Genomic DNA, 56,944 nt, shown 5'->3' with positions numbered 1-56,944 from the left:
GGCGCAGCCCGCATGGCCGAACAAGCCGGTGACAGTGACGGTTGGTTTTCCTCCAGGTCAGGCGACCGACATATTTGCTCGCACCGTCGCTGACGAGCTTAGCAAGTCCTTGAAACAAGCCTTTGTTATTGACAACAAGCCGGGAGCCGGTGCGACGATTGCCGCGTCCATTTCGGCCCGTGCAAAGCCGGACGGCTACACAGTGCACGTGGGGACCTCTGGCAATCTCGCGATTGCTCCGCACCAGCTTGAAAATCTCACTTACAACCCTACCCGCGACTTTGACTATGTGGCGGTGATTGGGAAGGCGCCGCTCGTACTGGTTGTTAGGCCGGACTCAAAATTCGTCAACTTGAAGCAATTGCTAGATGCGGGCACGTCGGCTGCCAATGTCGCCGTTGGCTCGGGCGGAGAGGTCCAACGTCTCGCACTGTCGCTTTTGAAGACTCAATCGAATTCGAGATTCAACGACGTGCCGTACAAGGGGTCTTCGCAAGCAATGACTGACCTGATCGGCGGCACTTTGGACGCGTCACTCGACTCCCTGACAGCGGCAGCACCGTTTATCAAGAACGGCTTGGTGCGCGCACTGGCGGTGACCTCCAGCACCCGCGTGGCATTGTTCCCGCAGGTGCCTACTGTGGCGGAAACGGTGCCGGAATTCGAGGCGGTAGGCTGGGCCTTGTTCTGTGTCCCAAGAGGAACTCCGCGTGAAATCGTCGATACCCTTTCTAGGGAAACCCTCAGTGCGCTAGCCAAGCCATCGGTCAAGACGAGATTCGATGAACTCGGCGTGGTGATACCAAAAGACAACTCTCCAGAAAACACGCGCGATTGGGTACTCGCTGAGTACAAGCGTTGGGGAGCTTTGATCCAACAGACCAAGGGTGCAGGGCCCAAGCAATAGGAGCAGCTATGAATTTTCAAATCAAACCCCTTTCCCCCGTGATGGGCGCCGAAGTGATCGGCGTGGATCTGGCCAAGCCGTTGTCGGATGCGGATTTTGAGCAGATCAGACAGGCTTGGCTGCAGCATTTGCTGCTTGTCTTTCGCGATCAGGAACTCACACCGGAGCAGCACATGGCGTTCAGCGAGCGCCTCGGGCCACTGCAAATCCATTTCGCCAAGAAGTTCCTGCTGCCGGAGCATCCAGAGATCTATGTGCTGTCGAACATCGTGAAGGAAGGACAGCCGATGGCCAAGGGGTCGACGCCCTACTGGCACACGGACCTCTCATATCTCGCAAAGCCCGCGGCGGCCTCAATGCTGTACGGCCGTGAGGTGCCGGACACCGGGGGGGACACACTGTATTCCAACATGTACCTGGCGTTCGCAGGGCTGCCCGCGAAGATCCGCGAGCAGGTATTGACACTAAAGGCCGTCCACAACATGAGCGAATTTCCGGCTCGGTATGAACGCAAGTATGGCCAGCCGCTCACGCCCGGTCAGAGCGAAATCTACGCATTGGCGGCGCATCTGCCGGACGTCACCCATCCATTAGTAATCAAGCACCCTGACACTGGCAAGCCGGCGTTGTACCTGAACGAAGGCTTCACCACAAGGATCCTGGGTGTGTCGGAGCAAGAGAGCGATGACTTGCTCGGTTCTTTGAACGAGCACTATAAGAAGGAGTCCTTCGTTTACCGTCACAAATGGCGCCGGCACGATGCCAATCTCTGGGACAACCGGTGCACCAACCACTCGGCCACCGGCGGGTACAAAGCTCCCCTGTATCGCCTTATGCACCGCACCACCATTGGAGCGGTGGAGCTACTGCCGGCGGTTTAGATGACGTACATCAACAGCGGTGCGGTCCGGCTTCATTGCACGTCCATTGGTGCTGGGCCGCCTGTCGTCTTTCTGCACGAGCTTGCCGGAGATGGACGTTCCTGGGAGCCGCAAGTCCACGCTTTGGCCGCGGCGTGGCGGTGCACGACCTTCAATGCTCGCGGATATCCTCCATCGGACGTGCCCCAGTCGCCGGACGCCTACTCCACGTGCCATGCAGTGGACGACCTGATCGCTGTCATGGACGCATGCGAGATCGAGGCGGCGCATCTGGTGGGTACGAGCATGGGGGCGTACGTCGCCTTGCAGTTTGCCCTGCGGCACTCCGCACGGGTCAAGAGCATCGTCGCTTGCGCAGTGGGCTCGGGCTCGCCCCCGGACAGCCAGGAAGCCTTTCGACGTGGCGCCGTCGAATTCGCGGAGCGCTTCCGTCGGGAGGGGGCTGAATCGGCCGGCCGCGCCTATGCATTGGCTGGCTCACGACGCCTACTCCGGGAGAAGGATCCGCTCTCCTTCGTGAAATTCGAGGCTTTCTGCATCCAGATGGACGCGTATGCCGCTGAGTGCATTCTCAGGGCTCAGGCTGCGCGCGAATCGCTGCACGCCCAGCGGGATCTCCTCGCGGCAATCGATGTGCCGGTGCTGGTGATCACAGGCGACGAGGACAAGGCTTGCCTGAAAACCGGGGTCTTCTTGAAGGAGATCGTCCCGCGCGCGCAGCTGGCAGTGCTGCCGCGCACGGGTCACGTGCCTATGCGGGAAGAGCCAGAAATCTTCAATCGAATGCTGCAGCAGTTTCTGCGGTATGCCGAGGCAGGAACATGGAAGGACGAGACGAGATGATCGAAAGCACTACTACACAGGCCCACGAGAAAATGCTGATCGGCGCCGAGTGGGTCGAGGCTGCGAGCGGGGAGACCTTTGCGGTCGAGAATCCCTGCGTGCGGGAGGCTATTGCTCGCGTTCCACGCGCCTCGGCTATCGACGTCGATCTTGCGGTCAAAGCGGCCGCTGAGGCTTTTCCGTCCTGGCGTCGGACCGCACCCCGGGAGAGGGGGCGGCTGCTGATGCGCATCGCAGATCAGCTGGACGCGCAGGCGGAGGAAATGGCGCGAACGCTAGCGTGCGAGACCGGAAACGCCATCCGCACGCAGTCGCGGCCGGAAGCACGTTTTGCGGCAGACGTGTTCCGCTACTTCGGCGGCCTCGCAGGCGAGTTGAAAGGGCATTCGATCCCGTTGGCCTCGAACGTGATTAGCTTCACCCAACGCGAGCCACTCGGCGTTGTTGCCGCCATCGTTCCATGGAATGGGCCGCTGCTTCTCACTGCGTTGAAGGTGGCGCCGGCCATCTGCGCCGGCAATACGATTGTGGTCAAGACCGCCGAGGATGCGCCGCTGGCGACGCTTAGACTTGCGCGAATTTGCTCGGAGGTACTGCCCCCAGGAGTGGTCAACATGCTCACCGGTTACGGAGCGGAGGCCGGAGCGGCGCTCGCGCAACATCCACAGGTGAGGAAGATATCCTTCACCGGCTCCACCGCGGTGGGGCAAACGATCATGCGAGCGGCTGCCGACAACATTGCCCCGGTGTCGCTCGAACTTGGCGGCAAGAGCCCTTCCATTGTGTTTCCCGACGCCAACGAGGACTGGGCGGTGAAGGGCGTGATGGATTCGATGCGCTTCACCCGGCAGAGTCAGTCGTGCACAGCGGGATCGCGATTGTTCGTGCACGAACGCATCTTCGACTCCTTCGTTTCGTCCCTGGTAGAGAAAACCAAGGAGCTCACGATCGGCGATGCCCTCGACGAGGCCACCGACATTGGCTCCCTCATCAACCAGAAGCAGCACGCCCGCGTCTGCAGCTATATCGAAGAAGGCATGGGGCTGACCAAGCCCTTGCTGGGTGGTTTGCCGCCCAGAGAGGGTCCGCTCTCGAAGGGCTACTACGCGGTGCCCACGATCTTCGCGCCTGGAAAGAACGACTGGCGCCTGTCGCAGGAAGAGATCTTCGGACCGGTGCTGATGGTCATTCCCTGGAAGGATGTGGATGACGCGATCGAAATGGCCAATGCGAGCCACTATGGCCTGGCCGCCTATGTCTGGACGAAGGACTTTCAGCTCGGGCTGCGCACGGCTCAGTCGATCGAGTCAGGCTGGGTGCAGGTCAATCGCGGCCTCGGCCAGATCCTGGGGCAACCCTACGGCGGGATCAAAAAGAGCGGTATTGGTCGTGAATTTTCGCTGGAGGGAATGCTGGAGAGCTTCACCACCGAGAAGGCGATCACGCTTTCGCTTGACGCCTATCTTCCGACTCTCTGAACCGCGGCCAGCGGCACCGGACAAACCGCTGCTTGCAGTGCCGATGCCTTTCCGTTTACGCAAGGACATGCAGCATGGAACCATTCTCCTTCTTGGCATTGACTCCGAAACGCACACGAGAGAAGCCACGTGCGACGGGCCTCACGATGGTTATCGACAATGGTCTGCCAAATGGGCAGCTCGAGGATGTCTTACGAACCTGTGGCGCATTCATCGACCTCGCGAAATTCAAGTGCGGTACGGCTCGCCTATACGATCGGGCGACCCTTGTAGACAAGTTGCGCATTTACCGGCAGGCGCGTGTCAAGGCCTTTCTCGGAGGGCAGTTCCACGAGTACGTTTTTGCCACCGAAGGCGAAGCCAAGCTTGGGCACTTCTATGAAGAGGCGCTGAGCCTCGGCTTCTCGACGCTGGAGATTTCCGACAATCTGGTCCCCTTGTCTGCGCAGCAGCGTCGCCGCCAGATCGAGCGCGCCGTCAGCGCGGGGCTGGAGGTGATCGGGGAAGTGGGATCCAAGGAGTCCCAAAGCAACCCCGCACTGTTGATCGAGCAGGCCGAGCTTTGCCTTGAATCTGGTGCGGCAATCGTTTTGATCGAAGCGGCGGAGCTCGTCGAGGATGGAGAGGTGAAGCGCGAAGTGCTTGACCTGATCAAGCGTCGCTTGCCTCTGAGCAAGGTGATGATCGAACTTGCCGGACCTTGGATTCCGGGTGTCAGACTGTGCGACGTCGAGGAGATGAAAAAGAAGGTCCTCAAGGAGTTTGGCCCGGACGCGAACTTGGCGAATGTTGAGATGCACGATGCGTTTGACCTCGAGGCACAGCGCGTCGGTCTTGGCCCCGCCGGGCCCCTTTCTCAATAGCGGCGGCTCGCCGACCGATGAATTTGCGCACAGTCGCGGCGAGCCATCTACGCGCATTGGCGCTGACTGTCGCACCATTCTCCCGGCGAGGCTATTGCTTTCAACTGAAGTCGCAATGTCAAACAGGTATTTTTGTGTGGGGTGGAGGAGCCGAATGCTTGACGCCACCAGTGTGAGCAGTTGGGCATTCCCGATCTGGGGACGGGGGTTGGTGTTAGCTGCGGTGCTCGGTCCTGCGATCTGGCAGCGGAGCACATTGCGGTTGGGGGGCGGGACTTCGCAGAAGTTCTGAGCCGCTCGCCGGATGCATTCTTTTCCCGCGCTCGACGACCGTCGCTGGTGCTGCCGGTGGGTGCCCCTATTGGCCTTTTCATATGTTGTAAGCGAGGATGACGAGCCTTTGTCCTGACTGCACTTCTCCCACTGCCCAAGCGCAAGCGACGCGCGCTCAAACCCACTGCGGCCATGCAGGCCGAAGCAATTTCACTCTGAACCATGATCCCTACCTTAGACGGCCTGCCCCGGTTCGAGTCGGGCGATGGCATCGCGCGCATCACCCTCGCGCGGGCGTCACAACGCAATCGTCTGCAGAACGAGGATTTGATCGAGCTTGCGAAGCTGTTTCGCCGCATCGACGCCGATCGCAGCATCCGGGTTGTCGTGGTGGGGGCCGACGTGCTGCCGCAGCGGCCTGTGTTCAGCGCGGGCTACAACCTCGGCGATCTGCACAGCGGCTCCGCACCGGACGACTTCGAGGAGCTCGTGCAGCAACTGGAGCAACTGCGACCTGTCACGATCTGCATGCTCAATGGAAGTGTCTACGGCGGCGCGACCGATCTTGTGTTGGCCTGCGACCTTGCCTTGGCAGCCGAGGGCGTCGAGCTCCGTATGGTCGCCGCGGCGCTGGGCCTGCATTTCTATCCGAGTGGGCTGATGCGCTACGTGTCGCGCCTGGGGGTAACGGCTGCCAAACGCGCGTTGCTCACTGCGCAAGCGCTTGACGCTGCAACGCTGTTGAAGATGGGGTGCGTGCAGGAATTGGTGCCATCTCAAGACCTTCCCTGGCGGGTGAACCAACTGGCATCAGAGATCGCTGCGCTTGCGCCGCTGGCATTGGAGTCGCTCAAGCAGACGCTGAATGAGCTCGCCCGTGGCGATGTCGATTTGGCGCGCATCCGAAGCCGCCAACAGCGAACCATGGACAGCCAGGACTTTAGGGAGGGGCGGCTCGCCATGCAGGAACGTCGCCGCCCTGTGTGGAAGGGATGTTGAGCACGCGGCTGGCCAGCGAGTACTGGGCCCCGTCGAAGAAAGGCCACAGGTCTGGAATAGGGATTTTCTCGACGAATCACAGCAGCCCGTGCAAACAGAGATCGCTCGCCTGTTCGACCAGGGTATCGAGCTTGAACTTGCCGGCCGGTTTGTACCAGGTGTATGTCCAGTTCAGCATGCCGTAGATGAGCATGGCATGCGAAGTGGCCACTTGGCGGTCTTTGAATCGATCGGCGTTGAGTTCCGCCAAGATGACCGCCAGGATACTGACCAGTTTGTGCTCAGCCCGCTTCACGAAAGCGCGTGCCTCCGCGGGGAGATGGTCCGAGTCTTCGATCAGCACCTTGTGCCGGTCCTGGTGTTCGAAGTAGTAGTGCAAGTGCACGTGAAGGTACTCACGGAATTTGAGCGCCGGCTGCAGCTCGGCCCCGCCGACGTGCTTGGCGATGTTGACAAGACCAGAGACATGCGTTTCCAGCATCTCCTGCAACATCACGTCCTTGGAAGGGAAGTAATGGTACATGCGTGACTTCGATGCATTGCATGCCTGCCCAATGTCAATGATGTTGGTGTTGCGAAACCCCTTGTCCGCAAACAGTCGGGCCGCTGCGGTGAGGATCTGCTCCTTCACGTCGTCGAAGTTCTCTGCTTTGGTGCGCGCCATGTCTCGCCTTGCATGTGTTCTCCGACTTTAGCAGACGCCGTTCGAAGCTTTGTCAACCCGTGCTTACCAGTGAATGCCGGCAATGTTTTTGCGGGACAGCAGGAATAAGATTGACCATCTGGACGGAATATTTTAAATTGGCGGCACTCCAACCTACAAACGCATGAACTTCTTGCACAAACATTTCGACGAGATTCAAGTCGGCGAGCGCTTTCGCACAAGGGGGCGAACCATCACCGAGTCGGACATCGTCCAGTGGTGCGCGCTCACGGGGGACTGGAACGTCCTGCACACGGATGCGCATTCCGCCGCCCGCAGCCGTTTCGGCCAGCGCATCGCACCCGGCCTGCTCGTGCAGGCGTATGCGGCGGGCCTCGGTGTTCCAGCGGATGCACCGGCCATCATCGCCAACTACGGAACGGACGCTCTTCGGTTCACCGCCCCCACGTTCATCGGCGACACGCTGCACTTGGAAGCCGAAGTCCGCTCCAAGAGGGAGAAGAGGGCGGGTCGTGACGGCGTCGTCTTGATGGGCTGGAACATGTTCAACCAGAACGGAGTGATGGTGATGGCCAGCGATCTGCAGATCCTGGTCGCCTGCCGTCCCAGGGAGGACAAGGCATGAGCAAAGCAATCGAGATCACCCGAGAGGGCGACGTATGCGTCGTTACGCTGAACCGGCCGGAAGCGCGCAATAGCCTGTCTGTGGACGAGATGGGTGAGGTCGGCACCGCCTTCGAACGCGCGGATCGCGACGGCGCACGCTGTGTGCTGGTGCGAGGCGCGGGCAGGGCGTTCTGCGCGGGTCGCGACCTCAAGGACACCAAGCCTGGCGGCGAGGATACCTATGGGATCGTCAATACGAGGATCAACCCGTCCCTGCGCAAGGTTCGCGATTGCGGCGTCCCGACTATTGCCGCCGTGCAGGGTCCGGCCCTCGGATTCGGCTTCGGCTTGGCGATGGCATGCGACATCGTCGTAGCAGCCGATGACGCTCTGCTGGGAAGTCCCTTTCGAAATATCGGACTGATTCTCGACTCCGGGGGGCACTTTGCACTCAGGGAGAGGGTCGGGCGCCACCGCGCTGCGGAAATCATCCTGCTCGGAACGATCATGAGTGGACGCGAGGCCGCTCAAATGGGCATGGTGAACCGCAGCGTTGGCGCCGCGGACCTGATGGCCACGGCCATGAAAATGGCGGCGCTCGCCGCCAGCGGCCCGACGGCGGCCTTCCGGGCGAGCAAGGAGATCCTGCGTGATCCGGGCGGGTGGGACGAACTGACCGAACTGGAAGCAGTACACCAAGCGCGGCTGATGGACACGCAAGACGCCCGTGAAGGCATCGAGGCGTTCAAGGCCAAGCGCAGGCCTTCCTTCCGGGGCAGCTGAAGTGGCGGACTACACCTTCGCATCGCCTGGCAAGAGCGCCAGGCAGATCTTCCTGGAGGGCCTGGAGCAGGGGCGGCTTCTCTATCAGTTCGACGAGTCCGCCCAGCGCGCGGTTTTCTATCCACGCGAGGTGGGGCCCAGCGGCGAGCGTGAAGCCCTGATCTGGAAGGAAAGCGGCGGCGTGGGCACCATCTATTCGTTCACGGTGCTGCACAAGGCGCAGGCGCAGAACAACATCGTCCTGGTCGATCTCGACGAAGGCTTCCGGATGATGTCGACAATGGTGAACTGCGCCCCGGACAGGCTGAAGATCGGCCTGCGGGTGTGGGCCAAGATCGAGCCGGCTGAGGAGGGCTGCCGCCTGGTCTACGAGGTTGCCGAATGATCGCCGACCTGCGCGCAAGTACGGCGATCGTGGGCGTCGCCACGGGGGGATTTCCCCAGATGCCGGCCGGCTCCTCGCCGCTGGACATCATGGCGCTCGCCAGCGCGGCCGCCCTCGCGGACGCAGGCCTGCGCCTGCAGGACGTGGACGCTGTGTTCGCCGCCGGCCTGCAGCTATTCATGCCGACCCTCAGCCTGTGCGAGTACCTGGGCATCTGCCCGAAGTACACGGATTCGACACAGATCGGAGGCGGGGCTTTTCTCGCGCACCTGAATCACGCCCAGGCGGCCATTGCGGCCGGCTTGTGCGAGGTGGCGCTGATCGCGTACGGCAGCACCCAACGCTCGGGCGCTTCCAAGTTCACTACGCATTCGGAGGCGAATCCCTACGAGACGCCCTACGGCTACCCCGGGCCAGCGGCGGGCTATGCCATGGTGGCGCAGCGTCACATGCACCAGTACGGCACGACGCGCGAGCAGCTGGCCGAAGTCGCCGTGAGTGCACGCCAGTGGGCCCGCCTGAATCCCGACGCTCCGGACAAGAGCGAGCTGACGGTGGAGCAGGTCGTCAACGCCAGGCGCGTCGCCGATCCCTTCACCGTGCGGGACTGCTGCTTGGTGACCGACGGCGGCGGAGCCGTCGTGCTTGTGTCTGCCCGGAGGGCGCGGTCGCTTCGCCGCCGGCCGGTGTTCCTGCTGGGCGCGGGCGAGGCGGTGAGTCACCGCAGCATCGCCCAGATGCCCGATCTGGCCACCACGGTGGCCGGTGAATCCGCCCGGAGGGCGTTTCAGTCCGCCCGCTTGAGGCCTGCGGATGTGGACGTGGTCCAGTTCTACGACGCATTCACGATAATGCCTCCGCTCTTTGCCGAAGACTGCGGCTTCTGCGCCAAGGGCGAGGGCGGCGCCTTCCTGGCGGGCGGCCGATGCGCTCCCGGCGGCGCGTTCCCGATGAACACCAACGGCGGCGGACTGTCGTTCGGGCATCCGGGCATGTACGGCATCTTCACGATTGTGGAGAGCGTCTTGCAGCTTTGGGGCGACTGCGGCGAGCGCCAGGTGGAGGGAGCCGAGGTCGCCTTGGCGCACGCCCCTGGTGGCTACATGTCCAGCCAGTCGACCGTGATATTCGGAACAGAAGAGACCCTCTGACAGCCATGAACCTTGAACAACTGCAGCGAGCGCACGCGCCCATGCTGGATCGCGCCATCCGCGCCATCGCCGAGCGCACCTACTACAGTGCCTTTCCGGAAAGCCATGACGACCCTGCCTACGGCACCGATGCGCGTGCGCGCGGTCAGGCCGCATTTCGCGGCCACCTCGAGCGCCGCTTTCCACTGGACACGGAACTCACTGAGCACATCGACGGAGAGGCCGCGAGCCCCTACGGGCTGAAACTCTCGCTTCGCTATAGCGATCTGCCGGTGGATTTCGCAGTGCAGCGGGCCCGCCAGGCGCTCGGCCCCTGGTCGGCGATTCACTTCGAGCAACGCGCCGGCGTCTGCATTGAAATCCTGAACCGGTTGCTGTCGCGGGCCTTCGAGATGGCGGAAGCTTCGATGCACACAAGCGGCCAGCCGTTTGGCATGGCCTTCCAAGCGGCGACAGCGCACGCGCTTGAGCGGGCGCTGGAAGCGATCGCCTATGCCGTGCGCGAAATGCGCGCCCTTCCCGCTCGCGTCCTGTGGGAAAAGCCAGCCGGCAAGAATTCGGTCCGCATCGAGAAGACCTTCGACGTGGCCCCGCGTGGCATTGCTGTGGCGATCGGATGTTCCACCTTCCCCACCTGGAACACTTATCCGGGGGTGTTTGCCAGCCTGGTGGCCGGCAACCCTGTGATCATCAAGCCGCATCCTGGAGCGATCCTGCCGCTGGCGATTTTCGTGCAGACGGCCCAGGCGGTGCTGCACGAGCTCGGGCTTGATCCCCACTCGGTTCAGCTTATGGTGGACTCGGCTGCGCGGCCCAAGACCAAGGAGCTGGCGCTGCATTCCGAGGTGCGCCTGATCGACTTCACAGGGTCGACCGCTTTCGGCGACTGGTTGGAGCGAGAAGCGCGCCAGGCCGTGGTGTTCACCGAAAAGGCGGGCGTCAACCCGATCGTGATCGACAGCACTGCGGACTTCAATGGCATGGTGCGCAACATTGCGGTGAGTTTGTCGCTCTACAGCGGCCAGATGTGTACGACGCCGCAAAACATCTATGTGCCTGCCGGCGGAATCGGTTCGCCAGACGGAGTACGCTCGGCCGACGAGTTCCGCGCGGCCCTGGTTGCAGCCATTGAGAAGATGACGGCCGACCCGAAACGGGCGCTTGACCTCCTGGGTACGATCCACTCGACGGATACGCAGGACAGGCTCGACGCAGCGGCGGAACTTGCGGAGCCGCTGCTTTGTTCGCGCCGCCTGCAGCACCCCGAATGGCCAGACGCCAGGATGAGCGCGCCCGCCGTGCTGCGTTCGCGTGCTTCCGACAGCGAGGCAGCAGGCCGGGAGCACTTCGGTGCGATCAGCTTTGTCATAGACGTGCAGGACGCGGCCGAAGGCCTGCTTCGCGCGGAAGAGATCGTCATCCGCAAAGGTGCCATCAGTTGGTCAGTCTATTCGGTGGACGAGGGCTTCATCCGGCAAGCGAAAGCGGCCGCGGCGCGGGCTGGCGCCCACCTCAGCCTGAACCTCACCGGCACCGTCCTTGTCAATCAATCCGCGGCCTTCAGCGACTTCCATGTGAGCGGGCGCAACCCGGCGGGCAGCGCCAGCCTCAGCGATGCGATGTTCGTGCTTCCGCGCTTCAGCGTGGTCCAGACCCGCCGCTTTCTGGCCTGAACCATCAGCCTTACTACTTCCGGAGACAACCTTGATCGCAACGCCAGCCACCCACCCGGACGACTTCCTGGACCGGGAGTCCGTTCTCAAAATCCAAGACCAGAAGCTAAAAGCGCTCGGCGAGCGTTTGGCGAACTCGGACGACTGGGTCAACTACTTCCTGAAGGCCGGGGGCATGCATCCGCTTGATCTGAGCGATCGCGCGTCGCTCGCGGAATTGCCGACACTGGAGAAGTCCGACCTTCGACAACGTTACCCGTACCCCTTCCTCACCGTGCCAATCGAAAAGGTGCAGCGCTTTGCCGCCACCTCGGGAACCACGGGGCTACCCGTGATGTTTGGCTTCAGCAAGAAGGATTGGCAAGTCACGGTGGTCAAGCAAATGAGCCGTATCCTGCGCGCTGTGGGCGTGAAGCCTGGGGACCGGGTCTACCAGGGCTACGGTTATGGCCTATGGACAGGCGGCACCACGATGGACGAAGTGCTGGCCAGCTATGGGGGCGTCAATTTCCCCATCGGGCCCGGGCGGGGCGAACTCGTTGTGCAGTGGCTGAAGGACCATGCTTACGACGTAACCACCATGTCCCCTTTGTGGCTGATGACGCTGATCACGCTAGCCAAAAAGCAGGGCATCGATCCGCGGCGGGATTGGAAGCTACGGATCGGCATCCTCGGGGGACAGTCCGTCTCGGCCACTTTCCGCGAAGAAATGGAAGCCATGATGCCCGCCGGCTTCAAGGCCTACAACGTCTATGGCACGACCGAAGCGGGTGGCCCCGTGCTTGGCATCTCCTGTCCTCACTCGCATACCTCGGACGAGATGCACCTGATCAACGACGATTCCGTGCTGACAGAGGTCGTGGATCCCAAGACGCTCAAGCCGGTTGCCCCCGGCGAGGTCGGCGAGATCGTCGTCACCACGCTCGACAAGGAGGCTTCCCCAGTGCTGCGCTGGCGCACCCGTGATTTGACGCGCCTGTCCAGCAATCCTTACGGCTGCGCCTGCGGGCGCACGGGCTTTCCGCTCATCGGCCGCATCATCGGTCGCAGCGACGACATGATCAAGGTGCGCGGCGTGATGGTGTTCCCCTCTCAGATCGAGGATGTGCTCACCGGCATCGAGGGCACCGTCAAGGAGGCATGGCAGGTCTACGTCGACAAGAAGGATGCAGAAGGCGCGCTCGACGACGTGGAAGTGGCCTTCGAGCGCATGACCGGCTGCTCGTCCACTGAGGAGCAGCTCGTCGCCGAGTTGAAGGCGCGCCTGAAGTCGCGACTGGGTGTGTCGTGCAAGGTGGTGTGCCATTCGGAAGGATTCCTGCCGCGGTACGAAGCCAAGGCCGTGCGGGTGCTTCACCGCTGAGCGACCAGGAGCCGGACATGGGAGCACTAGGCGGACTGAAGGTCATTGACCTTTCGCGCGTTCTCGGCGGGCCATACTGCACGCAGCTGTTGGCGGACCACGGCGCCACCGTGGTGAAGATCGAGCCGCCGCAGGGTGACGAGACTCGTGACTGGGGGCCGCCCTTCCAGGGCGATGCGGCCTCCTACTTTCTCGGGGTGAACCGCAATAAGCAAGGCATGGCGCTTGATCTCACGCGCGAGGAGGGCCGCGAGGTGCTCCTGACCTTGCTGGCCGATGCCGATGTACTGGTGGAAAATTTCAAACCTGGCACCCTGGACCGTTGGGGCCTCGGCTATGAGCAATGCCTGGCGCGCAAGTTTCCGCGCCTGGTGCATTGCCGTGTCTCAGGTTTCGGCAGTGAGGGGCCGATGGGCGGACTGCCAGGTTACGACGCCGTGGTGCAGGCCATGTGCGGCCTGATGTCGATCAATGGCGAAAAAGGGGGAGGCCCCCTGCGCCTTGGGGTGCCTGTGGTGGACATCGTCACGGGCCTCAATGCCGCCATCGGCGTTCTGCTGGCGCTGCAGGAACGCCAGCGCTCTGGCCACGGGCAGTTCGTCGAGGCCACGCTGTTCGATTCCGGTCTGTCGCTGATGCACCCGCATGTTCCAAACTACCTGCTGTCTGGAAAGGTGGCGCGGCCCAGCGGAAATGCCCACCCCAACATCTGTCCCTACGATGCTTTCTCCACCAGCACCTGCCATGTTTTCCTGGCAGTCGGCAACGATGCCCAGTTCACCCGGATGTGCGCTCTTCTCGGTGCGGAAGAGCTGGCCAGCGACGCGCGATTCCGCACCAACGGCGCCAGGTTGGCGCATGCGGCGGAACTGCGTGGAGCGCTTGAGCAGCTGATGGAGCCGCTGGACGGGGTGGAGCTGGCCGCACGGCTCATGGAACGCGGCGTGCCTTGCGGACCGGTGCTGGATGTCCAGGGAGCATTGATGCATCCGCATGCGGCTTCGCGCGGTAGCCTGGTCGAGCTTGCAGAGTATCAGGGCGTGGCATCCCCCGTGTCCTTGTCGCGCACGCCGCCCAGCTACCGCAGCGTTCCTCCGAGCTTCGCGCGGGACACCACCGAAGTGTTGCGCGCTGCCGGCTATGAGGAGCGTGCCATCGAGGAGCTCAGGAATAGCGGCATCACCCCGAACAAGCGGGTCATTTAATTGACCGTCTGGACGGGTAATGTTAAGATTCGTGCACGACACTTGAAAGGTTAAGAAATGGCTGCCACCGAAGAGACCATGGAACAGCTTGCGCAATCCGCGCAGCGTCCGCCCGAGCTGTACACCGAGATGCCAAGCCCCGAGAAGCTTCTGTTCCAGCGCGAGGGGGCGCCCGCCATCGAAGCGAAGAACATCTTTCCGCTGGAATGGATCGTCAACACGCCCAAGCTATACGAGATCTACGACGGTGCGCGCGATCCAGGCTGGGCGCCCAACACGCTTCCTTGGGACACGCTGGATCCGTCCAAATTCACGCAGGACCAGCGCTACGCGATCGCCTACTGGTTCTCCCTGCTGTCCGTCTTCGACGGATCAGGTCCGGTGGTGTTCGCGCGTACGCTCATCCACACCTATGAGTCGAAAGAAGAGGATCCGATCCGGAAATGCTTCTTCTCAGTAGTGCGCGATGAGATGAACCACGAGGAGGTCTGCGGTCGCGCGATCAAGGCGATGACCCCCGACGGCCCTCTCGGCTACGAGCCCACCACGCCGCTCGGCAAGCTCGCGCGCAACAATGTGGAATGGCTGTACTACAACGGTTCGCGCTACTGGAGTGGCTTCAACACAGCGGTGGACAAATACTCTCTGCCCATCCTGTTCACCTCGTTCCTGTTCGGCGAGGTTGCTTCCAGCACGCTGTTCCACGGCATGTACCAGAACACCACGATCCCGGTGTTCAAGGAGGCTTTCAAACGCATCGGCCAGGATGAAGGCCGTCACCTGGGCATCTGCCTGGCGGTGCTGCAAAAGCTGCTGCCCGTGCTCACCGACGAAGACAAGGAAATGATCACGATCCAGCTGCGTGCCGGCTTCGTGTTCCTCTCCGGTGTCCTGTACGAGCCGCCCGAGCAGTTCTGGAAGCTCCCCAAGACCTTCATCCCCGCCCAGCGGCATCTGGAGGATGTCGCGCGCAGCGCCGGCCTCGGGGTGCTGACGCTGGAAGAGCGGCGTGAAAACTGGAAGACGGCCGTGCTGCGCATGAAGGCCAATCTGGATCCCTATGGCATCGAATTCCCGGCGCTGCCCGAAGTCGGCATCGACGGCAAGGAAACGGTGTACGACCCAGACAAGATCATCCCGATCTTCTGACGCCCATGGCTCGAACCGTCAGCGAACACTTCGATGCGCAGAAAGAACTCATTCTGGATGGCGCCGTGGAAGTCTTCGCCACCGAGGGCTTCGCGCAGACCTCCAAGAACCGGATTGCCGAGCGGGCGTGCATATCCAAGTCCCTGATCTACCACTACTACCCGGGCAAGAAAACCCTGCTGTTCGAGGCGATGCTGGGCTACCCGAGCCGTCTGTCGGCGGAGATCGCCAGCGTTGGCGAGCAGCCGTGTGAACGCAAGCGGCACCGGCTGCTGCAGGAGTATCGAGTTGCACGCTTTCACCACATGATCCTGATGAACGAGGTACGCAACTTGCTGAAGGTGCAACAGGAGCAGGTCCTGGCGCTCCAAAAGGCCGTCGTCGACGACATGCGCGCGGCCATCGAATGTTGTCTGCCGGGCGCGACCGGTGAGGATCTCAAGGCAGTCACCATGCTGGTGTTCGGCATGGTCAACTGGATCCACACTTGGTACTCCGAAAGCGGTCCAGTGTCCCATGCCAAGCTCGTCCAGTTGGTGGACATCATGGTGTGTGGCGCCATGCGTGGACTCGCCAATGGCGCCGGCGCGAGGAGCGAGGCGTGATGGGAGAGGTGCAAGAACGCGAAGTCCGCGTCCTGAACAACGGCGTCTGCTTCAAGGTGAAGAGCGGCGACAGCATCCTGGACGCCGCGCTTGCGCAAGGAATACAGTTGCCCCACCAGTGCCGAGGCGCCTCGTGCGGTGAGTGCAAGTCGCGCGTGCTGAAGGGCAGCGTGGACCACGGCTGGGCGCTGGGTTTTGCGATCACCGAGGAGGAAAAGGCTCAGGGACTGTGCCTGGCGTGCCAGGCCAAGCCGCTCACTGACATCGTCGAGATCGAAACGCTACGCCCGGTGGGCGCCGCCGCGATGGTGGTTCAGACGCCGGCGACCGTGCTGGCCAACTTTCAACTCACGCCGCGGGTGGTCCAGCTCGTGGTCGCGCCCGAGCGAACGGTGCCGTATGAGGCGGGCAGCTACGCGGAGCTGGTGTTGCCCGGCATCCATCCGAATCGTGTTTACAGCTTCACCACGCCGCCGCGCAGCGACGGCGCGCTCGAGTTCTTCGTGGCGCTGCACCCCGGTGGCAAGGCCAGCGGCTACATCCACGGCGAGTTGCAGGTGGGCGACCGCATCGAGATCAAGGCCCCCTTTGGAAGCTGCCGCATGCCGGAAGGAGGGGGACCAGTGCTGGGACTGGCCGGCGGCACGGGCCTGGCGCCGGTACTTGCCTTGTTCGAGCAGAGTCTTCACGGCGGTTCGGCAGCCAAGCACCAGCTGGTCTTTTCCGTGCGCGAGGACGCCGAGGTGTTCGCGCTGGAGCGGCTCGAATCGCTATCCCGGACCTTTGCTCATTTCAGCTATGCGCTCGTCGTGACCGACGGGCCCAGTCGCCACTGTGCGAAGCAGCAGTTCGCCCCACAGTGGTTGCGCGAGAAGTTCCGCACGCTGGCTGGACACCGAGCGGTGATCGGTGGCTCACCCGGTTTCGTGCAGGCGTGCTCGCAAACATGCCGCGAACTCGGCATGGACGGTGCCGCGATGGCCACCGACAGTTTCAACCCGCAAGAGTCCAACTAAGGAGACAAACGATGAAGCTCAAATTGGCCGCGCTGGCGCTCTCGCTCGGCATGGCGGCTGCCCATGCGGACATCAACATTGGCGTGATGTTGTCCACCAGCGGCCCCAACGCCTCCGTCGGCTTGCCGCAGCAACGAGCGCTTCCTTTGCTGCCCACGACAGTCGGCAAGGAGAAGATCAACTACATCGTCCTGGACGATGCCTCGGACACCGCCACAGCCGTCAAGAACGCGCGCAAGCTGATCTCGGAGAACAAGGTGGACGTCATCGTCGGACCAAGCATCACGACCAGCTCGCTCGCCGTGCTCGATCTGGTGTCGGAGACCAAGACGCCGATGGTCAGCTTGGCCGGTTCCAGCACCATCGTCGAGCCGGTGGATGAACGTCGCAAGTGGGCGTTCAAAACACCCCAGAGCGACAGCAACATGGTTACCTTGATTGTCAAGCACATGGTGCAGAACGGTGTGAAGACGGTTGGGTTCATCGGGTTCAACGATGCCTATGGCGAAAGCTGGTGGCGCGAATTCACCAAGCACGCCGAGCTGCGAAAGATCCAGGTCGTTGCCAACGAACGGTACTCCCCCCGCGACTCGAGCGTTACCGCTCAGACGCTCAAACTGATTGGCGCCAACCCCGACGCGATCTTCATTGGTGCCGCCGGAACGCCCGCGGCGCTGCCGCAGGTGACTCTCGTTGACCGCGGCTACAAGGGCAAGATCTACCAGACCCACGGCGTTGCGAACAACGACTTCTTGCGCGTAGGCGGCAGCAAGCTGGAAGGCACCTTCGTTCCGGCAGGGCCGGTGCTGGTGGCCGAGCAACTGCCCAACGATCACCCCGCCAAGAAGCCTGGCATGGAGTTCGTCAAGAATTACGAGGCCATCCCCGGTGCCGGCCCCCGCTCCACCTTTGCCGCCTACTTGTGGGACGCGTCGCTGATCCTGCAGGACGCGATTCCTCGCGCGCTGAAGGCGGGACACCAGCCTGGGACACAAGAATTCCGGGTGGCCCTCCGCGATGCGATCGAGAGCACCAAGGAGATCAAGGCCACCAACGGCGTCTACAACATGTCCGCCACGGATCACATCGGGCTGGACCAGCGTAGCCGGGTCATGACGCGCATCGAAACGGGCGCCTGGAAGTACGTCGGCGAATGAACCTCGATCTCGGCACAGCGCTCATCCTGCTGCAAGATGGCGCCACAACGGGTGCTGTCTATGTCTTGCTGTCGCTCGCCCTGGTGATGGTCTTCACCGTCACCCGGATCGTGCTGGTTCCTCAGGGGCAGTTTGTCGTCTTCGCTGTCCTGACAGTCGCTGCCTTTGAGCAGGGAGCCGTGCCGGGTTTGGTGTGGATCGTGGCCGCGGCGTCGCTCGCCGCCGTCCTCGTGGAGCTTGCATCCTGCCTGCGCGAGGGTTCGTACGCGGCGCTGCCGCGCCGGCTGGTAGTGCTGCTCGTGCTACCCTGCCTGTGCGCGCTCGCGGTACGCTATGGGGTGGGCAAGGGCAGCCCCTTCTGGCTGCAGTGCATTGCAGCGATCTTGCTCGTGACCAGCCTAGGTCCGCCGCTTTATCGAATCGCTTTCAGTGCACTCAGCGAGGCCAGTCCGCTGGTGCTGTTGATCGCTGCGATCGCGCTCGACCTGGTGCTTCTGGGGGCGGGTCTGCTGGCTTTCGGGCCCGAGGGCTCGCGAATCGAGGGGTTCGGTCAAGGCAGCTTCCTGTTTGCCGGCATGCAGTTCACGACTCAATCCATCGCCGTTCTGGTGTGCAGTGCGGCGCTGATTGGGGTTCTGTTTGCGTTCTTCAACCGCACCATGACCGGCAAGGCGTTGCGGGCGACGGCGGTCAGCAAGGTGGGCGCCCAGGTGGTGGGGATCTCGCCTGCCGGCGCGGGCGAGTTGGCGCTGTCGCTGGCGGCCTTCATCGGCGCCGTCTCGGGCATCCTGATCGGCCCGCTGACCACCATCTATTTCGACTCGGGCTTCATCCTTGCGCTGAAGGGCTTTGTTGGGGCGATCCTGGGAGGGCTGGCCGGCTATGGGCTTGCCGCCGCAGGAGCCCTGTCGGTCGGCCTGCTCGAGTGCTTCGCCTCCTTCTGGGCCAGTGCCTACAAGGAAATCATTGTCTTCACCATGATCGTGCCGGTGCTGATGTGGCGTTCCGTTGCCGACCCGCATGGCCACGAGGAGGAGAAATGAACCGAATGCTGATGATCGGAGCAGCGCTGGGGGCAGCGGTGCTCTTGCCCCTATTGGCCTCCAACTACTACCTCAATCTGTTCTCGTTCATCTTCCTCTACGCAATCGTTGCCTTGGGGCTGGTCCTGCTGACTGGGGTGGCCGGTCTGATCTCCTTTGGCCAGGCCGCCTTCGTCGGCGTGGGCGCATACGCGTCGGCGTACCTGAGTGCCAAGTACGGCTGGAACGGTTTTGCCACCTTGCCGGTGGCCGTGCTCGGCACGGTCGCGGTGGCCCTGCTGGTCGGCCGGCTGACGCTCTCGATGGGCGGTCACTACCTGTCGCTGGCCACCTTGGCCTGGGGCGTGTCGGTGTACTTCGCCCTCGGCCAGAGCGAATTTCTCGGCGGCTTCAACGGCCTTGGCGGCGTCCCCCCGCTGTCGGTCCTTGGCGTCAGCCTGGCGACCGAGCGGCCGATGTACTACTTGATCCTGCTGTGCCTCGCTGCGGCGATGCTCGCCGTCCACAACCTGCTGGATTCACGCCCCGGGCGCGCCATCCGTGCCCTGCGCACTGGCAGCACGCTGCCAGAGGCCTTCGGCGCCAACACACTGCACCTGAAGATGGCGGCCTTCGCCATCGCAGCGGCGCTCGCGGCCCTGTCTGGGTGGCTCTATGCGTACCTCGAGCGCTTCGTCAACCCAACCCCTTTCGGCGTGCACATGGGCATCGAGTACCTGTTCATGGCGGTGATCGGCGGCACCGGCTCCATCTTCGGCGCGCTGATCGGCGCGGCGGTGGTGACGATCCTCAAGACCAAGCTGCAGGACGTGCTCCCCTCGCTGCTGGGACAGACCAGCAACTTCGAGGTGGTGGTGTTCGGCTCTCTGATGCTGTTCGTGCTGGCGCGCGCGAACAACGGCCTGTGGCCCTTCATCAGCGGCTGGCTGCCTGCATGGACCCCGATGTCCACCGGGCGGGCGGGGCCCGCACTGCTGCAGCCGGCAGCCGGGGCGGCATCTGCGAGCGCGCCTGGCATTGAGAAGGAGTTGCTGGAGGCGCGGCAGGTGAGCAAGCACTTTGGCGGCCTTGTGGCCGTCAACCAGGTCAGCTTCCAGGTCGAGCGTGGCGAGATCGTCGCGCTGCTGGGGCCCAACGGCGCGGGCAAGAGCACCACCTTCCACCTTCTGAGCGGGGTGCTGCAGCCTACCTCCGGTGAGGTCCGCTTCAACGGCAGCCGGATCGACGGACGCACGCCCTTCGAGATTGCCCGCCTGGGCATCGCAAGGACGTTCCAGCACGTGAAGCTGGTGCAAGGCATGAGTGCGCTGGAGAACGCCGCGATCGGCTGCTACCTGCGTGCCCGCTCGGGCCTGATCGCGTCCATGCTGCGCCTGAACCGGCGCGAGGAGGCGGCGATCCGCGCTGTCGCCCAGGAGCAGCTGCGCCGCTGCGGACTCGCCGAGGTCGCGCATGTCCCCGCGGGCAATCTGCCGCTGGGCAAGCAGCGTGTCCTCGAGGTGGCCCGGGCGCTGTGCGCGAATCCCTCCCTACTGTTGTTGGACGAGCCGGCGGCGGGATTGCGCCACCTGGAGAAGGTGGAACTGGCGCAGTTGCTGCGCACCTTGCGCGGCCAGGGCATCACCATCCTGATCGTGGACCACGACATGGACTTCATCACCCAGCTGGTGGACCGCATGATCGTCATGAACTTTGGAACCAAGATCGCCGACGGGCGGCCCGAGGCGGTGCGTGCCGAGCCTGAAGTGCAGGAAGCCTATCTCGGGGGGGTGGCATGAGCCAGTCTCTTCTGCGCGCCAGCGGCCTGTGCGCCTACTACGGCAAGGTTCAGGCGCTGTACGACCTCGAGCTGGAAGTTCAGGCCGGTAAGGTCGTGACCGTCATCGGTCCCAACGGTGCCGGCAAGAGCACGCTGCTGGCCTCGCTGTTCGGGCTGCGGCGCACCGCCGGCATGGTCACCTTCGAGGGAGCCGACATCGCCCGCCTGCGTCCGGAGCAACGGGTCGAGCGTGGCCTGTGCCTGGTGCCGGAAGGTCGCGACCTGTTCGGCACGATGTCGGTGCTGGATAACCTGGTGCTCGGGTTCTACAGCCGGCGGCGTCAGGGCGCAGCCGTGATGCAGGCCGAACTGCAGCGGGTGTTCGAGATGTTTCCGCGACTACAGGAGCGGCAAAAGCAACAGGCCAACACGCTGTCCGGCGGCGAGCGGCAGATGCTGGTGCTGGGCCGCGCGCTGATGTGCGCACCCAAGCTGCTGATGCTTGACGAGCCGAGCCTGGGACTCGCGCCGCTGGTCGTGCGCGAGGTGTTCAACACCATCGCTCGGCTCAAGCAGCAGGGCATGTCGATTCTGCTGGTCGAGCAGAACGCCCGTGCGGCCCTCGCGGTGGCCGACTACGCCTATGTTCTCGAGACCGGCAGCATCTGCACCCATGGTCCCGCATCCGAGCTGGCAGACGACCGCCGCATCGTGGACACCTACCTCGGAAGCGCGCCGAAGCCGGACGCCGCAGCGCCTGCGGTCCCGCCGCCCACGATCGTGCAACGGCACCCGATCCCTGCAGCCCCCGCGATGCCGCTGCCCCGCAGAGCCTGATCTTTTCCTGAGCAACAGACATGCAGCCGACGACCCTCAACGACCCTTTCCCTCGCGACCTGAACGCGGCCACCAGCGTGGACGCCGCCATCGGCAGCCGCTTTTCTTGCCGCGCGTTCCTGCGCCACCAGGATGTGCCGAAAAGCCTCATCGAAGACATCCTGGAGGCCTCCAGGCGGGCGCCTTCGGGAAGCAATGCACAGCCCTGGAAGGTCTACGTCCTGCAGGGCCGCTCGCGCGACCGTCTGGTCGACGCCGCGTGCACGGAGCACGACCGCGTGGCCGCCGATCCATCCTTGGCCGAGCCGGAGTCCTACGACTACTACCCACCCCAGTGGGTACCGCCCTACCTGGAACGGCGTCGCGAAAATGGTTGGGGCCTGTACGAGCTGCTGGGCATCGGTCGCGCCGACAAGGACAAGATGCACCGCCAGCTGCAGCGCAACTATCGCTTCTTCGATGCGCCGGTGGGATTGATCTTCACGGTCGATCGCGTGATGGGACGCGGCTCGCTGGTGGACTGCGGCACCTTCCTGCAGAACATCATGTTGTGCGCCAGGGCCCGCGGGCTGCACACCTGCCCGCAGGCGGCGTGGAACCTGTTTCCCTCCACGGTGCTGCGCCACATCGGCGCCGGGTCGCAGGAGATGCTGGTGTGCGGCATGTCGCTTGGGCATGCGGACCCTTCGGCGCTAGTGAACACCTTCCGCACGCCGCGCGAAGCCGTGCCTTCATTCACCAAGTGGCTGGACTGAGCTACCGCGCGGCGATGCACTGCATGCAGCCTCATCTCGCCTGAAGCCAACCATCCATGACCAACGACACCGTTTCCCTTGCCTTGCATGGGGCCGTGGCCAAGCTCACGATCCAGCGGCCGCCCGTCAACAGCCTGGACTACGCGACGCGCTTGGCTTTGATTGCGGCCATCGACCAGTGCGCGTCGGATCAGAAGGTCAGCGCCATCGTGCTGGCGGGAAGCGGCGGCAACTTCTGCGCGGGCGCCGACGTGAAGGAGCTGGAGGACCCCGAAACCTTCTTTCGAGTGCCGCGCATCGTGGACGTGGCGCAGTGCATCGAGGCGTGTCCCAAGCCGGTCGTCGCCGCCGTGGAAGGCAACTGCCTGGGAGGGGGCCTGGAAATCGCCTTGGCGGCGCATTACCGCGTCGCCGCGGCTGATGCGATGCTGGGTCTGCCGGAGGTGCGCATCGGTGTGCTGCCCGCTTCCGGGGGCACGCAGCGCCTGCCCAGGCTTATTGGCGTGAGCCTCGCACTGAAGATGATGCTCGATGGATCGCCGGTGGCGGCCCGTGAACTTGCCGGGACGGCGGCCCTGGACCTGATCACGCAAGGCCTCGTCCAGGAAGCCGCCGAAGCCTTCGCGCTGGCGCTTCCAGCGGGGCAGCAGCACGTCCGCAGCAGCGCCAGCAGCGCCCCTCCGGATGCAGACGGAGAAGTCGAAGCGGCCAGGCGCGCGTTGAGCCATGATCGGCAGCGCAGCTTCCTGCGGGCGCGCGACAAGATCGTGGAAGCAGTTGGCATTTGCGTCTCGGGCAGCTTCGCGCAAGGCATCGCGTTTGAGCAGGACGCGGCTCGCGAACTCGTTTTCTCAGTGGAATCGCGCGCCCTGCGCCACATCTTTGCCGCCGAGCGAGCCACCCGGAAGGTCCGGCAGCCCGGCGTGCTCGCGCGGAAGGTGGCGAGCGTGGGCATCATCGGCGGCGGCACGATGGGCTCCGGCATCGCGATCAGCTTCCTGAATAGCGACATCCCGGTGGTGCTGCTCGAGTCCAGTGCGGACGCGCTCTCCAAAGGCCTCGGCCGAATTCGAGAGCATTACGATCAGGCTCTTGACAAGGGCAAGCTCGATCGTGCGCTGGTGTCGAAGCGCCTTGGCTTGCTGCAGGGCACGCTGGACTATTGCGACCTGCGCGATGTCGACATCGCAGTCGAAGCCGTCTTCGAGGACATGCGCGTCAAACGCCAAGTGTTCGAGCGCCTGGATGAGACCTGCCGACAAGGGGCAATCCTCGCCACAAATACGTCCTGTCTGGACCTGAACGTGATCGCGAACTTCACCCGGCGCCCTCAGGACGTGGTCGGCCTGCATTTCTTCAGCCCGGCCCATGCCATGCATTTGGTTGAAGTGGTGCGCGGGTCTCGCACGGCGCCAGAGGTCATCGCGACGGCGCTCAAACTGACGGAACAATTGCGCAAGGTCAGCGTGGTGGCGGGAGTCTGCGATGGCTTCATTGGAAATCGCATGTTCGTCCGCTATGTCGCCGCCGCGCACGATCTGGTCCTTGCGGGCGTCAGTCCAGCGCAGGTGGATCGGTGCCTTGAGAAGTTCGGCATGGCGATGGGGCCATTCCGCGTGGGAGACCTGGCGGGCCTGGACATCAGTCATGCGGCGCGCAAACGGCGCGCCCATGAGACCGGGCGCACCTTCGTTCCGGGGGTGGCAGACAAACTCGTCGAGGCCGGCCGACTTGGTCAAAAATCCGGCGCTGGATGGTACCGTTATGAGCCGGGCAGCCGTGAACCCATACCGGACCCTTCGGTGGATGCGCTCGTCGAGCAGGCGCGCCAGCAAGCAGGTATTGTCGTCCGACCGATCAGCGATGAAGAAATCGAGCAACGTTGCGTCTTCGCGCTGGTGAATGAAGGGGCCAGGATCCTCGAAGAGGGTGTCGCAGAGCGGGCGAGCGACATCGACCTGATTTATATCAATGGCTACGGTTTCCCGCGCGAGCGTGGCGGCCCCATGTTCTTTGCTGACACGATCGGCCTCGCAAAGGTCGAAGCGGCCCTTCGGCGCTTCGCCGTCCAGGAACCGCGCGACCCCGGTCCCTGGATTCCGGCAGGTTTGCTGAGCGCCTCCGCGCGAGCAGCGAAGACCTTCAACTGAGCGCGTGCTGGCTTGCTGTAGCGGAGGCTTGATGAGACGCACAGAAGCGGACGATTCTGCGGAACCCTACAGAGGTGACGAGACTTCCCGGAGCTTGCGTGCGGTGGTGCCCGTGCGTCAAGTGGGCGGGCCACAGTGCGCCCGCAGTGGGCGACCGCTGTCGCTGGATGGGTCACCTTCGCGCGGGATGATCGCTGGCAAACGTACTTGCCGCGTGGACGCACAGCATCGCAGCCGGGTACTGCGGTCGCGTGCCCGTTCCGCCAACTGGAACCTTCGTCGGCAGCAGTGGCCGCTGTTAGTTTCCTTTCACCGAGACCTCGAGCGCGATGCCCGATGCGGTGTGTGCCTGGTCGCCGCAGCAACGCGCCTTTTGTGATGCGCACTGAAGGCCGTGCTTCCAACCGATCCCACTTGATCACATTATATGGAGACACGAATGAATAGATTCATGGGCCGCCGCTCTGCATTGGTAACTGCGCTGGCCACGATGGCCATGCCAGTGCTTGCGCAATCGACACCAGTGGGGAAGGTGATCGTGCCCTACAGCTCGGGCGGAACGTCGGACTGGCTGGCCAGACTGACTGTGCAGAAGCTGAACGACAAATGGCAGACTTCCTATATCGTGGAAAACCGACCCGGCGGTGACACACAGATCGGTACTCTTGCGGTCGCGAGAGCAAAGCCTGACGGGCAAACCATCCTGTTCACTTCGGTGAGTCTGGCGTCCGTCAACAAGTACTCCGCGCCGGCCATCGCCTACGATGCGCAGCGCGACCTGATCCCGGCCGCGCTGGTGGCTAAAGGGCCAACTCTGCTTCTGGTGAATCCTGGGTTGGGTGTGAGCAACTTTGCAGAATTCGTCCGGCTCGCGCGCAGCCAGGAAGGGCGCCTCACGTTTTCCACTGCAAGTTCGACGGGCGTCTACTTTGGCGACATCTTCATGACGACCGTGGGCGTCAAGACCGTGGCAGTTCCCTACAAGGGGAGTGCGCCTGCGGTGCTGGCGGTCGCCACTGGCGAGGTGAGCTATACCTGGGAGTCCATTCCCTCGGCCAAAGGCCTGGTGGATGCCGATCGGGTCAAGGTCCTGCTGACCACCGCCGACCAGAGGCTGGACCAGTTTCCCAACGTTCCGACGGCCAACGAGGCGGGCTACCCGCAGCTGAACGCCATCGGCGGATGGTGGGGCATGTTCGTGCCCGCGGGAACGCCTGCGGCCTTCACCTCGCGCCTGAACGCTGCCGTCAACGAAATCCTCTCCGCGGAGGACGTCAAGAAGCATATGCGCGACCGTGGCGTGTTCAGCACGCAGGAGTCCACCGCCGACTTTGCGGGATTCATGTCCGCCGAATACGAGCGGCACCTGCTGGCGTCCAAGCAGATGGTGCGATAAGGAGCGACCGTGACGATCAGAACCTACGCCGAACTCCTCGTGAACGATGTCGCCTTTGCGGGCCCCGAGCGGATCACCCCGCAGGCGATCGGTGCGGCAGCCGATCGCTTGCTCGACACCATCGGGGTAGCGCTGGCCGGCGCGCTGACGCGCGAGGCGCGACCCGTGGCCGCACTCGCCTTTGACAACGAGCTGGCGCCGTCCGCGCAAGGCACGCTAGTGTGGGGCTGGGGCCGGAGTGCGCCTCTTCAGGCAGCCGTGCTGGCTAACGGCGTCGCCGCGCATGCGCTCGACTACGACGACAGCAACACCCACGCCGGACTTCATCCCGGCTCAATCGTGGTGCCGGTGGCGCTGGCCATCGCGCAACAGCGCCAGTGCAGCGGGCAGGAGGTGCTTGCGGCCATTGCAGCGGGGTACCAGGTGGCCGCCACTCTGGGCCGCTACACCTTCGGCAAGTTCAAAGGATCCGCGAGTTCCGCGTGCGGCCTGTTTGCCGCCGTCATCACCGCCGCACGGTTGCGCAAGATCGCACCGGACGCGGCGATGAATGCCCTGGGGCTGGCGGGCAGCTTCCTCAGCGGCACCAACGAGTACCTGGCCAGCGGGGGCGACAGCAAGCCCCTGCAGCATGGCTGGGCCGCGCAATCGGCTTTCGTCGCGCTGGCGCTCGCCGAGCGCGGGGCCGTAGGACCGCGGCGCATCTTCGAAGGCGAGTTCGGGATTTTTCGCACACTGTGCGGAATCGAGAGCAGCGAAACGCTTCTTGCGGACGATGTCTGGAGCGCGCTGGAAGTGACGCGCTCGTCGATCAAGCCCTATCCGGTGTGCCACACCATGGTGCCAGTCGCAACGGCATGGCTGCAGGTGCTGGAGCGCATGCGCGCCGAAGGCCTGGATCCCTTTGTCGACGTGGAGCGCATCACTTGCCGAGTTCCGGACTTCTCCGCGCGCTTCATGCTGGTCCCCATGGAGGCAAAAAGACGTCCCGCGACTGCGCATCAGGCGCGCTTCAGCATGCCCTGGTGTCTCGGCAAGCTGGCCCTGGACGGGCGCCTGGATCTGCAGAGCTTCGAGCAGCAGTTCCTGACCCATGAGGCCGTGCTATCGCTGGCCGCCCGGGTGGACTACGAACTCGTGCCGCGCACGGACGTGCCGTACTTCATTGCCGGTGGACTGCGGGTCACCCTGCGCGGCGGCCAGTGCTTCGAGGCGTTCTGCGAAGAGCACGCGGGCGGGCCGACCCAACCTCTGTCCCAGGAACAGTTGTGGGCCAAGTTCCTGGATGCAGGATCGGGCTGCGGCACGCCGGCGCAATTGCAGCAGGTGCTGGCCGAAATCGCGCGGCTGCCCTCGGCCTCATCCGCGCAGGGCCTGCTGCACGCCATGGGCGCGCTTGACGGCGCTTCGCGCAGGTGAAGCGCCAATGGCGGCGAACAGCGCAGGGCAGACGGTGCCGGGCGTGCGCCCCGTACACGTCCCGAGTCAATTTCTGAGCGGACACGCATACCGCCTGCTGCCCGCCCATGAGCGGCGATGAACAACACACTTACCAAGGGGCTCCGATTGTTGCACGCGATGGCGCGATGCAGCGGGCCCGTCGGGCCTTCTGAACTCGAACACAAAACGGGCATTCCCAAGAGCGGCGTTCACCGGCTGCTGCAAGGTCTTATGGAGGAAGGCTATGTCTGCCGCGATGCGGGAGGTTCGTATCGTCCTTCCTTGAAGCTGTGGGAACTCGGATCTTCGGCATTGCTGGGATACGACCTGCGGCGGGATGCAGAGTCGATCATGGAAGAGCTCATGCAGAAGACGCAGGATTCGGTGCACTTGGCGGTGCTGGATGGATTGGAAGTCGTCTATGTCCACAAAATTGAAAGTCCTGCGCCTGTGCGGGGCTACACGCAGATCGGCGGCCGTGCGCCGGCGGCTCTGGTGGCTACGGGGAAGGCCATGCTCGCGTATCGGTTGCGGCGCCTGGTGACGGAAGCCATGCTGCGCATGCAGAGCGAAGCGGGTGGCGCTGCCCAGGGGCACCACCTGCGCGAGCAGATGCGGCAGGTGAGGGCGTGCGGCTATGCAGTGAACCAAGGCGAGTGGCGCCCGGGCGTCAACGGCATCGCCGCCCCCGTGTTCGACGCGAAAGGCGAAGCGTTTGCGGCTCTGGGCATCTCCGGACCCGCTGCGCACCTGGACGAGCGTCGCATGGTCGAACTTGCGCCTGATGTCATCGGTGCCGCGCAGCGCCTGTCGGCCGATGGCGGCAGGCTGACTCCGGATTCGATGCTGCTGAGCGTCACGAGACATTGGACGTCCGGCAGCGGCGGCCATTGACTGGGCCCGCTGCTTGCCTGCTGCGCCGGGTTGGACGCCGCTTCCCGTTTCCTCAAGAGGGCAGCTCAGGGACGGGCTTCAGAAGCGCTGGAGCACTGCAGGTGTGTACGAGCGCGATATGGTGCGACGCAAACATGAATGAGACAAGGACAAAGGCCATGGCGCAACAATCGGTCGCGGTGATAGGTGGCGGCTCGCTGGCGACCGCATTCCTGCACCGCCTCACGGCGGAAGCAGGACGCAGGGGAAGTGCGCCCCTGCTGGTCCATGTGTTCGAGCCCCGTTCACTCGGCGCGGGCGAGCCTTACCAAGCCGACCTCGATTGCGTGCTCCTCAACTCGCCAGCGGCAGCGTCGTCGGCCGTGCAAGGCGACCGTTTCCACTTTTGCCGCTGGCTGGAGCAGCAGGGCGTCGCCACCGCGCAGACAGCTGCTTCCATCTACTATCCGCGACCACTGTACGGACGCTATCTGGTGGACGTCGTGGACCTTGCAATACAGCAGGCCGGGCGCGCGAGCATCCGCGTGGTACACGTGGTCAGGCGCGCGCAAGAGATCGTGCCCTGCGGCGCGGGCTACCAGGTCAAAGACAGTTCCGGCGCCAGCACCTATGCGGACCATGTGGTCCTGAGCGTGGGCAATCCGCAGTCCACGGCGTTCCGGCATCTGCAAGGAACGCCGGCGTTCTTCAACGATCCTTATCCCACCAAAAAGCTGCGTGCCATTGACACGCGGGCGCGGGTTCTCGTTCTGGGCACCAGCCTCAGTTGCGTGGACACGGTGCTCGCGCTGGCGGAAGGCGGGCACGCGGGACCGGTGCATGCAACCTCCCGCTCCGGGCGCCTGCCAGCGGTTCGCGGTGCGGTGTTCACGCCCGCGCGGTTCGAGCACTTCACGAAGGAGCAAGTCTGCCAATTGGCAACAGCGCGCGGGCCGCTTCTCATGCGGGAGCTGGAGCAACTGGCGATGCAAGACTACCTCCTGAACGGCGGCTCGCCAGAGGACTTGTCCGACGCGTGGCGGCAGGGCGGTGAGGACGCGCTGAGCTTTCTCGACGAAGAAATCGCGCTCGCCAGCTCACGCGAGCGCGTCTGGATGGCGGTGGGTGTGGGACTATTTTCATTCATAGAGGATCTCTGGCCGCTCCTTCCGCCCCGCGAGCGCGCGCGGCTGGCGGGTGAGTACGAGCGAAAGTGGAAGATGCGCCGCATAGGATTTCCGATGCACAACGCCGAGCGAATGCGCGCACTGATCACCTGCGGGTTCCTGCGAATCAGTGGCGGGCTGTGCAATGTCCGCTTCGAGCCGGAGCGCCGCGTCTACGTGTTGACGCGAGGGCCGGCCGATGCCCTGGAGGAACTTGCGTTCGACGTGGTTGTAAATGCGACTGGATTCGCTACGCAGGTTGGCGCGGGGCATGATCCCTTGCTGTCCTTCCTCCTGGAGTCCGGTTTGGCCGTGACGCATCCCGAGGGAGGACTGACGCTGAATCCGGCCAGCGGCCTGTTGCGGAACGCGCGCGGCGGCGAGGAACGGATCGCGGTGCTGGGCACCCTGGCAACTGGAACGTACTTCTGGACGAACTCTCTGGATGTGAATGTCCGGATCGCGGCGCGGCAGGCAGATCGGCTGCTCGATGCTCTGGCAACTGCAACTGCAACTGCAACTGCAACTGCAACTGCAACTGCAACTGCAGCGGGCGAGCCGGCGATCCCTAACAGCCCTTGCGCTGGCGTGACCGATCGCGCGGCCACGTAGCTGCGTCGAGCACCGCCGTATCCGCGCGCGCACACACCTCGCCGCACGCCACCTGAGAGGCGGCTGCAGGGACAATCTACGCGGGCGGGCGCCGGTCCAGAGTGCGAAACCGATGCGATCGCGCACGGAAGGCAACGAAGGCGAACCGCCATGCAAGCAAGGCGGCCCCGGGCGACCCGCAAGCTGCGCGACAACCAAGAACCCGACGAGCTGGTTTGTGAGGACGCTGTTCTTTACGCGCGCTCGCTTCCTGCCGTTCGCATGCCCAATCGCGACGGCTTCATTTTGCCGGACGAACGGGCCAATGTCAGGGGCATGCGATGCATGCGTGACTGCTGACCCTGCTGGATCTCCGTTCAATGACGTGTTGTCGCTAGTCGCGCCACGGTGGCGAGGCATTCCGTGCGCTCGCACTGACTCTATCTTCCAGTGCGATCGGGTGGCCTTGCGTGGCGACGCGGTGGCCGCGCTGGCGCTGAGCATGGGCGAGATCCTTAGCACGCGCGGCGCCGGGCGCTGACGCCCATTAGCGATGCGACCGGCGCTGCCTGGCAGCAGCCGGCGCTGATGCGCCCGATGCGCAAGGGATTGGATCGACCCTGAGTGCCGTTCAGCGGCGCCGGCAAACAGTACATCAGTGGGCTCGCCAAAGTGGCGAGGGGGTGGTTACTGGACAAATTGGGCGACCAACCCCCGGCGCTGGTGCGCGGCGACTTGAGCTACCCTAGCGAAGGCATCCTACCGGAGCCGTCCGAACAACCGGCGGCTGCCAGATGGTCGATGTGCTCGCAGTTGCGCGGGCCGGAACTAGAAGGGTTGATCGTCCGTCAGCGCATCGAAGGCGGCGTCGCGGGCGGCAGCGCACACGGGAAGCTGCGGCTGGTCCGAGCGTGCACGAAGGCGAACGTCCGTGGGAGGTTAAGGGGCACCTCACGCTCATGCACGGTCAAGGACGCTGGCCAGACCACTGACGGCCAAATTGGGCGCAGCCTCGCGGCACGCTCAGGTCACTGCAGAGTAGTTCGAGAACATCGAATCCTGGCCACTCTGCTGCGCTACCTCAGTGACCGTCTCGCACAGTTCATCGGCCCTCCGGCCTCGACAACGCTGCTGGCGGGAACGCGATACTGCTGTTTTGAGGCTGAATGCCAAGTATCTTCCGGACATCGCGGGGACGGCCCTGTCCGCACCTTCGTGGCACATCATTGCCATTGCCATTGCCATTGCCATTGCCATTGCCATTGCCATTGCCATTGCCACTACCACTGCCACTGCCACTGCCAGCGTTCCCGGCAGGCGGTCGCGTTCCAGATTGCGGAACCCTTGGCGCTGCGCAACGCAGGCCCTAAGGTGACGTCATGATCATCGAAGACTTGAAGTCGTCCGAAGCCAAGACTCGTGGGCCTCTGGCGGGCGTGCGCGTCGCGGAGTTCTGCTCCACCGCCGCCGGACCGTTCTGCGCAATGTTGCTGTCCGACATGGGTGCAGAGGTGATCAAGATCGAGCCGCCCGATGGCGATGGACTTCGGCAGTGGCCGCCCCTGTCCGAGGGCTTCAGCGAAAACTTCGCGTCGTTGAACCGCAACAAGAAGTCGGTGGTGCTGGATCTCAAGGATGCCCAGTGCGCCGAGCTCGCGCGCGCCGTGATCCTTGATTCGGACGTAGTGGTGGAGAACAATCGCCCGGGCGTGATGGATCGGCTCGGATTGGGCGCTTCCAGGATGCGCGAGTTGAATCCGCGGCTGGTCTATTGCTCGATCTCCGCCTACGGCCAGAGCGGGCCGCGGGCAGAGGAGGGCGGCTTCGACCTCACCATCCAGGCGGCTGCCGGCGTCATGAGCGTCACCGGCGAGGAGGGCGGTGCTCCTGTGAAGTGCGGGGTGCCGGTCTCCGATTTCACCTCGGGACTATATGGCGCGTTTGCGGTCGCTTCCGCAATCGCCGCGGTGCGCGCAGGCGGAGACGGGATGCACATTGACGTGCCGATGTTCGGCTGCACCCTGGCTATCGGCGCCCTCCAGACCAGCGAGTACTTCGGCACCGGAGCGAGTCCGCGACGGCTCGGCTCGGCCCATCCACGCAATGCGCCCTACCAGGCCTTTGTCGCCGCCGACGGCTATTTCGCCATTGCTGCGGGCAATCAGCAGTTGTGGCTGAAGGTGCTGCAAGCAGTGGGCCTCCCCGAGTTGGCGCGGGACGAGCGTTTCCGCGCCACGGTGGATCGTGCTCGCAACCAAGCTGCGCTGACGTGGCTGCTGGAGGAGGTGTTTCGCAGCCACCCGGTGGCGCACTGGCTGGAGGTGTTCCGCAGCGCAGGTGTGCCGCACTCGGCGATCAACGACTATGCAGCAGCTTTACAGGATCCGCAGGTTGCCGCACGGGGCTGGTTGCAGGAGATGGAACTTCCCAATGGCGTTCGCACGAAGACCTTTTGTTCGCCGCTGGCGCTTGACGGAAGCCCTGTGCGCGTGCGGAGCGGGCCCCCCGCCCTGGGCCAGCACACCGCCGAAGTTCGCGCGTGCTACCGCTGAGGTCGCGCCGTGCATACCCGGTTGGCTGACTTCGTGCACGTCGTGGAGCAGGTGCTTTCTGCGCAACGGCCCGAATCTGAACTCATGGAGCTTGTGGTGCCTGCCATGGCGCGCCTCATCGCGCGAGACGACTGGCTCCCCCAGTCGATGGCACGTCCCGATGCGCGCTACTACCGGCAATACCTGCTGCACCGCGACGCCAGTGCGCGGTTTTCGGTGGTGAGCTTCGTATGGGGGCCCGCCCAGGCGACACCCGTCCACGATCATTTGACATGGGGCGTGATCGGGATGCTGCGAGGCGGCGAGTTCACCCAGCGATTCAGCCGCGGTCCCAGTGGTCAGCTGGTGCAGGGAACGGAGGAGCGCTTGCTCGCCGGCGACGTTGCCTGTGTTTCCCCGCGCATCGGGGACATCCACCGGGTGCGCAACGCATTCGACGATCAGGTTTCCATCAGCATCCATGCCTACGGCGCCGACATCGGCGCGCAGAAGCGTCACGTGTTCGAGCCCGGTTCCGAGGCAGTGAAGGAGTTCGTGTCCGGCTACAGCAACGAGGAGGCACCGACTTGAACGACAGCCCCCTCGCCTTGCAGCGCGAGGCTTCGGTGTGGCGCCTGCGGATGAAGCGGCCGGAGCAGGGCAATGCCTTGTCGCGCGATATGGCAGCTGCGATCGAGTCGGCCCTCATCGACGCCGAGGCTGCGCGGGTTCGCGCGCTGGTCTTCGAAGGTGAAGGCAACCATTTCTGCACCGGCTTCGACCTGTCGGGCCTTGAGCACGAGAGTGACGATAGCCTGTTTGCGCGCTTCGTCCGAGTGGAATTGTTGCTGCAGCGGTTGGCGCGTGCGCCTTTCGTCACCGTGGCCGTGGCCCACGGACGTGCCATGGGGGCAGGCGCCGACCTGTTCGCTGTCTGCCGCGTGCGGCTGGTGCGGGAAGAGGCCGTGTTCTCTTTCCCGGGGGCACGCGGCTTTGGGCTAGTGCTAGGCACGCGCCGCCTGGCCGCCTGCGTGGGCGCGAGCAGGGCGGTGGACTGGGTCGAGCACGGTCACGTGATCGATTCCGCAGATGCGGCGCAGGCAGGCTTGGTCCAGTCGATCCATGCGACGCACACGGATATCGAGCAGGCGATCGCAAGCCAAGTGGAATTGGAGGCCGGCCTGGGAACCGCGCTGCGCGGCGCGGCAGAGCCGCTCGCCGACCTCCACGACATGGCTGATCTCGCACATCTGGTGCGATCGGCGTCACGGCCTGGGCTGCATGACCGCGTGGTCGCCTATGTCGAACGTCTGTCGCAAACGCGCAGGCGCTGAAGCGCACTTTGATCGAACGGTTCAATGTAAGGAGCAAGCACATGGCATTTCTCAACTGGTCAGATCTCCTCGCCACCCTCAAGCGCTCGTCACAGCGCCTGGGGGGGAGCAATCCGAAAATGCTGGAGGCCTACCGCGGCCTGACTGCCGCGCAGGGTTCAAACGGGGCTCTGGACGCCAAAACGCGAGAACTCATCGCCATGGCCGTAGCCGTCACGACTCGCTGCGATGGTTGCATCTCGTCGCACTCGGCCGCCGCTGCCAAGGCCGGGGCGACTGAGGCCGAGATGAGTGACGCGCTGGGCGTGGCAATCGCCATGAACGCCGGGGCAGCGTACGTCTACTCTTTGCGCGCAATGGAGGCCTTTGGTGAGCTGAAGACCGCCAACGGCTAGCACCGCGCTGTCAAGGCGCCGCGCCCGCGCTACTTGCGCGCGGGCGTCGTGTTCCGGCCGAAGGCGCACGCAGGTTTTGTCTAAATCTAAATCCCCGTTATCGCAGGGCGCAGGGCGCAGGGCGCAGGACGCGTTCCAGCGGAGTGTGCGGAGCAGCGCGCCGTGCGGTGGCTCAGGTCGACGGCGCGATCCGTTCGAGGGCCGCCCGCAGGAGGGGCAGGTGGTCGTTGCCGAAGTACATGTCGCCTTGCGCCAGAATGATCGTCGGTGAGCTGAAGCCGCCTCGGCGGATGAGCTCGTCGGTGTTCGCCCGCAGGCGACTCTTGACCTCCTGCCGACGGATGGCGCGCAGGAGTTCGTCCGGGTCTGGAATGGCGGCCCGCCTGCACACTTCCAAGATCATTTCGTCCAGAGAGATGCCCAGATCATCGCGCCAGTATGCCTCGAAGGCAGCACGGGCGAAGGCAGGCATCCGGCCCGAGTCCTCCAGCACGAGGCAGGCGCGCATCACCTTGACACTGTTCACCGGGAACACGACATTGCCGGGAAACCTGAGCCGCAGGCCTGACAGGGCCGCCCAGTCGCGCAGGCTCTTGACCATATAGGCGCTCTTGGCCGGAACGGGATTGGCGCGCGACTCATACACGCCCTGATTCACCGCATTGAACACGCCGCCGACCAGGAAGGGGCGCCAGCGGATGGTCGCCCAAGGTCAGCGGCCAGCGGCTGGATGTTGTGGAAGGCCAGGTAGGTAGAGGGAAACGCGTTCTTCTACCTGAAATGGCGCTGCATCACAGTGCAGGCCGGTGGGGCGGCAGGGCGGCCGGAGCCTTGCCGCCGAACTGGGCCGAGGCCGAACCTTGCACAGCTTTATCGAACGGCCGCTTGCCTGTGATGCCGCCAAAGCGTCGGAACGGATCAGCGTGCTCCGCCAGGCGCTTCTGACACCACGTTCCCTCCGCGAGCAGTGGTGGTGCTTCGTCAGAAGTTGCGCGCCTCCGTGCGGAAGCTTATGTGGCGGAACATCTTGCCGACGACGAGCTCGCGATGCGGCAGCTGTTGCCTCTGCCCGTCGCCGCGCCATCTCAACCGCCTATTTGAAGGAAAGGCTGCACCGTTACTCGTCGGGCCCTCCGGATGAGCCGCTTCCTTGGAAGGGCCAGTTAGCTTTGCGGGTCGTCTGCGCGTGGGAAGGTATTGGGCCATTCGAGAAGAAATCGTCAGGCGACCGATTCAGAACCTCCGCGAACTCCCTCCCACCCATGGCTATGTGCTCTACGGCCAAGTCGTACGCAGCCTGTTTGTCTCCCCCTAAAACCGCTTCGATCATCTGCCCGTGTCCAAGCCATGAACGGCGCAGGCCGCCCACCATATCGAAGCGCTTAGGCCGGTACATCGCCGTCCGGCTGCGGATCAGGTCGATCTGACCAACCAGGAACTCATTCCGGCATGTTCGGTACAGAAGATCGTGAAACTCTTTGTTGCATCGCGTGTAAGCGGCAGCATCGGCGCTCTTGACCGCTTGCTCGGCCTCGGCGTGCACGGCAATTACGGATTGCATGCTCGCACCATCAATTCGCTCCGCGACAAGACTAAGGCATAGTCCCTCAAGACTGGCCAGGGTCTCAAGCATTGCAAGCAACTCTCGTACCGCTAGTTTGGACACGAAGATGCCTGATCGCGGCACGATCACCACGAAGCCGAGAACCGCAAGTTGAAGAAGTGCTTCACGGACGGGCGTCCTCGACACCGAGAACTCATCAGCAATTTCTCGTTCGTTGATCGCACCGCCAGGCAGAAGCACGCCATCTGCGACGCGATGCTTGATGATCGTAAGGATGTCTCCGCTTGACTTTTTGCCCATATGTTCGGCCTTCCATGTGCGGTGATGGTACTGCCAACCGCGCATGGCCGAAGTAACGAGCAGATCAGCCCGCGGTGATCTTCTGGTTTCGGACGATGGCGCCCCAGCGCTCCGACTCTTCGGTCATCCAAGTGCGATGAGCAGGCGAAGGAAGAAAAGCAGGAACGGCGCTTTGCTGGGCAGCCGCGTCCCGCATTTGCGGATCGCTCATGAGGCTGCTGATCGCTTGGTTCAGCCGTTCGACGATGGCCTGAGGCGTGCCGTCAGGAGCGAGCATGAACAATGTCGGCGCGGCGTCAAACCCGGGAATAACATCTACGAATGACGGAACTCCTTCCGCGCCCAGCAGCTTGTCATTGCTCATGATGCCGATTGGGCGAACCCGCCCAGACTTTGCCTGGGACATCGCAGAAGAGGCAGACAACGCGGCGAGTTGGAGTTGTCCTCCGATCAGATCGGGAATGATTTGGGCAGCGCCTCGGTAGGGGATGTGAGTGAGAAACGTGCCGGTGCGGACCTTCAACAGCTCGAATCCGAGATGTTGAACGGTTCCGATGCCAGGCGTGCCATATGAATATTTGCCTGGTGCTGCCTTGAGAGCCGAAATGAGATCCCGTGGGTTCTTTGCCGGGAAGTCGTTTGAAGCAGCAACGATCAGCGGCAGTCGAAATAGCCGCGCAACGGGGGTAAAGCTCTTAGTGATATCAAAGGGAAGCTTCACCTGCAAGAACGGAGCCACCAGTGTTGCGGTATCCCCGATGAAGAAGGTGTATCCGTCCGGGGTTGCCTTGGCCACAGTGTCGGCCGCGATGACGCCGCTCGCGCCTGCCCGATTTTCGACGATGCATGATTGACCTAAGACGGCGCCGAGCCGAGGCGCCAGCCGCCTTGCGACCGCGTCCACGCCTCCGCCGGCAGAGTAACCGACAACAAGCCGGACCGGCTTGTTTGGATAGCCAACCTGGGCGAGCCCAGGGATGCCCAAGCTTGCCTGGCCTAGGCCAGGCCTAGGCCAGACATTCCTCGCAGCCAGCTCCTGCGATTGATCGTCGCGCAAGGTTTGAAGTTTATGCTGAAGGACGTAGGCATTGCCGTCGAACTTGCCAAGCAGACTGATACGCCAGTTCCCATCTGGGGCGTCGGCCAGCAGCTGTGGCGCATGGCTGATCACGCAGCGGGCGCGGGTGCCAGTATCAGCGAAGTTGTGCGTTGGTTCGAACAACAAACCAGCACGGAACTGACCCCCGGATGCGGTCCGCGAAAGTCTAAGCGCGCGTGACATTGAGGGATTGAGGCGTGCTTGCTCTTAACAGGGAGCGACGACCCAAGTCGTTCGCAACGTTTTGAGCATGTCCTCCCTGCCGGTACCCGGAATCAAGCCTGTTAAGGGGAGGGGGAAGCATTGACCGCCAGGGCGGCCCCGTCCTTGTCGCTCAGGTAGAGCGATGCGCGCAGCAGATGGCGCTTGCACGCAAAGTGTTGGCGGATGGGCCCTCGGCAGCGGGCGAGGTCGTGTGTGATCGGCTGCATCCGCATGGCGCAAACCGGGGCTCCAGTCTCTCTCGCGAACTCCACTTGCGAAAAAATTCGCTGCCGCTCAGTTCAGCAGAGCCGTCACACCAGCGTTGATGGCGAACCCTCCGGCGATCAATCAGGCGAACAGCACCGCTGCCAACGCCAGCGGCTTGAAGCCGGCCTTGCGGACCGCCGAAACACGGGTCGAAAGGCCCAGGCCGGCCATCGCCATCGCGAGGAGCGCGCCGTCGATACTGGTGACCTGGCTGACGACAGCGGACGGAAGCACGTCGAGCGAATTCAACCTCGCCACGGCCACGAAGCCGAATGCAAACCAGGGGATCACGAGGCCGCCGCCTTGCTTTGCATCGCTGCGGTGATCTGTGCGCTCCGAGGCGTTCTCGTGCCGCGACGAGCGCGTCAACCATGCCGACAGCATGATCAGGAAGGGGGCCAACATCATCACGCGAACCATCTTCGCGATCACCGCCGTGTTTGCGGCCTGTTCGCCGACTGCGCGCCCGGCAGCGACGACCTGAGCCACCTCGTGAATGGTCGACCCTGCAAACACGCCGTAGGCGTTCGGCGACATCGTGACCCAGTGATATTGCGCGTTCACGTGATACAGCACTGGGTAGAGAAACATGGCGAGCGTGCCGAACACCACCACCGTGGCGACGGCCACCGTGACATGCTCGGCGCGAGCGCGGACGACCGGTTCAGCAGCCATCACCGCGGCCGCACCACAGATCGAACTGCCGGTACCGATCAGCATCGCCGTCTTGCGGTCGAGGCCGAATACCCGCGTACCCACGAAGCAGGCCAGACCGAAGGTGCTGCAGATCACCGCCGCGTCGATCGCCACGCCTGCCCAGCCCACGTTGCCGATGTCCTGGAATGTGAGGCGTAGGCCGTAAAGGATGATGCCCAGTCGCAGGAGCTTTGCCTTGGACAGCGTCACGCCGGCGTCGGCCACCGTGCTGATCCGCGAATACACCGTGTTGCCGACCACCATACCCAACACGATGGCCAGGGTCAGCGCGCTGATCCCGTTGGATTGCAGCCAGTCGACTTGCGCGAGATGGATCGATGCGAAGGCAATCGCGCCCGTCAAGGCAAGCCCCGGGACCACTCCGCGCCAGCGCGTCCAGACGTTTGCGGCGGGCGACTGGGGCGAGAGGACGAGGTCGGCGATGGAGGACATCGGGGTCAGCAATTCGTTTGATTTCGGTGGGTCCAGACGAACTTTGAGGCTCCAAGACCTATCAGACAAACGGATAGTTCAGTTATAAATAACCTATCAAACAGGTATATCGAACAAGATCATGCGACTCACGCTGCGGCAACTCCTCATCTTCACGGCGATTGCCGACGCCGGCAGCACGACGGCGGCAGGGCTGCGATTGGCGCTCTCGCAGTCCGCCACGAGTGGAGCGCTGAACGAACTGGAGAACCTGCTTGGCGCACAGCTGTTCGATCGGGTCGGCAAACGTCTGCTTCTCAACGACAACGGGCGATCCTTGCTGCCGCAGGCGAGGGCGCTGCTGGAGAGCGCGCAGGACATCGAAAGCCAGCTCGGCGGCGGCAGCGGGGCGGCCGGTCATGACGCGATGGCAACACGGTTGCGAATCGGGGCCAGCACCACCATTGGCAACTACCTTTTGCCGGCGCTGGTGGCCAGTTATCTGAGGGCATGGCCTGCCGCGGGCGTCGATGTGCAGATCGGCAATACGCGCGACGTGGCAGGGGCCGTGACCCGGCTGGAGGTCGACATGGGGCTGATCGAAGGCCCCTGCCGCGAAGCGGACGTTCGCGTGGTGCCCTGGCGCGAAGACGATCTGGTGATCGTGTGCGCGCCGATGCACCCCCTGGTGCAAAGCGGGGGCAGCGAGTGCCGCTCAAGGCACTGCGGCAGACGCGATGGCTGCTGCGCGAACCCGGCTCTGGCACGCGCGAAGCAACGGAGCAAGCGTTGCTGTCCCATCTGCATCACCTTGACGGCGAGATGCTCCCGGGCAGCACGGAGGCGATCAAGCAGGCCGCCGCAGAGGGCTTGGGTCTCGCCTGCCTCTCGCTTTGCGCAGTGCAAGACCTCTTGACCCTGGGCAGGCTGGTGGTGCTGGAGACCGCGCTGCCGCGCCTGACGCGTCGCCTATATCTGATCCATCATCGCCGTAAGCGATTTTCGGCCAACCTGCAGCGCTTTGTCACGCACTGCGTTGATCAGAACGCGTGACGAATGCCCAGGTCGTACCCTCGCGAGGCCCTGGCCTGGAAGGTGCCGCCCGAAACGAACGGCACGCTGCCAGCGAAGTAGTTGTCGGCAATCGTGGCCTCGCCGTAGGAAGTAGCAACGTCCAACGGGCCGTTGGCGTAGCCAAAGCGAGCGCCCCAGTATTGGCCCGCACGCGAGTTGTTCGGGACTTTCGGCGGCGTGAAGACGCCAGCGTCGTACTTGGGGTGATCTCGGTTTTCGTGCATTTTGTGGCGATGCCGAAATGGTGCGCCCGGTGGCCGCGTCTGACGTCGGCACCGTCACGATGAAACGGCGTGCTATTTGCGCGCGGCCTGTCGAGCAGCCGGTCCTTGCCTGATCAGCGCCTTCGCGTACCGCTGCACCGCGACGCTGAACGTGCCGCGGAAATTGATGTGCTCGAAGTGCACGGGTCCAAGCCGACGCAGCCATTCGTCCTCGACGTCCATGCCTTCCTTTCGCCAACGGTCGACCACGGCTTGCATGCGCGCGGTGTTCCAGGCGATCACGAAGTTGGTGAGGAGGGCATGCGCACCGGAGATAGACGCGATCGCCGACAATGCGCGGCTCGAAGGGGCGGCGTCGCCCACAGCTGCGGATGGCCGATCGGCACCACGTCGATGTGTCCGTTCAGGATCAGCGAGCGACTGGCAGCGCCATCTGACGGCCGTAGCGTGCACCGAACCAGGCCGCCCAGTAGCGCATGGCGGCGCGGTACGCCAGGCGCGTGTTGTCCGATTCGCCTTCGGCCATCAGGTCTTGCGCGGCTTCCTCGGCCATGCCAGAGAGCTGGCTGGGGTCGAGCAGCGCATGGTCACGCTTCAGCGGCATCAAGGCCCTGGGACAGCATGGGCGTGCACGTCGCGGGTACCGTCAACTCGTGGCAGATATACGAGATGGTTTATGAATCGCTACTCACGACCGACAAGGACATGAGGCTTCGTCCTGGGCTGGCTGAGAGCTGGAAACAGACGTCGCCGACCAGCTATACGCTCACGCTGCGCAGGGACGCGAAATGGGGCTCTGTCGCAATAGCAGCGCCGGCCTGAGCGAGCGTGGTTTCTCGGTGTCGCTCAGAAAGCCAGCAAATAAAACTGCGATGCCGCGGGCGAGGCTTGGCTTTGGGCGCGGTGGAGTTGGCCCTTCTTGATCATGCGCATCAACTCAATGCCGGCAATCAGGATACGTGCGCAGCGAAAGGACTTGAACCCCAGCATGGGACGCACGACACGTTTGATCGCGCGATGGTCCTGCTCCACGACGTTATTGAGGTATTTGCTCTGCCGCAGTTCGATGGCCACCCCGGCGTCATCGTTGACGCTCTGGATCGCGGTACAGATACTTCCACTGGCCGGCGACCTTGATATAGGTTTCGTCCATTCGCCAACTCGTGCCCACGCGGCGTTTGCGTCGCCGGAACACCGACGCCAGTATGGGCAGTATCTTGATCGCCCAGCGATGGACCGTGGCGTGATCGACAGATACGCCGCGCTCGGCCATCATCTCTTCAATGTGCCGCAGGCTCAGCGGATAGGCCGCGTACCATCGCACGCACACCAGCATCACCTCCAGCGGGTAATGCATCCGCTTGATCACCTTGCGCAAAGCCTCGATCACGTTTTCGTCCAGTCAACAGTTCCGCCTCAGCTTACCAACCTCGGCTTAGCGCGACAGAACCGTCGATGCTGCCCATGCGCGTGCCGCGTCCGCCGGCCAGCAGCAATCCCGTGATGTCGGCAGGCGCGATGGTCTGCGCGGGCATGGCGGGCGCCTGCATCATCCGCCGATGTAGCTCATCTCGACGCGGCGCGGCGCCTTGTCATCGGCGTGGCCGGTTTCGGCCGGGCCTTGTAGCGTGCGCAGCTCCGAGTAGCGGTCGGCGCGGCCCTGCCAGATGTGGCTGATGGCCGAGGAGATGTCGTCGTCGGTGGCCGCGCCGCGCAGCAGCGGGCGCAGGTCGTGGCCCGCGGTGGCGAACAGGCACAGGTAGAGCTTGCCTTCGGTCGACAGGCGCGCGCGGCTGCAGTCGTGGCAGAAGGCCTGGGTCACGCTGCTGATCACGCCGATCTCGCCGCCGCCGCCGGCATAGGCCCAGCGCTGCGCCGTCTCGCCGGGTATGGAGGGCTGCAGTGGCACCAGCGGAAATTCGGCGTGGATGCGCGCGATGACGTCGGCCGAGGGCAGCACTTCGTTCATGCGCCAGCCGTTGGTGGCGCCCACATCCATGTACTCGATGAATCGCAGCACCACTCCGGTGCCGCGGAAGTACCGCGCCATGCGTAGGATCTCCCGTTCGTTGGTGCCGCGCTTGACGACCATGTTGACCTTTAGCGGACCGAGGCCTGCGGCCTGCGCGGCCTCGATGCCCGCCAGCACGTCGGCGACCGGGAAGTCGACGTCGTTCATGCGGCGAAACACCGTATCGTCCAGCCCGTCCAGGCTGACGGTGACACGGCGTAGCCCCGCGGCCTTCAGCGCGGCCGCCTTGCGTGAGAGCAGCGAGCCGTTAGTGGTGAGGGTGAGGTCCAGGGGGGCGCCTTCCGCTGTGCGGATCTGAGCGAGCTGCTCCACCAGCAGCTCGATGTTCTTGCGCAGCAGCGGCTCGCCGCCGGTGAGCCGGATCTTGCGCACGCCCTGCTGCACGAATAGCCTGGCCGTGCGGGTGATCTCCTCAAAGCTCAGCAGTGCGTTATTCGGCAGGTAGACATGGTCCTTGTCAAATACCTCCTTGGGCATGCAGTAGCTGCAGCGGAAGTTGCAGCGGTCGGTGACGCTGATGCGCAAGTCGGTGAGCGGGCGGCCCAGGCGGTCCGACAACTGTGCGCCAGAATCCGGCCTGCTGGACGCCGCCACCTCAAGCGAAGGCACTGCGGCGGGCTGACTGAGCATCGGGATGACGCGCATTGATGATCGAGAACTGCCGGGATCAGGTTTCACGTCATCGGGATCCATTGCCAGCGTTCGGCTGCCAGTTTCTGGTCATAGCGTTTCCTGGCGTTCTTGTCGTGCAAGGTGTCTCTGGCATGCCGTAGGCTTTCTTCGCTCTCGCCGGTCGCCCACAGCCACAGCTGCCGGCGCCAGCCAACCTTGGGCAGGCCCGCGAGACGCTGCAAGTAGCCGTGCTCGATTTCATGTTCGCCCGCATCGAGCCCGATCTGGAGTAGTGCATAGTGGCTGAGGTGCAGTGAGGTCATGTGCTCTCCATCGCTCCCGAAAGGCATGAGGCAAGTCAGAATCAATCCATATTAGATCGGTCTGGTCCTGAAAATTCATATTCTGGATCCCATCATCGGTAAAATGGTGCGAATCAATCCAAATCAACCACCAAAGGCAGTATGGCTTTCTCGGCAGAAGAAAAACTGGTCGATCAGCTTGTAGACCAGATTCAGCACAAGATCTCCACAGGCGAATACCTCCCCGGCCAAAAGTTAAAGCAGGTGGCACTTGCAAACACTTTCCAAGTGAGTCGGACGCCCGTGAGGCAGGCGTTGTCCCAGCTCGCCGCTCGGGGAATCGTCGACCAGAGCCAGTCCGGAGCGGTAGTCAAGTCCCAGAGCTCCAAGGATGTAAGGGATATCTATCGCGTTCGCTCGGAGGTGGAGGGGTTGGCGGCACAGTTGGCTGCGCAATGGATCACGGACCAGCAGCTGATCGAGCTGAGGAAGATCCACGAGCGGTTTGTGCAAGCTGTCACGGATCTGAACCGCCTGCGAGCCGACAGTCCCGTGGATCACGCGGAAACGAGCGCCTACCAAGCGGCCCGTAAGGAATGGGTCACCACGAACAGCGAGTTCCACGCGATCATCTTTCAGGCGTCGTGCAACGCGTACTTGCAAAAGATCATTGCGGACCTCGAACTGGGCTCCTCGCGCGGTGTGATCGCCTCTTCCGCGCTTGGCATGTACAAGCACCGGATGGAGAGAAACATCGCGCACCACGACGCAATCCTCGCGGCACTGGAGGCGCGCGACGACATGGCCGCGCGGCAGGCAATGGCACTGCACGTCGTGGAGTCCGGTGAGTTCGTGGCCGCCTGGCTGGAGAACCAGGTTCACGCCCGATCCTGAGCGCCGGGGCGCTGCGGACATGGCCATTTGGACAGGATGGAGTGGGGGTGCCTGGCTTTCGGGGGAGTCCACCCCGAATTCAGTGTGCCTAGGACGATCCAGCCGACGAGATACTCGCCCTCCTTGCAGAAGGCGCGCGCAAGGCAGGGGCTGAGGACCTTGCGTCCGCTGAGCATCTTGCCCGCAAAGCCGAGGGCATGCGCTGCGTTCAAGAAGTTCGCGATCGCGCCGCCGACGGCCATCCACTGTTCGTGCGCCGGGATGGGTCGCTCGACGGAAAGGTTGGCAATCACTGCGATGGTCAAGGGCGCTCGCCGAGCGCGCTCCATCTCTAAGGCGGCAGCTTCGCTCGACGCGCCCTCCGCTCGGGCGGCCTCACCGAACAGGTCGGCCAGCAGATCGATTGAGTCGGATTCGACGACGATGAAGCGATAGGGCGTCAACGCACCGTGGTCCGGGGCGCGCAGGGCGGCCAGAGCCATGACCGTCAGATGCGCTTCGTTTGGAGCAGGAAACGCTAGGTGGCGGGGACCAGCCGAGCGCCGCGTGAGCAATGTTGTCAGGCTCGCTGGCACCGTTGGGAAGTCCTGATGCCCTAGCTCCGAAGCGTCGTGATCGGAAATCTCGAGATCGTGCGGGGTGGTTGGATGCATAGGGACCCTCTACTGCGCAGCTGCAAGTAACTCTTGGATGCGTGTGAATTTTTCACGGGGCTTGGATGCGACGAGGCCGGCCGCGATTTCGGCCTGGTCGATTCGAAGCCAGTCCTTGAAGTCAATGGTCGTTCGTCCGCACAAGTGCTCTCGCAAGGCCTGCACGCCTCCAACATCGCCGAGATGTTCCGCTGCCAGGTCTTCCACGACTCGGCGCGTCACGGCAACGCTGTCGGCACGATTTGTGCCGATCACACCGGATGGCCCGCGCTTGACCCACCCCGTTGCATAGAGGCGCGGGATCGCCTGCCCTTCGTCTCCCAATACTCTGTCTTGAAGTGTTGGTACCACGCCCCGCTCATGGTCGAACGGTAGGCCTAGGATGGCGCGGCCGCGGTAGCCCACCGCCTTGAAGAGAAGGCCGGCCGGAATCTGGCACTCTTCCCCCGTTCCCGTAATCCTGGACGGATCCGCTTCGCAGGCCTGGGTTTTTTCGAGCACCATTGAACTCATGCGCTGGGTACCCTCCACACGCACGGGCCGCTTGAAGAAATGGAAGTGGATCCGGCGGCGATGGCTGTCCACGGCGCTGTGCGCGAGCGAGTTGAGCCACGCGACGGTGGAGTTGGGCGGGTTTGGCTCGGCGAGATCCCATGCATCAAAATGAATCGAGCAGTCCTCGATCTGGGCCAACTCCCTCAGCTCGTTGGCGGAGAACTTGGCGTGCGAAGGGCCGCGTCGTCCGACGATATGGATATCCCGGATATTGCTTACGGCCAGCGCCTGCAGGGCGTGGTCCGCAATGTCGGAGGCGCCCAGTGCCTCGACCGGTTTGGCAAGAATGCGGGCGATATCAAGGGCAACGTTCCCGTTGCCGAGGATGACGGCAGCTTCCTGGCTCAGATCGAAGGCGTGGTCCCGGCAGTCCGGGTGGCCGTTGTACCATCCGACGAAGGCCGATGCCCCATGGCAGCCCCGCAAATCTTCCCCGACGATGCCGAGCGTGCGGTCGCCGTGCGCACCATGGGCGAAGATTACGGCGTGGAACATCTTGCGCAAGCTGTCCACACTGACGTCCCTACCGACCTCCACGTTGCCGAAGAAGTGCAGATGCGAAGATTGCGCGATGCGCTCGTACGCGGCGATGGTCGTCTTGAGCTTCTGGTGATCCGGTGCCACGCCGTAGCGCACCAGGCCGAAAGGGGCGGGAAGGCGCTCGATCAGTGCCACGTTGATGCCCAGCTTGAGCAGTGCCTCGGCTGCATAAAAGCCACTCGGGCCGGCGCCGACGATGGCGATCTCGGGAGGTGAGTTGAAGGTACTTTGCACGGACTGCCTCAGAAGCCGAGCGACGCGCGCTTTTCCCATGCGCCTGGCAAGGCCTCGGACTGCTCCGTGACGCTGGGGAGCATGGATGCGCGCTCGCGGTTGATGTCCAGCCAGTGCGACATCGGCGCGGGCAGGTCGTGTTCGAAATAGATGGCCTTGACGGGGCAGACTGGAACGCACGCGCCGCAATCCACGCATGTGTCCGAATCGACATACAGCATCTTCTCGTCGCCGTGGAAGCATGCCACGGGACACACCGCCACGCACTCTGCAAAGCGGCAGTTCTCACAGTTTTCAGTCACTACGACGGTCACTTCGGATCTCCAATTCGTGGGTTTAGGGGGTAGGGCTGGCGAGTTCGATGGCGACACGCGTATCGCCGTAAGCGGCCATTTCGCCGAAGTTACTCAGCACGTCTTCGGTCAGCACGTTCGCACCACCCCCGCGCTTGATCCAGGTTCCCACCGGCATCACCACCATCCCGGGGCCGACGCGTGCGTCGACATGTGCGGTCAATCGCAGCTGCCCGACCGCGGACCGGACGATGATCTCGTCCTTGTCCTTCACGCCGTATCGCTCGGCGGTGTCGGTGCCGATGCGCACGAAGGGACCCGGGTGCTCGGTGGAGGTCATCTGTGAGAGCAGCCATGTCTTGCTGAAGTTGGTTACGAAGGTGAGGGGATAGCCTTGCACTTCGCGTTGCTGCAACTCGATGTCGTCGATAAACTGGAATCGGCCTGACGGGGTCGCAAATTTCTTGTCCGCGAACGGCACCTGTGGTGCCGTCGGGCAGCGCACCGGCCCCTGCATGACGCGCTCGACGGACAGGCCTTGCGCCTCCATCGGCTTGAGCATGCGCTGCAGCCATTCGCGCGGCGAACCTGCCATCTCTTCGCCGATGCCAAGGCGCTTGGCCAACTCCTGGAAAATCCAGAGATCCGAGCGAGCCTCGCCGACCGGGGCGATGACCGGATTAACGCCGCCGATGATGTTGTGGCCCCAGGAGACCAGGATATCCTCCTCCTCCAGGAAGGTAGTGGTGGGCAGAAACAGGTCCGCGTAGTCCGACGTATCGTTCAGGAACATGTCCACAACAACCGTGAACTCCAGCCGGTCAAAGGCCTTCGCCACAAGGTTCGAGTTCGGCGACTGGTTGATCGGATTGCCGCCGTTGACGAACATCATGCGCACTGGCGGGTCCTGCGTATCGAGCAGACATTGGCCAAGCAGAGGCTCTGGGATGGCACGCGCCGCGGTGGCCCGATCCGCAGCCTCGACCTTCTTGTCGAAGTGGCGCTGGGTCTGGAACCCCAGGGTGGCGCCCCCCCCGGGAACACCGATGTAGCCGCACAGGGCGGCCAGGGCGTCCACACAGCGGAAGATCTCGGCGCTGTGCTTGTACTTGTTGAGGCCCCAGCCAAACAGGATCGCCGCAGGTCGCGCTGTCGCGTACTCGACGGCCAGGGTGCGCACTGCGACCTCCGACAGGCCGCAGGCTGCACACAGGTCGTGCATCGAATGCCGCTCCAAAAGCTGAAGATACGCCTCGACGTTGGTGCAGTGGTTCGCTATGAACTCCTTGTCTTCCAAGCCCGCTTCAAGGACGGCCTTTGCCATCGCCAAGGCCAGCTCGGCATCACGCGCCACGCGGGGTTGGACATGGGAGTCGCAGATCGTCGCGGACTCGCTGCGCACGGGGTCGACCAGGATGACCTTGCCACCCGCCGCGCGGACTTCCTTGAGCAGGGGCACGGTGTGTAGGTTGGTTGCCATGGGATTCCGTCCCCACAGAAGCACGAGTTTGCTGTTGACGAGATCCGACGGATCGTGACCAAGCCGTATGCCGAAGTCCATGGCTTGTCCGGCGCGCGCGGCCCCACTGCAAAGGGAGCCGCTGGTCGTCGTCACGCCACCCAGGAGATTCCAAAAACGACGGCTCAGATGCTTGGTTGCGCCCCATGAGCCGGTGCGCTGGTAGTGCATGAGAGAAAGGCTGCCGTCCTGTGCAATGAACCGGCGAATCCTGTCCGCGGCCAGTTCCAGTGCCTCCTCCCAGCCGATTCGTATCCACGCCCCCGCTCGATGGCCGCCCTCCCGACGCATGGGGTACAGCTGACGCTCCTCGCTGTAGACGCGTTCCGGGAACCTGTAGGTCTTGCCACACAGATAGCCACGCGTGAAGGGGTGCTCCGGATGGCCCTCGAGCTTCACGATCCGGCCGTCCTCGACTTGGGCGCGGATTCCGCAGCCGTCCGGGCAGTCAAGTGTGCAGGTGGTGTATATGGTTTGTCGCATAGAGCATCCTTAAATGTCTTTGTTGGATCCAGAAAAGAAAAAGCAAAACGCATGCCTGGCAATACTGGACCGCTTATGCGTATTTCAGGTCCATGTGGGTGCGATCGGCCTCTGGTCGGCACCAAAATGCAGCAAAAAGCCGAAGGTCAGCGCACAGAGTCGTGGCGTGCAGATGCAGGCTATGGCCCATTGCTCAGATAATGGATCCATAAGTTGCGCTTTTGTGCTTTTAGCAAGGGTTAACCCGTGAGTTAGTCCTTGGAGGTTAGGCGTAGACTGGCATGGAATCTGCAAATGGATCCATATCAATCGGTTATGCACTTTTTTGAAGGATCGGCATCATGAACTTCTTCTCACGGAGTTGGCTGGCCGCACTGGCCGTGGCGGTCGCTGGCGCATGTCATGCGCAGGGCGTCATCAAGATTGGTGAGGTCAACAGCTACAAGGTCACGCCCTCGTACCTCGATCACTACAAGCGCGGCTGGCAATTGGCACTGGACGAAATCAACGGCTCGGGAGGAGTGCTTGGCCGCAAGCTCGAGGTGATCTCGCGCGATGACAACGGCAACCCCGGCGATGCCGTTCGTGTGGCCGAAGAGCTGTACTCGCGTGAAGGCGTCCGCCTGTACTTCGGAGGCTTCCTTTCGAACGTGGCTGTGGCCCTAGCGGACTTCGCGAAAAACCGTCAGGTGCTCTATCTCTTTGGCGAGCCCGGCACTGACCGTGTGATCTGGTCCGAGGGCAATCGCTACGTCTACAGGCTGGGCCCATCCACCTATATGTCGGTCGCCATGCTGGCCAACGAGGCGGCCAAGCAGAACAAGAAGCGCTGGGCGCTCGTCTACCCCAATTACGAACTCGGGCAGTCTGCAGCCGCCACGTTCAAGAAGCTTCTGAAGAGCCAGCAACCAGACGTCGAATTCGTCGCGGAGCAGGCACCGCCGCTGGGCAAGGTAGATGCGGGTGCCATCGCGCAGGCGCTGCTCGATGCCAAGCCGGACGCAATCTTCAACGTCCTCTTCGGCGCGGACCTGGGCAGGTTCGTTCGCGAGGGCAACAGCCGCAAGCTGTTTGATTCGGTCCAGGTCTATTCCATGCTGACCGGCCGGCCAGAGTACCTGGATCCGCTCGGCGCCGAGGCGCCACAGGGCTGGATCGTGACAGGCTACCCCTGGTACTCCATCAACACGCCGGAGAGCAAGAAATTCGTGGAGGCGTACCGGAAGAAGTTCAACGACTTCCCGCGCCTGGGCTCGCTGGTCGGGTACTCGACGCTGCACGCGCTCGCGCAAGGCTTGCGCAAGGCCAGATCGGATGATCCTGAGGCCATCGTGACCGCTTTCAAGGGGTTAGGCGTCGACACGCCCATGGGGTCGGTAGTGATCCGCGCCCAGGACAACCAGTCGACCATGGGGGCCTATATCGGCAAGGTCGCATTGAAGGATGGCAAGGGCTACATGGTTGACTACCGCTACATCGACGGCGCGAGTGTCGTGCCGTCGGACAGCGAAGTTTCGAAGCTGCGTCCCGCCAAGTAGGCCTGGCCATGACCTTGCAGAGCCTTCTTCCTCAGCTGATCAATGGATTGGCCGACGCATCGGTGATCTTTCTTATCGCGTCGGGTTTATCACTGATCTTCGGCGTCACTCGCATCGTCAATTTCGCGCACGGCTCATTCTTCATGGTCGGCATCTACCTGGCTTACAGCCTGGTGACTGCCATCGGGGGCGGTGCGCTCGGCTTCTGGATCAGTACCCTGTTGGCGGCGCTGCTGGTGGGGCTCCTAGGTGCACTCGTTGAGCTGACCATCCTGCGCCGGATCTACAGCGCTCCGGAGCTGTTCCAACTGTTGGCCACGTTCGCCTTGGTGCTCATCATCAAGGATGCCGCGCTGTGGCTCTGGGGTGCTGACGAGTTGTTCGCGCCGCGAGCTCCTGGGCTGGAAGGCGCCGTGTCCATCTTGGGCACGCTCTTTCCCTCCTACGACATCTTCATGATCGCATTGGGACCGGCGCTGCTCGGTGCGCTTTGGCTCTTGTTCAAGCGCACCCGTTGGGGCGTGCTGGTGCGTGCCGCCACACAGGATCGAGAGATGGTGGGCGCGCTCGGCGTCAACCAGGGACGCCTGTTCACCGCGGTGTTTGCGTTGGGCTGCCTGCTGGCTGGCCTCGGCGGCGCCTTGCAAGGACCGCGCATGCCCGCCAACCTGGCACTCGACATGGACACCATTGGCACAGCATTCGCTGTGGTCGTGGTCGGCGGGATGGGATCCATCCCGGGCGCCTTTGTCGCTGCGCTCCTCATCTGCGAATTGAAGGCGCTGTGCATCGCGCTTGGCACGATCACCCTGTTCGGAGTTGCGCTGCCGGTGTTCAAATTCACCCTCGTAGTGGAGTTTGTCGTGATGGCGGTCGTCCTCGTGTTCCGCCCGCACGGCTTGCTGGGCAGGCCCTCCAGCACGAATTCGGTGGCAGCTGGTCAGGAGCCGGTCTTGCGCCCTGCCTCTGAGCGGATGCGCCGCGCCGCGATCGTTGCGGCAGTGGTCTTGCTTGCGCTGCCTGCGCTTGAACGCAGTTTCCCCTACCTGATGGTTCTTGGCGTCGACGTGCTGATCGCGATGCTGTTCGCGGCGAGCCTGCATTTCATCATGGGGCCAGGTGGCATGCACTCCTTTGGCCATGCGGCGTATTTCGGGCTGGGCGCCTATGTCGCAGCGGTGTTCGTGAAGTCGGCAGGTCTGGGCGTGATGACCGCGCTTCCTCTGGGCGTCCTCGGCGCGGCGGTCGGCGCGGTTGTCTTCGGTTGGTTCAGCGTCCGGCTCTCCGGCGTCTATCTGTCCATGCTGACCCTGGCGTTCGGACAACTGGTCTGGGCCATCGCCTACCAATGGGATGCAGTAACTGGCGGAAGCAATGGGCTGATTGGTTTGCGGCCGCCGCAATGGCTGCGTTCGACCACTGCCTACTACTACTTTTCGCTCGCGCTCGCCTTAGGAGGTATCTGGTACATGCGACGGGCTCTGTTCTCGCCGTTCGGCTTCGCCGTGCGCGCCGTGCGTGACTCGGAGTTGCGCGCGGGCGCAATCGGGATCGATTGCAAGCGCGTGCAGTGGGCAGCCTTCGTTCTTGCCGGCACATTCGGCGGCTTGGCCGGGACGCTGTTCGCGTTCGCGAAGGGCAGTATCTCGCCAGAGGCCATCCACGTGGCCAAGTCCATTGACGGCTTGGTCATGGTGCTCCTGGGCGGCGTGCAGACCATCGCTGGACCCATTGTCGGTGCATCGGTCTTCGTCTGGCTGCAAGACACGGTGGCTCGCAGCACGGACTACTGGCGTGCGCTGCTGGGATTGATCATTCTCACATTGGTCATCGTGTTCCCAGCGGGGATTGTCGGCTCGTTGCAGGCGATGGTCGAGTCGTTCAGAACGTCCCGCTCGCGCAAGGGGCCTGTCGCAGAGCCGGTATCGGCCTTGGAGGTCAGGGCATGAGCTTGCTATCGGTACGCCATCTGAGCAAGCGTTTCGCGGGCGTGGCTGCGGTATGCAATGTGTCCTTCGAGGTGCAGGCAGGTGAGCTGCTAGCGCTAATCGGACCCAACGGCGCGGGCAAATCCACCTGCTTCAATATGCTCAATGGTCAGCTCAAGCCCGACAGCGGGCAAGTCATATTGGACGGGGTTGATGTCGTGGGCAAATCGCCAAGGCAGGTCTGGAACCATGGCGTCGGCCGCACGTTCCAGATCGCAGCGACGTTTGGTTCCATGACCGTCATGGAAAACGTACAGCTTGCACTGCATTCGCACAGGTCCAGCGTGTTCCATGCATGGCAGGCGATGTCGCACTCCTACAGACAAGAGGCTTTGTCGCTGCTGGAGCAGGTGGGTATGCAAGACCATGCGGACAGGCCTTGCAGCGTATTGGCCTATGGCGACGTCAAACGGGTGGAACTGGCGATTGCGTTGTCCAACAGGCCGAAACTGCTGTTGATGGACGAGCCCACCGCGGGCATGGGGCCGAAGGAGCGCAACGAACTGATTGCGCTGACCAAGCGCCTGGTGATCGAACAGAGGATCGGGGCGCTGTTCACCGAGCACAGCATGGATGTGGTGTTCGGCTATGCGGACCGGATGATTGTCCTGGCACGTGGCACGCTCATCGCGCAGGGCGACCCGCAGGCGGTCAGAGCAGATGCGCAGGTGCAGGAAGCTTACTTCGGCACCGGAAAGACGTTCACCAGCGAAGACTTGGACGGAGCCACAGCATGACGACGAAGACCCTGTTGGAGGTCAAGGCCCTGAACGCCTACTACGGTCGGGCGCAGATCCTCTTCGACATCGACCTGCAGGTCAACGCGGGCGAGGTTGTAGCCCTCATGGGCCGCAACGGCGCTGGAAAGTCCACGACCATGAAAAGCATCATGGCCCTGGTGCGCAGACGCAGCGGCTCCGTTGTCTTTCGGGGCCACGAGATCTCCATGCTCCAGTCGCACCAGATCTCCCGCCTGGGCCTGGGCTTCGTGCCGGAGGAGCGTCGCATCTTCAGTGAGCTGACCGTCATGGAGAACCTGACGGTGGGCGCTCAACTGCCCCGCGAAGGTATGCGCGCGTGGACGACGGCCGAACTCTTTGCGATGTTTCCGAACCTCGGGCAAATGCCGCAGCGTCCGGGCGGCCATATGAGCGGGGGCGAGCAGCAGATGCTCACCGTGGCGAGGACTCTGATGGGCAACCCCTATCTGGTCATGCTCGACGAGCCCTCCGAGGGCGTGGCGCCGGTGATTGTCGAGCAGATGGCGCACATGATTCAGCAACTCAAGCGGCAGGGCCTTAGCGTGCTCCTGTCGGAGCAGAACATCCACTTCGCAAACCTGGTCTCCGACCGTGCCTATGTGCTCGAGCGGGGCCAAGTTCGCTTCTCGGGCGACATGCGAGAGCTGATCGCTGACAAGCAAATTCGCAGCCAGTACCTTTCCCTTTAAGAACATGCACGATCAATCTCCATCCGCCCCCGCTGGAAAACTACTCATCAAGAACGTCGGCCTCATGCTGACGGGTGACCTGAACGACCCAATCAAGGACGCCGACGCCGTCTTTTGTGAAGATGGGATGATCGTCGAGATCGGCCGGCTCGGTGACTTGGACTGTGAGCAAGCCGACATGGTCATCGATGCCAATGGCTGCGCGCTCGCCCCGGGGCTGATCGACAGCCACGTGCATCCGGTTTTTGGCGACTGGACTCCCAGGCAAAACCAGATCGGCTGGATCGAATCGTTTATGAACGGCGGAGTCACCTCCATGATCTCGGCCGGCGAAGTTCATCTTCCGGGCAGGCCGCGCGATATCGTTGGCATCAAGGCGTTGGCCATCACCGCCCAGCGCGCCTACGCGAACAGCCGCCCCGGAGGCGTGAAGCTGCTCGCGGGTGCTCCGGTCATTGAACACGGCATGGTTGAAGAGGATTTCCGTGAACTCGCCGCGGCGGGTGTGACCCTGCTCGGCGAGATCGGGCTGGGATCGGTCAAGGACGGGCCGACCGCACGCAAGATGGTTGAGTGGTCACGCAAGTACGGGATTCAGTCCACCATCCATACCGGCGGGCCCTCCGTGCCCGGTTCCGGCTATGTCGACGCCGAGATGGTGTTGGAAGCCGATGCCGACATTATCGGCCACATCAACGGCGGTCACACCGCCCTGTCGACCAAGCAGATCCGCTGTCTGTGCGAGGGATGCGGCAGAGCGATCGAGATCGTTCACAACGGCAACGAGTTTGCCGCGCTGTTCGCCCTGCGTGCGGCCAAGGAACTGCGGCAGTTGGACCGTGTCATCCTGGGGACCGATTCTCCTGCAGGGTCCGGTGTGCAGCCCACAGGCATCCTGCGGCTGATCGCCATGCTATCGAGCATTGGCGAGGTGCCCGCCGAGCAGGCCATTTGCTTTGCGACCGGAAACACCGCGCGCATACGCAATCTCAACTGCGGCTTCGTTGAGGTCGGTCGCGCCGCCGACTTCGTCTTTCTCGACACTGCGCAGCATTCCTCCAAGTCCAACCTACTAGAGAGCATTGCCGCCGGCGACTTGCCCGGCGTTGGCATGGTAGTGATCGATGGCCTGGTCCGCTGTGGCCGCTCCCGCAACACGCCGCCCGCTGCGCGTATTCCCCAAATTCTGCAACACGCCTGAAGGCGATTATCCAAGGAGATGACATGTCCAATGAGGTTCAGCTTGATCTCAGCCAGCACAACCCCCCTGAATATCGGAATCCCGATTCGATGGACTGGGAGATGGGCCGCTTCAAGAACAAGACGAAGTTCCTGTTCCACACCAACGCGGACCGCCCTACGGAACCGAATGCGGGCTTCCTGCACTACGAGCCCGGTGCGGGCTTCCGCTTGCACAAGCACGATTTCGCCCAGGTCTGGTACGTGATCGACGGTGAGTTCAATATGGGCGGCAAGGTCTATGGGCCGGGGACCGTCGTATTCCATGGCGACCCCCACTACGAAGAGGCCATGACAACGGAAACGGGCGGCACGCTGTTCTTTGTTCAGTATCAGGGACCCACTACGGGCGCGCGCCCGGTTTACGAAGGTCGGATGAACGTCAAGGGCGAGGTCAAGGACGTCACCGCGACTGATCTCGAGCACTGACTTGAGCCGCGCCTGTCCTTTCGAAGCATGCCCGACGGGTGCTGCGGAGTTCGCTGCAAGAGGTGCGCGCCAGCGCGTGCGGCTCTCGCCCGCTTGCGGGCGAATGGAAGAGCAGAGGACGCACCCGTCTGCGCAGGCCGCATGGTCCCGAGGGCCTCGGCCATGCGGCGGTGAAAAGCCGTATGCCCCCCATGCCGCGATCCATGCACCGCCACCATCGAGTACCCGTATGACCGCCGTTGCCCCGCCACGCACCCGAAACAAGGAAAGAACCAAGGCTAGGCTGCTTGAGGCGGCAGTGGCTGAATTTGGACGATTGGGATTCGAGGACATCAAGATCGATGGCGTGGCCGAGTCCGTTGGCCTGAACAAGAAGCTCGTCTACTACTACTTTGACGATAAGGACGGTCTTTTCGAGGCGGCAAAAGCGCAGGTCATGTCCAACATCCGTCTTTGGGCTGACAACTCGGGATTGGAGCGGATGGAGCTGAATGGCTTGCTGCTATGTGCCCTCGACTTCTTTGCGGCTCATCCCAAGCTGACAAGATTTCTTGTCAGCAATTGGGAGAGGATTGCCGAACGACAAGGCTTGAGTGAGTGGGGGCTCTACGAGTGCTTTGCAAATCAAACGATGTCCAAAGGTGACTCGCCCATGAAACTCTTTCCCTCGTCGCTCTTACTTGCCACTTTGCAGCTATCAACCATGGAGTATCTGGTGCGCTCAGAAAACGAAATCGCGAACCGGCCGATCCGACTGAGGATGGCGGCTTTGTTTTTGGGCTCGTTGTATGACTGCTTGCATCTGCCATCACGACATCGAATCGAACATTGTTAGGACATCGATCATGAGAACTCTTCTACGACCCTCGAGGGCACTTGCAGCTCGGTTGGGACAACGATTCAGGCGCTCGCTGGCGCTACCGCTCGTTGCTTCCTAGGGAGATGCTGATCAATGAACAGCGCCGTCGGATCTGAGGGCATCACGACGCGATGCGGTCGTGACTGTGGTCGACTTCGCGCCGTGAGGTCTGCCCACCAGGCGTTTTGCGCCTCTTGCGAGGCCACTTTCGGTGCTCAAGACGCACCTCGGCCTGCGACGCGCAGGAGCGACCTCTTGGCAATGACCAGATTGGCCAGCCCGAACAGGCTGAACAACTGCGCTTCATTCTTGGCCAGGCCCTTGTAGCGAGTCTTCTTGTGACGAAACAGATTCTTGATCACGTGGAATGGGTGTTCGACCTTGGCCCTGATGCTCGCCTTCAACTGCTCGGCCTTCTCAAGCAGGCGCGCCCACTTGCGTGTCGGGTCCAGTTGCCGGCGCTTTCCCGGTTGCATCGCCACGTGCCACTTCGGGCCCTGCGCTTCTGCACGCTTGTCGACACCCCGGTAGCCAGCATCACCGAATGCCGCGGTCTCCTCGCCGTGCAGCAGCGCGCCGGCCCGGGTCACGTCGTTGACGTTGGCCGCCGTCGCAACCACCGTGTGCACGAGCCCCGACTCGGCATCAACTCCAATGTGCGCCTTCATTCCAAAGTGCCAGGCGTTGCCCTTCTTGGTCTGATGCATCTCGGGATCGCGCGTGTTGCCCTCATTCTTGGTCGAACTCGGCGCGGCGATGATGGTCGCATCCACGATGGTTCCCGCGCGCATCAGAAGCCCTTGCTCCGCAAGATGGGCGTTGATCTCCTCGAACAGCGCCTTGGTGAGGTCGTTGTCCAGCAGCAGTCGCCTGAACTTCAGCAGCGTCGTGGCATCGGGCACCGACTCGCGCGACAGGTCGATGCCCACGAAGTCGCGCAGCGCCTGGCTGTCGTACAGCGCATCTTCAAGCGCCTCGTCGGCCAGGCCGTACCACTGCTGGAGGCAGTACATGCGCAACATCCTGGGGACGCCGATCGGCTGGCGGCCGACCCGGCCGCTCGTGGGATACAGCGGCTCGATCACGCCGATCAAGCGCGCCCAAGGCACGACGCGCTCCATGTCGGCCAGGAACTTCTCCCGCCGCGTGCGCTTCTTCTTCAATGCGTACTCGGCGCTGGCAAAGCTGCGTTG

At 63.2% G+C, this 56,944-nt stretch carries 53 protein-coding genes and 3 pseudogenes (1 of these 56 cut by a window edge); 40 read left to right on the top strand and 16 right to left on the bottom strand.

Annotated elements, in window-relative coordinates; translation table 11 throughout:
* The 6 genes from AC1DYK_RS16490 to AC1DYK_RS16465 all read left to right on the top strand — a co-directional run.
* Positions 1-907, top strand: the 3' portion of a protein-coding gene (locus AC1DYK_RS16490) for a Bug family tripartite tricarboxylate transporter substrate binding protein (protein ID WP_478167304.1). It extends 65 nt beyond the left edge of the window; only the last 907 of its 972 coding nucleotides appear in the window; its start codon lies beyond the left edge, outside the window; its stop codon occupies positions 905-907.
* Between the two features lie 8 nt (positions 908-915).
* Positions 916-1,788: a TauD/TfdA dioxygenase family protein gene (locus AC1DYK_RS16485; RefSeq protein ID WP_478167303.1), complete on the top strand. Its 873-nt coding sequence runs from the start codon at positions 916-918 to the stop codon at positions 1,786-1,788.
* Positions 1,789-2,631 carry an alpha/beta fold hydrolase gene (locus AC1DYK_RS16480; protein WP_478167302.1) on the top strand — a complete coding sequence of 281 codons (843 nt, stop codon included), beginning with the start codon at positions 1,789-1,791 and terminating at the stop codon, positions 2,629-2,631.
* The gene (locus AC1DYK_RS16475; RefSeq protein ID WP_478167301.1) at positions 2,628-4,109 is read left to right on the top strand and encodes an aldehyde dehydrogenase family protein; all 1,482 of its coding nucleotides are present in this window, start codon (positions 2,628-2,630) and stop codon (positions 4,107-4,109) included. The genes AC1DYK_RS16480 and AC1DYK_RS16475 overlap by 4 nt, the downstream gene beginning before the upstream one ends.
* A 74-nt stretch (positions 4,110-4,183) precedes the next feature.
* Entirely contained in the window at positions 4,184-4,972 is a 789-nt protein-coding gene (locus AC1DYK_RS16470; protein ID WP_478167300.1) for a phosphosulfolactate synthase, read from the top strand.
* Between the two features lie 495 nt (positions 4,973-5,467).
* Positions 5,468-6,244: an enoyl-CoA hydratase/isomerase family protein gene (locus AC1DYK_RS16465; protein WP_478167299.1), complete on the top strand. Its 777-nt coding sequence runs from the start codon at positions 5,468-5,470 to the stop codon at positions 6,242-6,244.
* Positions 6,245-6,320: 76 nt separating this feature from the next.
* Here the strand turns inward: AC1DYK_RS16465 and AC1DYK_RS16460 are convergent, their stop codons facing one another.
* Entirely contained in the window at positions 6,321-6,908 is a 588-nt protein-coding gene (locus tag AC1DYK_RS16460; RefSeq protein WP_478167298.1) for a TetR/AcrR family transcriptional regulator, read from the bottom strand.
* 163 nt (positions 6,909-7,071) lie between these two features.
* On the opposite strand from AC1DYK_RS16460, the gene AC1DYK_RS16455 reads away from it, so the two are divergent.
* The 24 genes from AC1DYK_RS16455 to AC1DYK_RS16340 all read left to right on the top strand — a co-directional run bounded on the left by AC1DYK_RS16455 (position 7,072) and on the right by AC1DYK_RS16340 (position 34,271).
* The gene (locus AC1DYK_RS16455; protein WP_478167297.1) at positions 7,072-7,533 is read left to right on the top strand and encodes a MaoC/PaaZ C-terminal domain-containing protein; all 462 of its coding nucleotides are present in this window, start codon (positions 7,072-7,074) and stop codon (positions 7,531-7,533) included.
* On the top strand, positions 7,530-8,297 hold the full coding sequence (locus AC1DYK_RS16450) for an enoyl-CoA hydratase/isomerase family protein (RefSeq protein ID WP_478167296.1): 768 nt from the start codon (positions 7,530-7,532) through the stop codon (positions 8,295-8,297). Before AC1DYK_RS16455 ends, AC1DYK_RS16450 begins: the two co-directional genes overlap by 4 nt.
* 1 nt (position 8,298) lies before the next feature.
* Positions 8,299-8,682, top strand: coding sequence for a Zn-ribbon domain-containing OB-fold protein (locus AC1DYK_RS16445; RefSeq protein WP_478167295.1), 384 nt, complete (start codon positions 8,299-8,301; stop codon positions 8,680-8,682).
* A complete protein-coding gene (locus AC1DYK_RS16440) occupies positions 8,679-9,833 on the top strand; it encodes an acetyl-CoA acetyltransferase (RefSeq protein ID WP_478167294.1) in 1,155 nt (384 codons plus the stop codon). The genes AC1DYK_RS16445 and AC1DYK_RS16440 overlap by 4 nt, the downstream gene beginning before the upstream one ends.
* Positions 9,834-9,838: 5 nt before the next feature.
* The gene (paaN, locus tag AC1DYK_RS16435) at positions 9,839-11,506 is read left to right on the top strand and encodes a phenylacetic acid degradation protein PaaN (RefSeq protein ID WP_478167293.1); all 1,668 of its coding nucleotides are present in this window, start codon (positions 9,839-9,841) and stop codon (positions 11,504-11,506) included.
* A gap of 31 nt (positions 11,507-11,537) precedes the next feature.
* Complete coding sequence (locus tag AC1DYK_RS16430) at positions 11,538-12,869, top strand: phenylacetate--CoA ligase family protein (protein WP_478167292.1); 1,332 nt, start codon at positions 11,538-11,540, stop codon at positions 12,867-12,869.
* Positions 12,870-12,886: 17 nt separating this feature from the next.
* Entirely contained in the window at positions 12,887-14,074 is a 1,188-nt protein-coding gene (locus AC1DYK_RS16425) for a CaiB/BaiF CoA transferase family protein (protein ID WP_478167291.1), read from the top strand.
* Between the two features lie 57 nt (positions 14,075-14,131).
* Positions 14,132-15,223 (top strand): hypothetical protein, encoded by a 1,092-nt coding sequence (locus tag AC1DYK_RS16420; protein ID WP_478167290.1) that lies wholly within the window; start codon positions 14,132-14,134, stop codon positions 15,221-15,223.
* 5 nt (positions 15,224-15,228) lie between these two features.
* Positions 15,229-15,828, top strand: coding sequence for a TetR/AcrR family transcriptional regulator (locus AC1DYK_RS16415; protein WP_478167289.1), 600 nt, complete (start codon positions 15,229-15,231; stop codon positions 15,826-15,828).
* Positions 15,828-16,844 carry a 2Fe-2S iron-sulfur cluster-binding protein gene (locus AC1DYK_RS16410; protein WP_478167345.1) on the top strand — a complete coding sequence of 339 codons (1,017 nt, stop codon included), beginning with the start codon at positions 15,828-15,830 and terminating at the stop codon, positions 16,842-16,844. The genes AC1DYK_RS16415 and AC1DYK_RS16410 overlap by 1 nt, the downstream gene beginning before the upstream one ends.
* 11 nt (positions 16,845-16,855) lie before the next feature.
* Entirely contained in the window at positions 16,856-18,001 is a 1,146-nt protein-coding gene (locus AC1DYK_RS16405) for an ABC transporter substrate-binding protein (protein ID WP_478167288.1), read from the top strand.
* Positions 17,998-19,044 carry a branched-chain amino acid ABC transporter permease gene (locus AC1DYK_RS16400; RefSeq protein ID WP_478167287.1) on the top strand — a complete coding sequence of 349 codons (1,047 nt, stop codon included), beginning with the start codon at positions 17,998-18,000 and terminating at the stop codon, positions 19,042-19,044. Before AC1DYK_RS16405 ends, AC1DYK_RS16400 begins: the two co-directional genes overlap by 4 nt.
* Positions 19,041-20,822 (top strand): branched-chain amino acid ABC transporter ATP-binding protein/permease, encoded by a 1,782-nt coding sequence (locus tag AC1DYK_RS16395; RefSeq protein ID WP_478167286.1) that lies wholly within the window; start codon positions 19,041-19,043, stop codon positions 20,820-20,822. The genes AC1DYK_RS16400 and AC1DYK_RS16395 overlap by 4 nt, the downstream gene beginning before the upstream one ends.
* Positions 20,819-21,640, top strand: a complete 822-nt coding sequence (locus tag AC1DYK_RS16390; RefSeq protein ID WP_478167285.1) for an ABC transporter ATP-binding protein — start codon at positions 20,819-20,821, stop codon at positions 21,638-21,640. The genes AC1DYK_RS16395 and AC1DYK_RS16390 overlap by 4 nt, the downstream gene beginning before the upstream one ends.
* Positions 21,641-21,660: 20 nt before the next feature.
* Positions 21,661-22,395: a nitroreductase gene (locus AC1DYK_RS16385; RefSeq protein WP_478167284.1), complete on the top strand. Its 735-nt coding sequence runs from the start codon at positions 21,661-21,663 to the stop codon at positions 22,393-22,395.
* Positions 22,396-22,451: 56 nt separating this feature from the next.
* Complete coding sequence (locus AC1DYK_RS16380) at positions 22,452-24,545, top strand: 3-hydroxyacyl-CoA dehydrogenase NAD-binding domain-containing protein (RefSeq protein ID WP_478167283.1); 2,094 nt, start codon at positions 22,452-22,454, stop codon at positions 24,543-24,545.
* Positions 24,546-24,984: 439 nt separating this feature from the next.
* Complete coding sequence (locus AC1DYK_RS16375; RefSeq protein ID WP_478167282.1) at positions 24,985-25,941, top strand: Bug family tripartite tricarboxylate transporter substrate binding protein; 957 nt, start codon at positions 24,985-24,987, stop codon at positions 25,939-25,941.
* Between the two features lie 9 nt (positions 25,942-25,950).
* Positions 25,951-27,360: an MmgE/PrpD family protein gene (locus tag AC1DYK_RS16370; protein WP_478167281.1), complete on the top strand. Its 1,410-nt coding sequence runs from the start codon at positions 25,951-25,953 to the stop codon at positions 27,358-27,360.
* A gap of 117 nt (positions 27,361-27,477) precedes the next feature.
* Complete coding sequence (locus tag AC1DYK_RS16365; RefSeq protein ID WP_478167280.1) at positions 27,478-28,275, top strand: IclR family transcriptional regulator; 798 nt, start codon at positions 27,478-27,480, stop codon at positions 28,273-28,275.
* Positions 28,276-28,433: 158 nt separating this feature from the next.
* Positions 28,434-30,032, top strand: coding sequence for an FAD/NAD(P)-binding protein (locus tag AC1DYK_RS16360; RefSeq protein WP_478167279.1), 1,599 nt, complete (start codon positions 28,434-28,436; stop codon positions 30,030-30,032).
* A gap of 1,358 nt (positions 30,033-31,390) precedes the next feature.
* Positions 31,391-32,563 (top strand): CaiB/BaiF CoA transferase family protein, encoded by a 1,173-nt coding sequence (locus AC1DYK_RS16355; RefSeq protein WP_478167278.1) that lies wholly within the window; start codon positions 31,391-31,393, stop codon positions 32,561-32,563.
* Positions 32,564-32,572: 9 nt separating this feature from the next.
* Entirely contained in the window at positions 32,573-33,133 is a 561-nt protein-coding gene (locus tag AC1DYK_RS16350) for a cysteine dioxygenase family protein (protein WP_478167277.1), read from the top strand.
* Positions 33,130-33,876: an enoyl-CoA hydratase/isomerase family protein gene (locus tag AC1DYK_RS16345; RefSeq protein ID WP_478167276.1), complete on the top strand. Its 747-nt coding sequence runs from the start codon at positions 33,130-33,132 to the stop codon at positions 33,874-33,876. The genes AC1DYK_RS16350 and AC1DYK_RS16345 overlap by 4 nt, the downstream gene beginning before the upstream one ends.
* 41 nt (positions 33,877-33,917) lie before the next feature.
* A complete protein-coding gene (locus AC1DYK_RS16340) occupies positions 33,918-34,271 on the top strand; it encodes a carboxymuconolactone decarboxylase family protein (RefSeq protein ID WP_478167275.1) in 354 nt (117 codons plus the stop codon).
* 172 nt (positions 34,272-34,443) lie between these two features.
* On the opposite strand, the gene AC1DYK_RS16335 is transcribed toward AC1DYK_RS16340, so the two are convergent.
* The 4 genes from AC1DYK_RS16335 to AC1DYK_RS16320 all read right to left on the bottom strand — a co-directional run bounded on the left by AC1DYK_RS16335 (position 34,444) and on the right by AC1DYK_RS16320 (position 38,854).
* A complete protein-coding gene (locus AC1DYK_RS16335; RefSeq protein ID WP_478167274.1) occupies positions 34,444-34,941 on the bottom strand; it encodes a DsbA family protein in 498 nt (165 codons plus the stop codon).
* Positions 34,942-35,388: 447 nt separating this feature from the next.
* The gene (locus AC1DYK_RS16330) at positions 35,389-36,135 is read right to left on the bottom strand and encodes a GntR family transcriptional regulator (RefSeq protein ID WP_478167273.1); all 747 of its coding nucleotides are present in this window, start codon (positions 36,133-36,135) and stop codon (positions 35,389-35,391) included.
* 64 nt (positions 36,136-36,199) lie between these two features.
* Positions 36,200-37,417, bottom strand: coding sequence for a Bug family tripartite tricarboxylate transporter substrate binding protein (locus AC1DYK_RS16325; RefSeq protein WP_478167272.1), 1,218 nt, complete (start codon positions 37,415-37,417; stop codon positions 36,200-36,202).
* A gap of 369 nt (positions 37,418-37,786) precedes the next feature.
* Complete coding sequence (locus AC1DYK_RS16320; protein ID WP_478167271.1) at positions 37,787-38,854, bottom strand: YeiH family protein; 1,068 nt, start codon at positions 38,852-38,854, stop codon at positions 37,787-37,789.
* A 121-nt stretch (positions 38,855-38,975) separates the two neighbouring features.
* On the opposite strand from AC1DYK_RS16320, the pseudogene AC1DYK_RS16315 reads away from it, so the two are divergent.
* Both AC1DYK_RS16315 and AC1DYK_RS16310 read left to right on the top strand, forming a co-directional pair.
* Positions 38,976-39,473 (top strand): annotated as a pseudogene (locus AC1DYK_RS16315) (LysR family transcriptional regulator); the annotation flags it as partial.
* A gap of 26 nt (positions 39,474-39,499) precedes the next feature.
* Positions 39,500-39,886, top strand: coding sequence for a LysR substrate-binding domain-containing protein (locus AC1DYK_RS16310; RefSeq protein ID WP_478167270.1), 387 nt, complete (start codon positions 39,500-39,502; stop codon positions 39,884-39,886).
* Here AC1DYK_RS16310 and AC1DYK_RS16305 read toward each other — a convergent pair.
* From AC1DYK_RS16305 to AC1DYK_RS16280, 6 genes and pseudogenes are all read right to left on the bottom strand, one after another.
* Positions 39,874-40,131 (bottom strand): hypothetical protein, encoded by a 258-nt coding sequence (locus AC1DYK_RS16305; protein WP_478167269.1) that lies wholly within the window; start codon positions 40,129-40,131, stop codon positions 39,874-39,876. The genes AC1DYK_RS16310 and AC1DYK_RS16305 overlap by 13 nt on opposite strands.
* A 72-nt stretch (positions 40,132-40,203) precedes the next feature.
* A pseudogene (locus AC1DYK_RS16300) lies at positions 40,204-40,455 on the bottom strand (Tn3 family transposase); the annotation flags it as partial.
* 85 nt (positions 40,456-40,540) lie between these two features.
* Positions 40,541-40,735 carry a hypothetical protein gene (locus tag AC1DYK_RS16295; protein ID WP_478167268.1) on the bottom strand — a complete coding sequence of 65 codons (195 nt, stop codon included), beginning with the start codon at positions 40,733-40,735 and terminating at the stop codon, positions 40,541-40,543.
* Between the two features lie 242 nt (positions 40,736-40,977).
* Positions 40,978-41,488, bottom strand: a pseudogene (locus AC1DYK_RS16290) (IS6 family transposase).
* 192 nt (positions 41,489-41,680) lie between these two features.
* Positions 41,681-42,808, bottom strand: coding sequence for a GTP 3',8-cyclase MoaA (gene moaA, locus AC1DYK_RS16285; RefSeq protein ID WP_478167267.1), 1,128 nt, complete (start codon positions 42,806-42,808; stop codon positions 41,681-41,683).
* Between the two features lie 29 nt (positions 42,809-42,837).
* Positions 42,838-43,098 (bottom strand): hypothetical protein, encoded by a 261-nt coding sequence (locus tag AC1DYK_RS16280; RefSeq protein WP_478167266.1) that lies wholly within the window; start codon positions 43,096-43,098, stop codon positions 42,838-42,840.
* 141 nt (positions 43,099-43,239) lie between these two features.
* Here AC1DYK_RS16280 and AC1DYK_RS16275 point away from each other — a divergent pair, with 141 nt between their 5' ends.
* A complete protein-coding gene (locus AC1DYK_RS16275; RefSeq protein WP_478167265.1) occupies positions 43,240-43,971 on the top strand; it encodes a GntR family transcriptional regulator in 732 nt (243 codons plus the stop codon).
* Here AC1DYK_RS16275 and AC1DYK_RS16270 read toward each other — a convergent pair.
* From AC1DYK_RS16270 to AC1DYK_RS16255, 4 genes are read right to left on the bottom strand one after another with little or no spacing between them, the layout of a single operon-like run.
* Entirely contained in the window at positions 43,956-44,624 is a 669-nt protein-coding gene (locus tag AC1DYK_RS16270) for a nitroreductase family protein (protein WP_478167264.1), read from the bottom strand. The genes AC1DYK_RS16275 and AC1DYK_RS16270 overlap by 16 nt on opposite strands.
* 9 nt (positions 44,625-44,633) lie before the next feature.
* Positions 44,634-45,953 carry an FAD-dependent oxidoreductase gene (locus AC1DYK_RS16265; protein WP_478167263.1) on the bottom strand — a complete coding sequence of 440 codons (1,320 nt, stop codon included), beginning with the start codon at positions 45,951-45,953 and terminating at the stop codon, positions 44,634-44,636.
* Positions 45,954-45,961: 8 nt separating this feature from the next.
* A complete protein-coding gene (locus tag AC1DYK_RS16260) occupies positions 45,962-46,267 on the bottom strand; it encodes a 4Fe-4S dicluster domain-containing protein (RefSeq protein WP_477650699.1) in 306 nt (101 codons plus the stop codon).
* Between the two features lie 22 nt (positions 46,268-46,289).
* Positions 46,290-48,248: a molybdopterin-containing oxidoreductase family protein gene (locus tag AC1DYK_RS16255; protein ID WP_478167262.1), complete on the bottom strand. Its 1,959-nt coding sequence runs from the start codon at positions 48,246-48,248 to the stop codon at positions 46,290-46,292.
* A 341-nt stretch (positions 48,249-48,589) separates the two neighbouring features.
* Between AC1DYK_RS16255 and AC1DYK_RS16250 the strand changes: the two genes are divergently transcribed.
* From AC1DYK_RS16250 to AC1DYK_RS16220, 7 genes are all read left to right on the top strand, one after another.
* The gene (locus AC1DYK_RS16250; protein ID WP_478167261.1) at positions 48,590-49,786 is read left to right on the top strand and encodes an ABC transporter substrate-binding protein; all 1,197 of its coding nucleotides are present in this window, start codon (positions 48,590-48,592) and stop codon (positions 49,784-49,786) included.
* An 8-nt stretch (positions 49,787-49,794) separates the two neighbouring features.
* Positions 49,795-51,735 carry an ABC transporter permease gene (locus AC1DYK_RS16245; RefSeq protein ID WP_478158342.1) on the top strand — a complete coding sequence of 647 codons (1,941 nt, stop codon included), beginning with the start codon at positions 49,795-49,797 and terminating at the stop codon, positions 51,733-51,735.
* Positions 51,732-52,511: an ABC transporter ATP-binding protein gene (locus tag AC1DYK_RS16240; RefSeq protein ID WP_477650624.1), complete on the top strand. Its 780-nt coding sequence runs from the start codon at positions 51,732-51,734 to the stop codon at positions 52,509-52,511. Before AC1DYK_RS16245 ends, AC1DYK_RS16240 begins: the two co-directional genes overlap by 4 nt.
* Positions 52,508-53,224 (top strand): ABC transporter ATP-binding protein, encoded by a 717-nt coding sequence (locus AC1DYK_RS16235; RefSeq protein WP_478167260.1) that lies wholly within the window; start codon positions 52,508-52,510, stop codon positions 53,222-53,224. The genes AC1DYK_RS16240 and AC1DYK_RS16235 overlap by 4 nt, the downstream gene beginning before the upstream one ends.
* 4 nt (positions 53,225-53,228) lie before the next feature.
* A complete protein-coding gene (locus tag AC1DYK_RS16230; RefSeq protein WP_478167259.1) occupies positions 53,229-54,425 on the top strand; it encodes an amidohydrolase family protein in 1,197 nt (398 codons plus the stop codon).
* A 23-nt stretch (positions 54,426-54,448) separates the two neighbouring features.
* The gene (locus AC1DYK_RS16225; protein WP_478167258.1) at positions 54,449-54,892 is read left to right on the top strand and encodes a cupin domain-containing protein; all 444 of its coding nucleotides are present in this window, start codon (positions 54,449-54,451) and stop codon (positions 54,890-54,892) included.
* A 229-nt stretch (positions 54,893-55,121) separates the two neighbouring features.
* The gene (locus tag AC1DYK_RS16220) at positions 55,122-55,727 is read left to right on the top strand and encodes a TetR/AcrR family transcriptional regulator (protein WP_478167257.1); all 606 of its coding nucleotides are present in this window, start codon (positions 55,122-55,124) and stop codon (positions 55,725-55,727) included.
* 239 nt (positions 55,728-55,966) lie between these two features.
* Here AC1DYK_RS16220 and AC1DYK_RS16215 read toward each other — a convergent pair.
* The coding region (locus AC1DYK_RS16215; protein WP_478167256.1) for an IS5 family transposase at positions 55,967-56,944 on the bottom strand (978 nt) is incomplete at its 5' end.

The sequence above is a fragment of the Variovorax sp. P2_H12 genome (assembly GCF_056403395.1).
The sequence above is the reverse complement of the archived record's forward strand: the minus strand, read 5'-3'. Positions and strand labels throughout refer to the sequence as shown.

Coding starts and splice junctions, on each gene's coding strand:
- AC1DYK_RS16485 (WP_478167303.1), top strand. CDS start 916: ATGAATTTTCAAATCAAACCCCTTTCCCCCGTGATGGGCGCCGAAGTG.
- AC1DYK_RS16480 (WP_478167302.1), top strand. CDS start 1,789: ATGACGTACATCAACAGCGGTGCGGTCCGGCTTCATTGCACGTCCATT.
- AC1DYK_RS16475 (WP_478167301.1), top strand. CDS start 2,628: ATGATCGAAAGCACTACTACACAGGCCCACGAGAAAATGCTGATCGGC.
- AC1DYK_RS16470 (WP_478167300.1), top strand. CDS start 4,184: ATGGAACCATTCTCCTTCTTGGCATTGACTCCGAAACGCACACGAGAG.
- AC1DYK_RS16465 (WP_478167299.1), top strand. CDS start 5,468: ATGATCCCTACCTTAGACGGCCTGCCCCGGTTCGAGTCGGGCGATGGC.
- AC1DYK_RS16460 (WP_478167298.1), bottom strand. CDS start 6,908: ATGGCGCGCACCAAAGCAGAGAACTTCGACGACGTGAAGGAGCAGATC.
- AC1DYK_RS16455 (WP_478167297.1), top strand. CDS start 7,072: ATGAACTTCTTGCACAAACATTTCGACGAGATTCAAGTCGGCGAGCGC.
- AC1DYK_RS16450 (WP_478167296.1), top strand. CDS start 7,530: ATGAGCAAAGCAATCGAGATCACCCGAGAGGGCGACGTATGCGTCGTT.
- AC1DYK_RS16440 (WP_478167294.1), top strand. CDS start 8,679: ATGATCGCCGACCTGCGCGCAAGTACGGCGATCGTGGGCGTCGCCACG.
- paaN (WP_478167293.1), top strand. CDS start 9,839: ATGAACCTTGAACAACTGCAGCGAGCGCACGCGCCCATGCTGGATCGC.
- AC1DYK_RS16425 (WP_478167291.1), top strand. CDS start 12,887: ATGGGAGCACTAGGCGGACTGAAGGTCATTGACCTTTCGCGCGTTCTC.
- AC1DYK_RS16420 (WP_478167290.1), top strand. CDS start 14,132: ATGGCTGCCACCGAAGAGACCATGGAACAGCTTGCGCAATCCGCGCAG.
- AC1DYK_RS16415 (WP_478167289.1), top strand. CDS start 15,229: ATGGCTCGAACCGTCAGCGAACACTTCGATGCGCAGAAAGAACTCATT.
- AC1DYK_RS16410 (WP_478167345.1), top strand. CDS start 15,828: ATGGGAGAGGTGCAAGAACGCGAAGTCCGCGTCCTGAACAACGGCGTC.
- AC1DYK_RS16405 (WP_478167288.1), top strand. CDS start 16,856: ATGAAGCTCAAATTGGCCGCGCTGGCGCTCTCGCTCGGCATGGCGGCT.
- AC1DYK_RS16400 (WP_478167287.1), top strand. CDS start 17,998: ATGAACCTCGATCTCGGCACAGCGCTCATCCTGCTGCAAGATGGCGCC.
- AC1DYK_RS16395 (WP_478167286.1), top strand. CDS start 19,041: ATGAACCGAATGCTGATGATCGGAGCAGCGCTGGGGGCAGCGGTGCTC.
- AC1DYK_RS16390 (WP_478167285.1), top strand. CDS start 20,819: ATGAGCCAGTCTCTTCTGCGCGCCAGCGGCCTGTGCGCCTACTACGGC.
- AC1DYK_RS16385 (WP_478167284.1), top strand. CDS start 21,661: ATGCAGCCGACGACCCTCAACGACCCTTTCCCTCGCGACCTGAACGCG.
- AC1DYK_RS16380 (WP_478167283.1), top strand. CDS start 22,452: ATGACCAACGACACCGTTTCCCTTGCCTTGCATGGGGCCGTGGCCAAG.
- AC1DYK_RS16375 (WP_478167282.1), top strand. CDS start 24,985: ATGAATAGATTCATGGGCCGCCGCTCTGCATTGGTAACTGCGCTGGCC.
- AC1DYK_RS16365 (WP_478167280.1), top strand. CDS start 27,478: ATGAACAACACACTTACCAAGGGGCTCCGATTGTTGCACGCGATGGCG.
- AC1DYK_RS16360 (WP_478167279.1), top strand. CDS start 28,434: ATGGCGCAACAATCGGTCGCGGTGATAGGTGGCGGCTCGCTGGCGACC.
- AC1DYK_RS16355 (WP_478167278.1), top strand. CDS start 31,391: ATGATCATCGAAGACTTGAAGTCGTCCGAAGCCAAGACTCGTGGGCCT.
- AC1DYK_RS16340 (WP_478167275.1), top strand. CDS start 33,918: ATGGCATTTCTCAACTGGTCAGATCTCCTCGCCACCCTCAAGCGCTCG.
- AC1DYK_RS16330 (WP_478167273.1), bottom strand. CDS start 36,135: ATGGGCAAAAAGTCAAGCGGAGACATCCTTACGATCATCAAGCATCGC.
- AC1DYK_RS16325 (WP_478167272.1), bottom strand. CDS start 37,417: ATGTCACGCGCGCTTAGACTTTCGCGGACCGCATCCGGGGGTCAGTTC.
- AC1DYK_RS16320 (WP_478167271.1), bottom strand. CDS start 38,854: ATGTCCTCCATCGCCGACCTCGTCCTCTCGCCCCAGTCGCCCGCCGCA.
- AC1DYK_RS16305 (WP_478167269.1), bottom strand. CDS start 40,131: ATGCACGAAAACCGAGATCACCCCAAGTACGACGCTGGCGTCTTCACG.
- AC1DYK_RS16295 (WP_478167268.1), bottom strand. CDS start 40,735: ATGCCGCTGAAGCGTGACCATGCGCTGCTCGACCCCAGCCAGCTCTCT.
- moaA (WP_478167267.1), bottom strand. CDS start 42,808: ATGCGCGTCATCCCGATGCTCAGTCAGCCCGCCGCAGTGCCTTCGCTT.
- AC1DYK_RS16280 (WP_478167266.1), bottom strand. CDS start 43,098: ATGACCTCACTGCACCTCAGCCACTATGCACTACTCCAGATCGGGCTC.
- AC1DYK_RS16275 (WP_478167265.1), top strand. CDS start 43,240: ATGGCTTTCTCGGCAGAAGAAAAACTGGTCGATCAGCTTGTAGACCAG.
- AC1DYK_RS16270 (WP_478167264.1), bottom strand. CDS start 44,624: ATGCATCCAACCACCCCGCACGATCTCGAGATTTCCGATCACGACGCT.
- AC1DYK_RS16255 (WP_478167262.1), bottom strand. CDS start 48,248: ATGCGACAAACCATATACACCACCTGCACACTTGACTGCCCGGACGGC.
- AC1DYK_RS16250 (WP_478167261.1), top strand. CDS start 48,590: ATGAACTTCTTCTCACGGAGTTGGCTGGCCGCACTGGCCGTGGCGGTC.
- AC1DYK_RS16245 (WP_478158342.1), top strand. CDS start 49,795: ATGACCTTGCAGAGCCTTCTTCCTCAGCTGATCAATGGATTGGCCGAC.
- AC1DYK_RS16240 (WP_477650624.1), top strand. CDS start 51,732: ATGAGCTTGCTATCGGTACGCCATCTGAGCAAGCGTTTCGCGGGCGTG.
- AC1DYK_RS16235 (WP_478167260.1), top strand. CDS start 52,508: ATGACGACGAAGACCCTGTTGGAGGTCAAGGCCCTGAACGCCTACTAC.
- AC1DYK_RS16230 (WP_478167259.1), top strand. CDS start 53,229: ATGCACGATCAATCTCCATCCGCCCCCGCTGGAAAACTACTCATCAAG.
- AC1DYK_RS16225 (WP_478167258.1), top strand. CDS start 54,449: ATGTCCAATGAGGTTCAGCTTGATCTCAGCCAGCACAACCCCCCTGAA.
- AC1DYK_RS16220 (WP_478167257.1), top strand. CDS start 55,122: ATGACCGCCGTTGCCCCGCCACGCACCCGAAACAAGGAAAGAACCAAG.